General features: G+C 31.7%; 56 protein-coding genes (2 of these 56 cut by a window edge). 11 read left to right on the plus strand and 45 right to left on the minus strand.

Features of this window, described 5'->3' with window-relative positions; genetic code table 11:
- The 8 genes in view from rpmA to ACTTA6_RS05750 are tightly spaced (at most 26 nt apart) and all read left to right on the plus strand, a layout consistent with a single transcriptional unit that may run on beyond the window.
- On the plus strand, window positions 1-161 hold the 3' portion of the coding sequence (gene rpmA / locus ACTTA6_RS05715) for a 50S ribosomal protein L27 (protein WP_075506491.1). It extends 94 nt beyond the left edge of the window; the window shows 161 of its 255 coding nt (coding positions 95-255); its start codon lies off the left edge, out of view; its stop codon occupies window positions 159-161.
- 26 nt (window positions 162-187) lie between these two features.
- Window positions 188-1,171, plus strand: a complete 984-nt coding sequence (gene cgtA / locus ACTTA6_RS05720) for an Obg family GTPase CgtA (protein WP_440613705.1) — start codon at window positions 188-190, stop codon at window positions 1,169-1,171.
- Window positions 1,161-2,267, plus strand: coding sequence for a glutamate 5-kinase (gene proB, locus ACTTA6_RS05725; protein ID WP_440613704.1), 1,107 nt, complete (start codon window positions 1,161-1,163; stop codon window positions 2,265-2,267). The genes cgtA and proB overlap by 11 nt, the downstream gene beginning before the upstream one ends.
- Window positions 2,268-3,518, plus strand: a complete 1,251-nt coding sequence (locus tag ACTTA6_RS05730; RefSeq protein WP_440613703.1) for a glutamate-5-semialdehyde dehydrogenase — start codon at window positions 2,268-2,270, stop codon at window positions 3,516-3,518. It abuts the gene before it with no gap.
- Window positions 3,514-4,041, plus strand: a complete 528-nt coding sequence (nadD, locus tag ACTTA6_RS05735; RefSeq protein WP_440613913.1) for a nicotinate (nicotinamide) nucleotide adenylyltransferase — start codon at window positions 3,514-3,516, stop codon at window positions 4,039-4,041. The genes ACTTA6_RS05730 and nadD overlap by 5 nt, the downstream gene beginning before the upstream one ends.
- Before the next feature lie 17 nt (window positions 4,042-4,058).
- A complete protein-coding gene (rsfS, locus tag ACTTA6_RS05740; RefSeq protein ID WP_075506496.1) occupies window positions 4,059-4,409 on the plus strand; it encodes a ribosome silencing factor in 351 nt (116 codons plus the stop codon).
- On the plus strand, window positions 4,406-5,542 hold the full coding sequence (locus ACTTA6_RS05745; RefSeq protein ID WP_075506497.1) for a S41 family peptidase: 1,137 nt from the start codon (window positions 4,406-4,408) through the stop codon (window positions 5,540-5,542). Before rsfS ends, ACTTA6_RS05745 begins: the two co-directional genes overlap by 4 nt.
- Window position 5,543: 1 nt before the next feature.
- Entirely contained in the window at window positions 5,544-6,020 is a 477-nt protein-coding gene (locus ACTTA6_RS05750) for an RNA pyrophosphohydrolase (protein ID WP_440613702.1), read from the plus strand.
- Here the strand turns inward: ACTTA6_RS05750 and atpC are convergent.
- The 29 genes from atpC to ffh form a co-directional block, all read right to left on the minus strand.
- Window positions 6,013-6,405: an ATP synthase F1 subunit epsilon gene (atpC, locus tag ACTTA6_RS05755; RefSeq protein WP_440613701.1), complete on the minus strand. Its 393-nt coding sequence runs from the start codon at window positions 6,403-6,405 to the stop codon at window positions 6,013-6,015. The genes ACTTA6_RS05750 and atpC overlap by 8 nt on opposite strands.
- The gene (gene atpD / locus ACTTA6_RS05760) at window positions 6,405-7,823 is read right to left on the minus strand and encodes a F0F1 ATP synthase subunit beta (protein WP_262589885.1); all 1,419 of its coding nucleotides are present in this window, start codon (window positions 7,821-7,823) and stop codon (window positions 6,405-6,407) included. Before atpD ends, atpC begins: the two co-directional genes overlap by 1 nt.
- Before the next feature lie 2 nt (window positions 7,824-7,825).
- Window positions 7,826-8,698 carry a F0F1 ATP synthase subunit gamma gene (locus ACTTA6_RS05765; protein WP_075506072.1) on the minus strand — a complete coding sequence of 291 codons (873 nt, stop codon included), beginning with the start codon at window positions 8,696-8,698 and terminating at the stop codon, window positions 7,826-7,828.
- Window positions 8,699-8,704: 6 nt separating this feature from the next.
- A complete protein-coding gene (gene atpA / locus ACTTA6_RS05770) occupies window positions 8,705-10,240 on the minus strand; it encodes a F0F1 ATP synthase subunit alpha (protein ID WP_262589886.1) in 1,536 nt (511 codons plus the stop codon).
- The gene (atpH, locus tag ACTTA6_RS05775; RefSeq protein WP_440613700.1) at window positions 10,241-10,798 is read right to left on the minus strand and encodes an ATP synthase F1 subunit delta; all 558 of its coding nucleotides are present in this window, start codon (window positions 10,796-10,798) and stop codon (window positions 10,241-10,243) included. It lies immediately after the preceding gene.
- Between the two features lie 108 nt (window positions 10,799-10,906).
- A complete protein-coding gene (gene priA, locus ACTTA6_RS05780; RefSeq protein WP_440613699.1) occupies window positions 10,907-12,862 on the minus strand; it encodes a replication restart helicase PriA in 1,956 nt (651 codons plus the stop codon).
- Between the two features lie 22 nt (window positions 12,863-12,884).
- Window positions 12,885-14,285, minus strand: coding sequence for a dihydrolipoyl dehydrogenase (lpdA, locus tag ACTTA6_RS05785; protein WP_440613698.1), 1,401 nt, complete (start codon window positions 14,283-14,285; stop codon window positions 12,885-12,887).
- Window positions 14,286-15,587, minus strand: a complete 1,302-nt coding sequence (odhB, locus tag ACTTA6_RS05790) for a 2-oxoglutarate dehydrogenase complex dihydrolipoyllysine-residue succinyltransferase (RefSeq protein WP_440613697.1) — start codon at window positions 15,585-15,587, stop codon at window positions 14,286-14,288.
- Between the two features lie 6 nt (window positions 15,588-15,593).
- Window positions 15,594-18,512, minus strand: a complete 2,919-nt coding sequence (locus ACTTA6_RS05795) for a 2-oxoglutarate dehydrogenase E1 component (RefSeq protein WP_440613696.1) — start codon at window positions 18,510-18,512, stop codon at window positions 15,594-15,596.
- A 36-nt stretch (window positions 18,513-18,548) separates the two neighbouring features.
- The gene (gene sucD / locus ACTTA6_RS05800) at window positions 18,549-19,424 is read right to left on the minus strand and encodes a succinate--CoA ligase subunit alpha (RefSeq protein WP_440613695.1); all 876 of its coding nucleotides are present in this window, start codon (window positions 19,422-19,424) and stop codon (window positions 18,549-18,551) included.
- Complete coding sequence (sucC, locus tag ACTTA6_RS05805) at window positions 19,425-20,585, minus strand: ADP-forming succinate--CoA ligase subunit beta (RefSeq protein WP_440613694.1); 1,161 nt, start codon at window positions 20,583-20,585, stop codon at window positions 19,425-19,427.
- Between the two features lie 2 nt (window positions 20,586-20,587).
- The gene (gene mdh / locus ACTTA6_RS05810) at window positions 20,588-21,550 is read right to left on the minus strand and encodes a malate dehydrogenase (protein ID WP_440613693.1); all 963 of its coding nucleotides are present in this window, start codon (window positions 21,548-21,550) and stop codon (window positions 20,588-20,590) included.
- Window positions 21,551-21,560: 10 nt separating this feature from the next.
- Window positions 21,561-23,054, minus strand: a complete 1,494-nt coding sequence (locus ACTTA6_RS05815; protein ID WP_440613692.1) for a CoA-acylating methylmalonate-semialdehyde dehydrogenase — start codon at window positions 23,052-23,054, stop codon at window positions 21,561-21,563.
- A gap of 39 nt (window positions 23,055-23,093) precedes the next feature.
- A complete protein-coding gene (locus tag ACTTA6_RS05820; protein ID WP_262589896.1) occupies window positions 23,094-23,873 on the minus strand; it encodes a succinate dehydrogenase iron-sulfur subunit in 780 nt (259 codons plus the stop codon).
- Window positions 23,873-25,648, minus strand: a complete 1,776-nt coding sequence (gene sdhA, locus ACTTA6_RS05825) for a succinate dehydrogenase flavoprotein subunit (RefSeq protein ID WP_440613691.1) — start codon at window positions 25,646-25,648, stop codon at window positions 23,873-23,875. Before sdhA ends, ACTTA6_RS05820 begins: the two co-directional genes overlap by 1 nt.
- Window positions 25,648-25,974 (minus strand): succinate dehydrogenase, hydrophobic membrane anchor protein, encoded by a 327-nt coding sequence (gene sdhD, locus ACTTA6_RS05830; RefSeq protein WP_440613690.1) that lies wholly within the window; start codon window positions 25,972-25,974, stop codon window positions 25,648-25,650. Before sdhD ends, sdhA begins: the two co-directional genes overlap by 1 nt.
- A gap of 1 nt (window position 25,975) precedes the next feature.
- Window positions 25,976-26,359, minus strand: coding sequence for a succinate dehydrogenase, cytochrome b556 subunit (gene sdhC / locus ACTTA6_RS05835; protein WP_440613689.1), 384 nt, complete (start codon window positions 26,357-26,359; stop codon window positions 25,976-25,978).
- Complete coding sequence (locus tag ACTTA6_RS05840) at window positions 26,349-27,356, minus strand: aspartate-semialdehyde dehydrogenase (protein WP_440613688.1); 1,008 nt, start codon at window positions 27,354-27,356, stop codon at window positions 26,349-26,351. The genes sdhC and ACTTA6_RS05840 overlap by 11 nt, the downstream gene beginning before the upstream one ends.
- Window positions 27,357-27,371: 15 nt before the next feature.
- Entirely contained in the window at window positions 27,372-28,481 is a 1,110-nt protein-coding gene (locus tag ACTTA6_RS05845; RefSeq protein ID WP_440613687.1) for a dimethylsulfoniopropionate demethylase, read from the minus strand.
- Window positions 28,478-29,254, minus strand: coding sequence for an alpha/beta fold hydrolase (locus tag ACTTA6_RS05850; protein ID WP_440613686.1), 777 nt, complete (start codon window positions 29,252-29,254; stop codon window positions 28,478-28,480). The genes ACTTA6_RS05845 and ACTTA6_RS05850 overlap by 4 nt, the downstream gene beginning before the upstream one ends.
- A gap of 8 nt (window positions 29,255-29,262) precedes the next feature.
- Window positions 29,263-30,879 (minus strand): acyl-CoA synthetase, encoded by a 1,617-nt coding sequence (locus ACTTA6_RS05855; RefSeq protein ID WP_440613685.1) that lies wholly within the window; start codon window positions 30,877-30,879, stop codon window positions 29,263-29,265.
- 2 nt (window positions 30,880-30,881) lie between these two features.
- Window positions 30,882-32,645, minus strand: a complete 1,764-nt coding sequence (locus tag ACTTA6_RS05860; RefSeq protein WP_440613684.1) for an acyl-CoA dehydrogenase family protein — start codon at window positions 32,643-32,645, stop codon at window positions 30,882-30,884.
- Window positions 32,646-32,671: 26 nt separating this feature from the next.
- Entirely contained in the window at window positions 32,672-33,778 is a 1,107-nt protein-coding gene (gene leuB, locus ACTTA6_RS05865; protein WP_440613683.1) for a 3-isopropylmalate dehydrogenase, read from the minus strand.
- Complete coding sequence (gene leuD / locus ACTTA6_RS05870) at window positions 33,771-34,376, minus strand: 3-isopropylmalate dehydratase small subunit (protein ID WP_440613682.1); 606 nt, start codon at window positions 34,374-34,376, stop codon at window positions 33,771-33,773. Before leuD ends, leuB begins: the two co-directional genes overlap by 8 nt.
- Entirely contained in the window at window positions 34,377-35,780 is a 1,404-nt protein-coding gene (gene leuC, locus ACTTA6_RS05875; RefSeq protein WP_428078907.1) for a 3-isopropylmalate dehydratase large subunit, read from the minus strand.
- Between the two features lie 11 nt (window positions 35,781-35,791).
- Complete coding sequence (gene rplS, locus ACTTA6_RS05880; protein ID WP_440613681.1) at window positions 35,792-36,298, minus strand: 50S ribosomal protein L19; 507 nt, start codon at window positions 36,296-36,298, stop codon at window positions 35,792-35,794.
- Between the two features lie 16 nt (window positions 36,299-36,314).
- Window positions 36,315-37,001, minus strand: coding sequence for a tRNA (guanosine(37)-N1)-methyltransferase TrmD (gene trmD, locus ACTTA6_RS05885; protein ID WP_440613680.1), 687 nt, complete (start codon window positions 36,999-37,001; stop codon window positions 36,315-36,317).
- A gap of 14 nt (window positions 37,002-37,015) precedes the next feature.
- On the minus strand, window positions 37,016-37,471 hold the full coding sequence (gene rpsP / locus ACTTA6_RS05890) for a 30S ribosomal protein S16 (RefSeq protein WP_440613679.1): 456 nt from the start codon (window positions 37,469-37,471) through the stop codon (window positions 37,016-37,018).
- Between the two features lie 17 nt (window positions 37,472-37,488).
- On the minus strand, window positions 37,489-38,847 hold the full coding sequence (ffh, locus tag ACTTA6_RS05895; RefSeq protein WP_262589911.1) for a signal recognition particle protein: 1,359 nt from the start codon (window positions 38,845-38,847) through the stop codon (window positions 37,489-37,491).
- Window positions 38,848-39,013: 166 nt separating this feature from the next.
- On the opposite strand from ffh, the gene dapF reads away from it, so the two are divergent.
- Complete coding sequence (gene dapF, locus ACTTA6_RS05900) at window positions 39,014-39,838, plus strand: diaminopimelate epimerase (protein ID WP_440613678.1); 825 nt, start codon at window positions 39,014-39,016, stop codon at window positions 39,836-39,838.
- On the plus strand, window positions 39,838-40,755 hold the full coding sequence (gene ftsY, locus ACTTA6_RS05905) for a signal recognition particle-docking protein FtsY (protein ID WP_440613677.1): 918 nt from the start codon (window positions 39,838-39,840) through the stop codon (window positions 40,753-40,755). Before dapF ends, ftsY begins: the two co-directional genes overlap by 1 nt.
- On the opposite strand, the gene ACTTA6_RS05910 is transcribed toward ftsY, so the two are convergent.
- The 14 genes from ACTTA6_RS05910 to ACTTA6_RS05975 form a co-directional block, all read right to left on the minus strand.
- On the minus strand, window positions 40,748-41,311 hold the full coding sequence (locus tag ACTTA6_RS05910; protein WP_440613676.1) for a hypothetical protein: 564 nt from the start codon (window positions 41,309-41,311) through the stop codon (window positions 40,748-40,750). The two genes, ftsY and ACTTA6_RS05910, sit on opposite strands and share 8 nt — an antisense overlap.
- Before the next feature lie 49 nt (window positions 41,312-41,360).
- Window positions 41,361-42,077, minus strand: coding sequence for an alpha/beta hydrolase (locus ACTTA6_RS05915; RefSeq protein WP_440613675.1), 717 nt, complete (start codon window positions 42,075-42,077; stop codon window positions 41,361-41,363).
- A gap of 85 nt (window positions 42,078-42,162) precedes the next feature.
- The gene (locus tag ACTTA6_RS05920) at window positions 42,163-43,068 is read right to left on the minus strand and encodes a DMT family transporter (protein ID WP_440613674.1); all 906 of its coding nucleotides are present in this window, start codon (window positions 43,066-43,068) and stop codon (window positions 42,163-42,165) included.
- Between the two features lie 17 nt (window positions 43,069-43,085).
- On the minus strand, window positions 43,086-43,262 hold the full coding sequence (locus ACTTA6_RS05925; RefSeq protein WP_179850415.1) for a hypothetical protein: 177 nt from the start codon (window positions 43,260-43,262) through the stop codon (window positions 43,086-43,088).
- Window positions 43,263-44,591 carry an amidase gene (locus tag ACTTA6_RS05930; protein WP_440613673.1) on the minus strand — a complete coding sequence of 443 codons (1,329 nt, stop codon included), beginning with the start codon at window positions 44,589-44,591 and terminating at the stop codon, window positions 43,263-43,265.
- Between the two features lie 6 nt (window positions 44,592-44,597).
- Window positions 44,598-45,959 carry a TRAP transporter large permease gene (locus ACTTA6_RS05935; RefSeq protein ID WP_262589918.1) on the minus strand — a complete coding sequence of 454 codons (1,362 nt, stop codon included), beginning with the start codon at window positions 45,957-45,959 and terminating at the stop codon, window positions 44,598-44,600.
- Complete coding sequence (locus tag ACTTA6_RS05940; protein ID WP_440613672.1) at window positions 45,949-46,533, minus strand: TRAP transporter small permease subunit; 585 nt, start codon at window positions 46,531-46,533, stop codon at window positions 45,949-45,951. Before ACTTA6_RS05940 ends, ACTTA6_RS05935 begins: the two co-directional genes overlap by 11 nt.
- A gap of 76 nt (window positions 46,534-46,609) precedes the next feature.
- Window positions 46,610-47,770, minus strand: a complete 1,161-nt coding sequence (locus ACTTA6_RS05945; RefSeq protein ID WP_262589921.1) for a TRAP transporter substrate-binding protein — start codon at window positions 47,768-47,770, stop codon at window positions 46,610-46,612.
- Between the two features lie 126 nt (window positions 47,771-47,896).
- The gene (locus tag ACTTA6_RS05950) at window positions 47,897-48,970 is read right to left on the minus strand and encodes an ABC transporter ATP-binding protein (protein WP_440613671.1); all 1,074 of its coding nucleotides are present in this window, start codon (window positions 48,968-48,970) and stop codon (window positions 47,897-47,899) included.
- The gene (locus tag ACTTA6_RS05955) at window positions 48,963-50,042 is read right to left on the minus strand and encodes an ABC transporter ATP-binding protein (RefSeq protein WP_440613670.1); all 1,080 of its coding nucleotides are present in this window, start codon (window positions 50,040-50,042) and stop codon (window positions 48,963-48,965) included. The genes ACTTA6_RS05950 and ACTTA6_RS05955 overlap by 8 nt, the downstream gene beginning before the upstream one ends.
- Window positions 50,042-50,890 carry a carbohydrate ABC transporter permease gene (locus ACTTA6_RS05960; protein ID WP_440613669.1) on the minus strand — a complete coding sequence of 283 codons (849 nt, stop codon included), beginning with the start codon at window positions 50,888-50,890 and terminating at the stop codon, window positions 50,042-50,044. The genes ACTTA6_RS05955 and ACTTA6_RS05960 overlap by 1 nt, the downstream gene beginning before the upstream one ends.
- A 3-nt stretch (window positions 50,891-50,893) precedes the next feature.
- Window positions 50,894-51,757: a carbohydrate ABC transporter permease gene (locus ACTTA6_RS05965; protein WP_075505839.1), complete on the minus strand. Its 864-nt coding sequence runs from the start codon at window positions 51,755-51,757 to the stop codon at window positions 50,894-50,896.
- Between the two features lie 72 nt (window positions 51,758-51,829).
- Window positions 51,830-53,368 (minus strand): extracellular solute-binding protein, encoded by a 1,539-nt coding sequence (locus ACTTA6_RS05970; protein ID WP_440613668.1) that lies wholly within the window; start codon window positions 53,366-53,368, stop codon window positions 51,830-51,832.
- Between the two features lie 19 nt (window positions 53,369-53,387).
- Window positions 53,388-54,449, minus strand: coding sequence for an NAD(P)-dependent alcohol dehydrogenase (locus tag ACTTA6_RS05975; protein WP_440613667.1), 1,062 nt, complete (start codon window positions 54,447-54,449; stop codon window positions 53,388-53,390).
- Between the two features lie 143 nt (window positions 54,450-54,592).
- On the opposite strand from ACTTA6_RS05975, the gene ACTTA6_RS05980 reads away from it, so the two are divergent.
- Entirely contained in the window at window positions 54,593-55,681 is a 1,089-nt protein-coding gene (locus ACTTA6_RS05980; RefSeq protein ID WP_440613666.1) for a GAF domain-containing protein, read from the plus strand.
- Here the strand turns inward: ACTTA6_RS05980 and ACTTA6_RS05985 are convergent.
- Both ACTTA6_RS05985 and ACTTA6_RS05990 read right to left on the minus strand, forming a co-directional pair.
- Window positions 55,678-56,883: an MFS transporter gene (locus ACTTA6_RS05985; RefSeq protein ID WP_440613665.1), complete on the minus strand. Its 1,206-nt coding sequence runs from the start codon at window positions 56,881-56,883 to the stop codon at window positions 55,678-55,680. The genes ACTTA6_RS05980 and ACTTA6_RS05985 overlap by 4 nt on opposite strands.
- Before the next feature lie 6 nt (window positions 56,884-56,889).
- Window positions 56,890-57,671 carry the 3' portion of a 2-hydroxyacid dehydrogenase gene (locus ACTTA6_RS05990; RefSeq protein WP_440613664.1) on the minus strand. Its footprint extends 172 nt past the window's final position, so the window shows 782 of its 954 coding nt (coding positions 173-954); its start codon lies off the right edge, out of view; the stop codon is at window positions 56,890-56,892.

Genomic DNA, 57,671 nt, shown 5'->3' on the forward strand with positions numbered 1-57,671 from the left:
TACCTGGAAATATAATTGTTAGACAAAGAGGAACAAAAATTTTTCCTGGCGAAAATGTTGGAATGGGAAAAGATCATTCAATTTTTTCTGTTATCAAAGGTAAAGTTGTATTCAAAAAATCTAAATTAGATAGAACTTACGTTTCAGTAAAACCCAATTAATAGTACAACCAAGAAAATGTTGTATTATGAAATTTCTCGATCAAGTTAAAATTTATATTAAGGCTGGAAACGGCGGTGACGGTTCACCAAGTTTTAGAAGAGAAAAGTACGTTGAGTTTGGAGGACCTGATGGAGGTGATGGAGGCAGAGGTGGCTCTATCATTTTAAAATCAGAAGAAAACTTAAACACTTTAATTGATTACAGATATCAACAACATCACAAAGCTCAACGTGGAGAAAATGGTTCTGGTCAAAATCGAACAGGTAAAAGTGGTGAGGATTTGGTTTTAAAAGTTCCTCTTGGAACCCAGGTATTTGAAGAAGATAACAAAACTCTATTATTTGATTTTAACAAAAAAGGAGAGGAGTACATTGCAGCTAATGGTGGCAAAGGTGGTTTGGGAAATACTAGATTTAAAAGTTCTACAAACAGAGCTCCAAGAAAGTTTACGAAAGGAACTTTGGGAGAAGAGTTTACAATTTGGTTACAACTTAAAACAATAGCTGATATCGGAATTATCGGATTACCGAACGCAGGAAAATCAAGTTTGTTGGCAGCACTTACAAACGCAAATCCTAAAATTGCTAATTATAAATTTACAACACTTAATCCTAACTTAGGTGTTGCTAGCTATGATGATAAAGAAATCACAATAGCCGATATACCAGGATTAGTAGAAGGTGCCCATGAAGGTGTTGGACTTGGGATACAGTTTTTAAAACATATAGAAAGATGCAAATCTTTATTACATTTAATTGATATTACTAATCTTGATCTTAAGGAATCTTATGATCAGGTTAAAAATGAACTTAAAAATTACAGTTCTAAAATGCTTGAAAAGAGAGAGTTAATTGTGTTTAACAAAATAGATTTAATTGATGAAGACACAGCTAAAGATGTAATTGATGATTTCTCTAAAGATAAAAATTGTGAGATAATGACTATGACAACTTTAAATAAAGAGTCGGTTTCAAAAATTAAGGCAAAATTATTATCCTATGTATCTTAAAAACTCGAAAATTATTGTTATTAAAATTGGTTCATCTTTATTAGTTGATGAAAATAAAAAAATTAGAAAAAAATGGCTTTCAAGCTTTGCGAGGGACATCAAAAAACTAAAAGATAAAAATCAAAAAATAGTCATTGTTAGTTCAGGTGCTATCGCTCTTGGATGTAAAAAAATGAATTTTAACAAAAAAAATATTAAGTTAGATAAAAGTCAAGCAATTGCCTCTATTGGCCAAATTGAACTAATGAATTTATTCTCTCAGACCTTCTCAAAATTCAAATTAAATATTTCACAAATTTTGTTAACTCTAGAAGATACAGAGGAACGAAGAAGATCCTTAAATGCCAAAAGAACATTCGAAAATTTATTCGAACTTGGATTTATCCCAGTTGTTAATGAGAATGATACAATTGCAACAACTGAAATAAAATATGGAGATAATGATAGATTGGCATCTAGAGTAGCTCAAATTACAAACGCCGATACATTAATTTTACTTTCAGATGTAGATGGCCTTTTTACAAAAAATCCAAAAGTAAATAAAGACGCTAAACTAATAAAAATAGTAAATGATATAAACAAAGACTTAAAAGAAATTAATATCAAAGGAATTAATGAATATGGAAGTGGAGGAATGCAAACAAAAATTGAAGCTGCTAAAATTTGTCAATTAGCTGGCAGCAGTATGATTATTGCAAACGGACTGTATTCAAATCCTATTTCAAAAATTATTGAAAAAAATAATTGTACATGGTTCAGCCCAAAGGTCTCTAAACTTCATGCTAGAAAAAAATGGATAATTAGCTCAATTGCACCTAAAGGAAATATTGTAATTGATGATGGAGCCAAAAAAGCGTTAAAGCTTGGAAAAAGTTTACTAGCTGCAGGTATTAAAAATGTATCAGGAAGATTTAACAAAGGTGATCATATAAAAGTTTTAGATAAAAAAAATAATGAATGTGCTAGGGGTTTAAGTTCTTTTTCTTCTGATGAAGTAAAAAAAATTATGGGACACCATTCGAATGAAATTCAAAAATTACTTGGGTATGTTGCAAAATCTGAAGTTATTCATAAAGATGATATGGTAGAAGTATAAATGAATAATTATATGAATTTAATCGGTAAAAGAGCAAGAAAAGCAAGTCAATATAAAATAGACACAAAAGTTAAAAATAGTGTTTTAGCCTACTATGCTAAAATGCTTAACGAAAACAAAGGTTTAATAATTAAAGAAAATACTAAAGATATTAATTACGCAAAAAAAATAGGATTAAAAGAAAATTTAATTAATAGACTTCATTTAAATGAGAAAAAAATAAACGACATCAGAAATTCTATTATTAGTATTATTAAATTTAAAGATCCCATTAATCATGTTCTAGAAAAATGGAAAAGACCTAATGGATTAAATATTAGTAGAGTATCAATTCCAATAGGTGTTATTGGTGTAATTTATGAAAGTAGACCAAATGTTACATCAGATGTTGCGGGTTTATGTTTCAAATCAGGTAATGCAGTAATCTTAAGAGGAGGTTCTGAGGCAATCAATTCAAATAGAATTTTGTCAAAACTCTTTAGAAAAGCGCTCAAAAAAAATAAAGTAGATGAAAACTTTATACAATTTATAGACTCTAAAAACAGAAAGATGGTTGATGTAATGCTTTCCAAAATGAAAGAATATATTGATGTTATAATCCCACGTGGTGGAAAAAATCTTGTAAGAAAAGTTCAAGAACTTTCTAAGGTTCCTATAATTGGTCATCTTGAGGGTATTTGTCATACATATGTCGACAAAGACGCTGAATTAAAGATGGCAAATAGAGTTGTTACTAACGCAAAATTAAGAAACACTAGCATATGTGGAGCAACCGAAACCATTATTCTACATAAAAATATTGTTAAAAAATTTAGCAATACAATCCTGAGTAATTTAGAAAAAAATGGTTGTAAAATTTATGGAGAAAAGACTTTAGCTAAATTTTATAAGGGTAAAATTTTTCAAGCTACTGAAAAAGATTGGTCTACAGAATATTTAAGCTCTGTAGTTTCCGTTAAAATAGTAAACAACCTCAATGAAGCTATAAGTCATATTAATAAGTATGGAACAATGCATACAGACTCAATAATTACAAAAAACAAAAAAACAGCTAATCAATTTCTAAAAGAAGTCAAAAGCTCTATTGCTATGCATAACACTTCAACTCAATTTGCAGATGGAGGTGAATTTGGGTTTGGAGGAGAAGTTGGAATTTCTACCAATGTACTACCACCGAGAGGGCCTGTAGGACTTAATCAACTTGTTTCATACAAGTATCAAATTACAAGTAACGGTAAAATAAGAAATTAATTTGAAATCAAATAAGACAAAAATAGGAATTTTAGGAGGATCATTTGATCCTGCTCATAAAGGTCATCTAGCAATTTCAAAAGAAGCAAAAAAAAGATTTGAGCTTAAAAACATTATTTGGGCAATCACAAAAAAAAATCCATTTAAAAACCAGAGCAAAACCTCAGTTACTGAAAGAATAAAATTCTGTAAAAAAATTATTGGTAAAAATTCATTTATAAAAGTGAGATTTTACGAAAATAAAATTAATTCAAATAAAACAATCGATTTAATTAATCATTTAAAAAAAAATAAAAATATTGAAATCTATTTTTTAATGGGAGCAGATAACTTAATAAATTTTCACAGATGGTATAAATCAAAATCTATTTCACAAAAGTGTAATATTTTAGTTTTCGATAGACATGGCTACAAAAAAAACTCATTAAAATCAAAGACATTTAGGGCTCTTGGTAATACCAGCCTCAAATTCATAGAGTTTAATAAAGTCAACATTTCATCTTCTCAATTAAGAAAAATTTGATAGTCTAAATTTAATTAATGGATAAAATTTCAGATCTCAAAGAAATTGTAATCACCACATTAGATCTTAACAAAGCTGAAGACATAGTAACTATTGATCTAAAAGATAAAAGTTCGATGGCAGATTATATGATAATAGCAAGCGGTACATCATCTAGACATATACAGTCTTTATCTGAACAAGTGTTAGAAAAGCTTAAAGATAATGGAATTAAAGACTCTAAAATTGAAGGTAAAGAAAGTGGTGAATGGAAATTGGTAGATGGTATAGATCTAATCGTTCATATTTTTCATCCAGAGAAAAGAAAATTTTATGAATTAGAAAAAATCTGGTCAGAATTTATTCCTAAAGAAAAAGTAATGATATGAAAATAATTAAATATTACTCAATTATTTTTTTATCATTTTTTTATTTAAGTTCAGCAAACTCTTCTGAAGTAGATATTTACAAAAAGATAGATTTATTTGGCGAGGTTTTAGAAAAAATAAATAGAGAATATATTGATGAGATCAATCAATCTGAAAGCATGGACTCTGCTATCAATGGCTTACTTCAATCTTTAGATCCTTATTCCTCTTATATGTCTCCTGAAATTCTGGAGGAAATGCAAACTGAAACTAGCGGTGAATTTGGCGGCCTTGGAATTGAGGTAAGTATGGAAGCAGGAGTTGTTAAAGTTATTTCACCTATTGATGACACACCAGCGTCAAAAGCTGGATTAAAAGCTGGTGATTACATTGTGAAAATTAATGATACCCAAGTTCAAGGGAAATCTCTAAGTGAAGCTGTTGATTTAATGCGAGGCCCAGTAGGTTCAAGTATAGAATTAACAGTTAGACGAAGAGGAGAAAAAAAAGCACTAACATTTAATATCACTAGAGAGATAATTGAAATTCAATCAGTTAAGTCAGAGTTATTAGAAGAAAATATCGGCTATATTAGATTAACTTCATTTAATGAAAACAGTAGTGATCAAATAGAAAAACAAATAAAGAAATTAAAAAAAAATAAAAATCTTAATTCATTTATTTTGGATTTAAGAAATAATCCAGGTGGATTACTAAACCAAGCAATAAGAATATCTGATTTCTTTTTAGAAAATGGTGAAATTGTCTCCACTAAAAGTAGAAAAAAATCTGATAATAGAAAATGGTTTGCAAAAAAAGGAGACATAACTGACGGAAAAACATTATTAGTACTGATAAATTATGGATCAGCTTCAGCATCAGAAATTGTTGCAGGAGCTTTAAAAGATCACAAAAGAGCAATTGTTGTAGGTGAAAACAGTTATGGCAAAGGTTCAGTTCAATCTATTATTCCTCTTAAAAATAGAGGCGCAATACGATTAACTGTTGCAAAATATTATCTTCCATCTGGAAAATCTATATCTGAGGTTGGTGTACGTCCAGACATTGAAGTGAATGAAGAAGGTGATAATTTTAAAATAAGAACTGAAACTGATAATCAGTTAAATTACGCAATTAAATTACTCAACGGATAAAATGAAAAAAGATTTGTATAATCTTCCACTAAGAAGTGGAGTTGGAATTGTTGTGTTAAATAATGATAACAAAGTATTTGTTGCTAAAAGAATAGATAACCCCAAAAATTTTTGGCAAATGCCCCAAGGCGGTGTGGATGAAGGTGAGGATTTTTTAAAAGCTGCTTACAGGGAATTAGAAGAGGAAACTAGTATTAAGAGTGTCGAATTGATCAAAGAATTAGACGGGACTATAACTTATGAACTTCCAGATAGATTACTTGGTTTGATTTGGAAAGGAAAGTATAGAGGTCAAAAACAAAAATGGTTTTTAATGAGATTTGTTGGGTCAGATAGTGAAATAAATATCAAAACTAAACACCCTGAGTTTTTAGACTGGAAATGGGTAGAGCTAGACAAAATCACAGACCTAGTGGTTGATTTTAAACTACACGTGTACAAAGAAGTTAAAGATAAAGTAAAAAAAATTCTTAATTAAGAGTTTTTAAAACTTCAATTTTTTGATCTACTAAATATTTAGCTTGATCATTAATATCTGACTTTCCTGCCTCTTCTTCAGCTTTTTTCAGCAAATCCTGTTGAACAGATTTGTCCATTTCAGATAAATTATAAATTGAGCTAGTTAGAATAGATAAATTATTATTTTTAAACTCTACTATACCATCCTCAACATAATAATTTTCATCACCAGATTTTGAACTTACTTTGATAATACCTGGTTTTAAAAATGAGATAATTGAAATGTGATCTTTTAATATCCCCATTTCTCCCTCAAAAGCAGGTACTACTACTTCCGATACATCTTCTTTGACCAAAAAAGATTTTTCAGGATTTACTATCTCAATTTTAAATTCTTCGCTCATTAAGCTGCAGCTTCTTTTTCCATTTTTTGAGCTTTTTCAATAGCCTCTTCAATTGTACCGACCATGTAAAAAGCTGCTTCAGGTAAGTGATCATATTCACCCTTACAGATTGCATCAAATCCTTTGATTGTAGATTCAAGATCAACTAATTTTCCTGGTGAGCCTGTAAATACTTCCGCAACAAAGAATGGTTGAGATAAAAATCTTTGAATCTTTCTTGCTCTTGCGACAACTAATTTATCTTCCTCAGATAATTCATCCATACCAAGAATAGCAATAATATCCTGAAGTGATTTATAAGATTGTAAAATTCTTTGTACATCTCTCGCAACTCTATAGTGCTCATCACCTACTATTCTTGGATCTAAAATTCTTGAAGTAGAATCTAATGGGTCTACTGCAGGATAAATACCAATTTCAGCTATTTGTCTTGAAAGTACAGTAGTAGCATCCAAGTGAGCAAATGATGTTGCAGGCGCTGGATCAGTCAAGTCATCAGCTGGAACATAAATCGCTTGCACAGAAGTAATTGATCCTTTGTTTGTTGTTGTAATTCTTTCTTGAAGATTACCCATATCAGTGGCTAATGTAGGCTGATATCCTACAGCTGAAGGAATTCTACCTAATAGAGCAGATACCTCTGAACCAGCTTGAGTAAATCTAAAAATATTATCAACGAAGAATAAAACGTCTTGTCCTTCTTGATCTCTAAAATATTCTGCAACTGTTAATCCAGTTAAAGCAACTCTTGCTCTTGCTCCTGGGGGTTCATTCATTTGTCCATAAACCAATGCAGCTTTAGAACCAGGGCCATCTTGCTTGATTACTCCAGATTCCATCATCTCATGGTAAAGATCATTTCCTTCTCTAGTTCTTTCTCCAACTCCAGCAAAAACTGAAAATCCACCATGTGCTTTCGCAACGTTGTTAATCAATTCCATAATTAAAACTGTCTTACCAACACCAGCACCTCCAAATAGTCCAATTTTTCCTCCTTTGGCATATGGTGCTAATAAGTCGATAACTTTAATACCAGTAACTAATATTTCAGTTTCAGTTGATTGATCATTAAATTCAGGCGCAGCTCTGTGAATAGGCCAGCTTTCTTTAGTTTTAACCTCACCTCTTTCGTCAATTGGCTCACCAATTACATTAATAATTCTACCTAATGTTTCTGGTCCAACAGGTACCTGAATAGGAGCATTCGTATTTACAACTTCATCTCCTCTTTTTAATCCTTCAGTAGCATCCATTGCAATAGTTCTTACAGTAGTTTCTCCTAAGTGCTGAGCAACCTCTAAAACCAATCTATTGTCACCATTTTTACATTCTAATGCTGTTAAAATTTCCGGTAATTCTCCCTCAAATTTTACGTCTACTACCGCTCCAATAACTTGTGTGATTATTCCTTTGCTCATAATTATAAACTTTCTGCTCCTGATATGATTTCTATTAGTTCTTTAGTAATTGCTGCCTGACGACTTCTATTATATTCGATAGTAAGTTTGTCAACCATTTCACCTGCGTTTCGGGTTGCATTATCCATTGCACTCATTCTGGATCCTTGTTCGCTAGCTGAATTCTCTAACATTGCCTTAAATATTTGTGTTGAAATATTTTTTGGCAACAAATTGCTTAAAATTTCATCTTCATCTGGTTCAAATTCGTAACTTTCATCTGAACTATTTTCACTTCCCTCATCATTTAAAGGAATTATTTGTTGAGCCTGTGGGATTTGCGTAATTACATTTTTAAATTTATTGTAAAAAATTGTACAAACATCAAATTCACCTGCTTCAAATTTTTCAATAATAATTTTTCCTACTTTATCTGCATCAAAATAATTTGCATTTTTCGATTCTTTAAATGAAATATTTTCAATTATTTTGTCACCATAAATTCTCTTAAGCTGGTCATTGCCTTTTGAACCTACAGTGATAATTTTAAGCTCTTTATTCTCATCTAAAATTTTAGAAAAGTAACTTTTTGCTTTCTTAATTATGTTGGAATTAAACCCACCACATAGACCTCTATCTGATGTCATTACAACACAAAGATGAACTTTGTCTTGTCCTGTACCAGCTAATAACTTTGGTGCATTTTCTTTATCTGAAATTCCACTAGAAAGGTTTAAAATTACATTGTTCATTTTTTCTGAATAAGGTCGTCCTTTTTCAGCACTTTCTTGTGCTTTTCTTAATTTTGCAGCTGCAACCATTTTCATAGCCTTAGTAATCTTTTGTGTAGATTTTACACTGGCTATTCTTTTTTTTAGGTCGTCTAAACTTGCCATATCAAATTAAGATTTAAGAGTTTCCTTTAATTGAGTAATCAGTTCAACTAATAACTTTTCTTTATCCTCTTCAAGTTTTCCTGAACTTTGTATCGACTCAATAATCTCAGGTTTTTCTGATTTACATTTCTCAATGATTTTACTTTCAAAACCTGCAACATCTTTTAAATCGATATCATCAAGATATCCTTTAACACCACAGAAAACCGAAATTACTTGTTCAGCAACTGTCATTGGAGAATATTGCTTTTGTTTTAAAAGCTCAGTTAATTTTGATCCTCTATTCAATAACTGTTGAGTAGAAGCATCTAAATCTGAACCAAATTGAGCAAATGCTGCCATTTCTCTATATTGAGCAAGCTCAAGTTTCATAGATCCTGAAACTTTTTTCATCGCTTTAGTTTGTGCAGATGAGCCTACCCTTGAAACTGATAAACCAACGTTAATTGCAGGTCTTATTCCTTGGTTGAATAATTCAGTTTCTAAGAAAATCTGACCATCCGTAATTGAAATTACATTTGTTGGAATAAATGCAGATACGTCTCCACCTTGAGTTTCAATAATTGGAAGTGCTGTTAAAGATCCTCCACCATGTTCATCACTCAATTTTGCAGCTCTTTCTAATAATCTACTATGTAAATAGAATACATCTCCTGGATAAGCTTCACGTCCTGGAGGTCTTCTAAGTAAAAGTGACATTTGTCTGTAAGCAACTGCTTGTTTTGATAAATCATCGTAAATAATCAACGCGTGCATTCCATTATCTCTGAAATATTCACCCATAGCACAACCAGTATATGGAGCTAAAAACTGAAGTGGCGCTGAGTCTGATGCTGTTGCAGCAACAATTGTTGTGTATTCCATTGCACCAGCTTCCTCTAAAGTTTTTTGAATTTGTCTAACAGTTGATCTTTTCTGACCTACAGCAACATAAATACAATATAATTTTTGTTTTTCATCGCCTGATTCATTGATCTTTTTTTGGTTTATGATTGCATCAACTGCAACCGCAGTTTTTCCTGTTTGTCTATCACCAATGATTAATTCCCTTTGTCCTCTTCCGATTGGAACCAAACTATCAATTGATTTTAAACCTGTTTGCATTGGTTCATTAACTGATTGTCTAGGGATAATTCCAGGAGCCTTAACCTCTACTCTGCTCTTTTGTACACTTTTATCTAATGCACCCTTGCCATCAATTGGATTTCCTAAACCATCTACTACTCTACCTAGTAACTCTTTTCCAACTGGCGTATCAACAATTTTTCCAGTTCTTTTTACAACATCACCTTCTTTAACATTTCTGTCATCACCAAAAATTACAACACCAACGTTTTCGCTCTCTAAGTTTAGGGCCATACCTTTAGAGCCATCAGAAAATTCAACCATCTCTCCAGCCTGAACATTGTCAAGACCGTAAATTCTAGCGATACCATCACCAACCGATAAAACTTGACCTACCTCAGTAACTTCTGCTTTATCTCCAAAATTTTTTATTTGTTCTTTTAATATTTTTGTAACTTCTGAAGGATTTATTTCCATTTATGCCTCTATCATTCTATTTTCGATTTGTTGTAATTTACTTTTAATTGAGGTATCAACCATAGTACTCCCTACCTGTACTACTAAACCTCCTATTAAACTTTCATCATGTTTGTAGTTTAATTTTATTTTTGAACTAAAGTTTTTAGTTAATTCTTCCGTAATTTGTTTAATTTCTTCATTAGATAATTGTTTAGCAGATCTTAATTCGGCTTTTAGTTCTCCCCTTTTTTCTGAACAGATCTCGATGAAACTTTTAAGAATTCTTTCTACAAAAAAGAACCTTCTCTTTTGAATTAAAAAACTTAAAAAATTTTTTAACAATTTATCAAATTTATAATTTTCTGAGATTGTATTAACTGCTTTTAATAAATCATCTTGGCTTGTAGTTGGATCTTTTATTAAATTTGAAAAATCTTGGCTTTGTTCTAACAATTTTAGAACTGAGAGTGACTGCTCTTCTATTTGGGATGTAACATTGCTTTCAGTAGATAATTCATAAAGCGCAAGTGAATACCTTTCTGCTGAAGTAATTGAAAATCCTGTGTCTTTGCTCAACTTGATACCTCTAAAATGTTGAAGATTATTTAAAAATCACGCTCTAATTAGCATATGACCTTTATGTCTTCAAGTGACTGATTGACGAAAAAGTCCTCTTTTTTGGGCCTAATTGAAGTTAATTGGATCAACATCAACTGAAAGTTTTATTCCTTTAGAAAATTTGTATTTTGGAACTGATTTTGCAATAGCATTTTGTAGTTTCATAGATTTTGAACCTCTAATTAAAAATCTGACCCTAAAATTTCTTTTTAATCTAAATATAGGAGCCTCAACTGGACCCAATATATTTCCCTCAATTTTATTTTCTAAATAATTTTTAAAGTCATAAGCCTCTTTTTCTAATTTTTTTTGATTTTCACCAGTCATAATCAGAGAAATAAATCTTTGATAAGGTGGAAGTTTATTTTTTTTTCTAATTTCTAGTTCTCTTTTTAAAAATATATCAGGATTTTTATTTGTAATTTCTAAAATCATATTTTTATTATTGTTATAGGTTTGAAAATATACTGTTGCAGGTTTTCCTGTCCTTCCAGCTCTTCCTGATAACTGATGATATAACTGCAAATTTTTTTCAGCTCCTCTTAAATCATTTCCGTTAGCTGATAAATCAATATCAACAACAACAATACAATTTAAACTTGGAAAATGAAATCCTTTAGAAATTAATTGTGTACCAACTAATATTTCAGTTTGATTATTTATAATTCTTTCTAATTTACTTGATGAGTCTTTTTTATTCATTGTATCACTTGAAAAAATTTCAACTTCCTTATTAGGAAATTTTTTTTTAACTTCCTCAGATATCCTCTCTACACCAGGTCCACTAAAGACAAAATTACATTCACCCTCTTTTGAGCAATCTCTTTTTAAATCAGTTTTAAAACCACAATAGTGACATAATAAATTATTTTTATTTTTATGATAAACAAGGTTGATAGTACAATTTGGACAAGAATAGCTAGTTAAACAATTTTTGCACAACGCATGAGGTGAAAAACCTCTTCTATTTAAAAAAAATAAAACCTGATCTTTTCTCTCAAGGTGAAAATTTACTTTTTCGATTATTTTATCTGATAACCACGATTGTTTTTCAAGTTTGGTTTTATTAAGATCTATAATTTCGTAATTTGGTAATGAAGCATTTTTATATCTCTCTGTAAGTCTTGATAAGGAATATTTTCCTTTTTGAATATTTTCAAAAGTTTCAATTGATGGAACAGCTGTTACTAAATTAACTGGTATATTTTCAAATGAAGCTCTAGAAATTGCCATATCTCGTGCATTATAAGTTACACCTTCATCTTGTTTAAATGATTGATCATGCTCTTCATCTACAATTATCATACCTAGATTTTTAAAAGGTAAAAATAATGATGATCTTGCTCCTATAATTACTTTAACTTCTCCATTTGATATTCCACTCCAAATTAATTCTTTCTTTTTTTTTGAAACTCCTGAGTGCCACACAGCCGCATTAAAACCAAAATATTCATTAAATTTTTTTTCAAATTGACCTGTTAAACCTATTTCAGGTAACAAAATTAACCCCTGATATCCTTGTTTTATAAGGTTTTTTAAAGCTTCAAAATACACAAGAGTTTTACCTGATCCTGTTGTTCCTTGTAACACATGTACTCTAAAATTTTGGTTAGTGCTTACCATTTCCTCATATGCTTTGATTTGATCTTTGGTTAATTTTATAGATGTATTTTTAATCTCACTTTTAAAATTATTATAAGAACTTAGCTCCTTATTTTCTATTGCATGACTACTTAATAAAATAAGCTTTAGAGCCATTCCTTTTGGAATAATATTGTAATCTGAAAACCAGTTTAAAAATTTAATAGTATTTTTTTTTAGAGGAGTCACATCTAACTTCCTCAAAACTTTTTTTATTTTAAACGTTTTGTTGCTGTTTTTTTCAAATTCATCCCAAACTACACCTGTAATTTTTGATTTACCAAAAGGAACTTCTACATAGTCTCCCAATTCGAGATCAATACTACTTTCATAAGTAAATGGATGATCAAAAATATTAGGTAAAAGAATCGGAAATTTCATATTTTTATAATATGAAAAAAAATTAAGAGTGTATTGCTCTTTTATCTACTGATAATGCAGCTTCTTTAACTGCTTCTGAAAAAGTTGGGTGCGCATGACATGTTCTTGCTATATCTTCTGAACTTGCACCAAATTCCATAGCTACACCAATTTCTGCAATTAATTCTCCTGCATGAGGGCCTATAATATGAGCTCCTAATACTTTGTCTGTTTGCTCATCTGCTAATATTTTTACAAATCCCTCAGCATCATCAATAGCTTTAGCTCTAGAATTTGCCATAAATGAAAATTTACCAACTTTATACTTTTGATTAAGTTCTTTTAATTGTTCTTCTGTTTTTCCTATAGATGCAACTTCTGGAGTAGTATACACAACACCAGGTATTGTATCATAATTAACATGTCCAGATTGTCCTGCAATATTTTCTGCAACTGCTATTCCTTCATCTTCAGCTTTATGAGCAAGCATTGGCCCTACTATTACATCGCCAATAGCAAAAATATTTTCGACATTTGTTTTAAAAGTTTTGTCAGTTTTTATTCTTTTTCTTTCATCTAAATCAATTCCTACTGCATCTAAATTTAGTCCATCCGTATTTGGCTTTCTACCAACAGAAATTAACACCACATCACATTCAAAATTGTTTTTATTGCCATCTTTATCTACTGTTGAAACAACCGCTCCGTTGTTATTTTTCTGAATTGTTTCAACTTTGTTTTGCATATTAAATTTAATGCCTTGTTTTTTTAAAATTTTCATAAACTCAGATGAAATTTCTTTATCCATTCCAGGTGTAATATGATCTAAGAATTCTACTACCTGAACTTCCGAACCTAATCTTGACCAAACTGAACCCATCTCTAAACCAATGTAGCCACCTCCAACCACGACCATTTTATTTGGTACTTTTTCTAATTTTAAGGCCCCTGTAGAGGAAACAATTACTTTTTCATCAATATCAATTCCAGGTAATGAAACTGGCACAGATCCGGTTGCTATTACTGTTTTTTCTGACTCAATGATTGTCTCATTATTCTTGTCATCTTTAATTGAGATTTGGTTTTTTGATTTAAAACTTCCGTGACCTTTAAAATAAGTAACTTTGTTTTTTTTTAAAAGAAATTCAACTCCTTTGGTCAATATTGTTACAGCTTTATCTTTGCTTTTCATCATCTTTTCAAGATTAAGTTTCACCTCACCTATCTCGATACCCTTATTGGATAAATTTTTTACTTTATGAAATTCTTCAGAAAGATTTAATAAACTTTTTGAGGGTATACAGCCAACATTTAAGCAAGTTCCTCCTAGTGAACCTCTAGACTCTATACATGCTGTTTTTAAACCTAATTGTGCAAGCCTAATTGCACAAACATAACCACCAGGCCCTCCTCCAATAACTACAGCTTGAAATTTTTCTGACATTTAAATATCCAAAAATAATCTTCTAGGATCTTCTAGATTTTCTTTAATCATTTTTAAGAAAGAAACAGATTCTTTGCCATCAATAATTCTGTGATCATAAGAAAGAGCTAAATACATAATAGGTCTTATTTTTATTTCACCTTCTACTACCACTGGTCGCTCTACAATGTTATGCATGCCTAGGACACCAGATTGGGGTAAGTTTAGAATTGGAGTTGATAACATTGAACCATACACTCCACCATTACTGATGGTAAATGTTCCTCCTTGTAGATCTTCAATTGTTAATTTTCCATCTCTAGCTTTTTCAGAAATATCTTTAATATTTTTTTCAATATCAGCAAACGAAAGTTCGTCTGCATTTCTTAAAACTGGAACAACTAAACCTTTATCCGTACCTACAGCAAAACTAATATTATAATAGTTTTTATATATAATTTCATCGCCATCAATTTCAGCATTAACAGCAGGGAAATGTTTCAAGGCCACTACACATGCTTTAACAAAGAATGACATGAAGCCTAATTTAATTCCATATCTACTTTGAAAGTCTTGTTGATTTTCTTTTCTCATTTCCATTATATTTGTCATGTCAACTTCATTAAAAGTTGTAAGTAATGCAGCATTTTCTTGAGCTTGTTTTAATCTCTTAGCAATTGTCTGTCTTAGTCTAGTCATTTTAATTCGTTCTTCTTGACCATATTGAATATTTCTCTCTGATGGTTTTGGATTTGCTCCCATTAGACCAATTAAATCTCCTTTTAAAACCTGACCATTTTTTCCTGAACCTTGAACTGAATTAACATCAATATTATTTTCAGTAACAATTTTTCTGACAGCAGGAGACAAAGTATCATTTTTATTATCTATTACTGGCGCTGGTTTTGGTGCTACTTCCTCAGTCAAAACTAAGGGCTTAGGTTTTTGAATTTCTGTTTTTTTATCTTCAAAAATTTCTGGTTCTTTTTTATTTGTATCTAATTTTATTACATTGTTTTCAGAAGGAGCTTCTTCAACTTGTTTAGGTTCCTCTTTTTTTTCAGTTGGTATCACTTTTGCTGAACCATTTTCTGAAACAGAACCTAATAAAGCTCCAACTTCCACTGTGGAGCCATCTTGTGAATTAATTTCTGTTAAAACACCAGTTATTGGTGATGGGACTTCTAAATTAACTTTGTCAGTTTCAAGTTCTACAATTGGTTCATCAGCTTCAACTGCATCTCCAGTTTTTTTTAACCATTTTGCAACCGTTGCTTCTGTAATACTCTCACCAAGCACTGGAACTACTATTTTTTCACTCATTATAATTTAATCAAACACCTTATTAATTATTTCTTGTTGCTGAGAATTATGCCTCTTTGCATATCCAGTTGCTGGAGTTGCATCAGGGCTTCTTCCTATATAAGAAATTTCATTATATTTAGCCTTTAAAGTATCTAATGTCCATTGAATATAATCTCTCACTGAAAACCATGCTCCCATATTCTTTGGCTCTTCTTGACACCAAAAGAATTTAGCATTTTTGGCATAAGGTTTAAGTTCGTTTACTAAAGCTTTTGCTGGGAAAGGATAAAGTTGTTCTATTCTAAACATAATTACATCATCTCTTTTTAATTTTTCTCTAGCTTCAAGTAAGTCAAAGTAAACTTTGCCTGAGCACAAAATAACTTTTTTAATCTCAGAGCTTTCTTTAAGTTTAATAAAACCATTTGATTTTGGATCGATCGCATGATCCCACAAAACTCTATGGAAAGTATTTTGTTTGTTAAAATCCTCTAAGTTAGAAACACAGTATTTATTTCTGAGTAATGACTTTGGAGTCATTATAATTAGTGGTTTTCTAAAATCTCTATGCATTTGACGTCTTAATGCATGATAATAATTGGCTGGAGTTGTACAATTCATAACTTGCATATTGTCGTTTGAACATAACTGTAAAAATCTTTCTAATCTAGCAGATGAATGTTCAGGACCTTGACCTTCGTATCCATGAGGTAACAACATTACAAGGCCTGATGCTCTATTCCATTTTCTCTCACCTGATGCTATAAACTGATCAATCACAACTTGAGCTCCATTTGCAAAATCTCCAAATTGAGCTTCCCAAATTGTTAGAGTGTTTGGTTCAACTAAACTGTAACCATATTCGAAACCTAAAACTGCAAGTTCAGATAAAAAACTATCTACTACTTCAAATTGTTTTTGACCTTTGACAATATTATTTAATGGAATATATCTCGAATTATCAATTTGATTTCTTAGTACAGAATGTCTTTGACTAAAAGTTCCTCTACCAGAGTCTTGTCCAACTAAACGAACTGGATATCCTTCAACTAACAAAGATCCAAACGCAAGAGCTTCTGCTGAAGACCAATCAATTCCCACTCCTTTTTCAATCGAGTCTCTTCTCGCATTTAATATTTTACTAATAGTTTTATGAATATTTTTTTCTGATGGTACTGTATTTATTTTTTTTGAAATTATTTTTAATTTCTCCTCATCAAAACCTGATATTCCTCTTTTATCTTTTCCTTTCTCAGGTTTATATCTTGACCATGTCCCCTCAAACCATTCTATTTTAGGCTTGTAGTCTTTTGCACTTTTATATTGATCATCTAATAAATCTTTAAATGATTTAACATTTTGATTTAATAATTCTTGAGTAATTGATTTTTCATTAACCAGTTTATTCCCATAAATTTTATATACACTTGGGTGAGATTTAATTTTTTGATACATCAATGGCTGAGTAAACGATGGCTCATCTCCCTCATTATGACCAAACCTTCTGTAACAAATTAAATCTACTACAACGTCTCTATTAAATTTTAATCTGAATTCTGTAGCTATTCTGGTAGCATAAACAACTGCCTCTGGATCATCTCCATTAACATGTAAAATTGGAGCCTCAACCATTTTTGCAACATCAGAAGGATAAGGTGACGATCTTGCAAATCGAGGACTCGTTGTAAAACCAATTTGATTATTTACAATTATATGAATAGTTCCACCAGTGTTATGTCCTGGTAGACCTGACATAGCAAAACATTCTGCTACCACACCCTGACCAGCAAATGCAGCATCACCATGAATTAGTATTGGAATAACTTTGTTTCTCTCTTTGTCTTTATGAAAAAATTGTTTTGCTCTAGTTTGTCCTAAAACGACAGGATTTACTGCTTCAAGGTGAGATGGATTATCTGTCAAACTAACATGAACAGAATTTCCATCAAATTGTCTGTCAGAAGATGCACCAAGATGGTATTTTACATCTCCAGCACTATCCTCAGAGTCATCACTATATTCACCAGCAAATTCATTAAATATTCTTTTATAAGATTTTTGTAAAACGTTAGCCAAAACATTTAGTCTGCCTCTATGAGACATTCCAATTTTAACCTCTTTAATTTGTTGTTGACCACCAATTTTAATTATTTGCTCAAGTGCAGGAATTAAACTTTCTCCTCCATCTAATCCAAATCTTTTTGTACCAACATACTTAGTTGCTAAAAATTTTTCAAAACCTTCTGCTTGAACTAATTTATTTAGAATTGCTTCCTTACCATTTTTAGTAAACTGAAGAGCTTTATCATCTTGCTCAATTCTATCTCTAAACCATTTTCTTTCATCAGGATTAGAAATGTGCATAAACTCATAACCTATTTTTCCACAATAGGTTTTTTTCATAAATTTTAAAATTTCTTTAATATTGGCATACTTTTTATTTATCACGCCGTTTAAAAAAATTTTTCTTTCATAGTTTTCTTTCTTAAAACCATAAAACTCTGGATGAAGTTCATCTAAATATTCAGACTCTCTCATTCCCAAAGGATCAAGATCAGCTAACAAATGCCCCCTTAATCTGTAAGCTCTGATTAACGCAACTGCACTTATTGAATCTTTGTTAGAATCTGCAAGTAATTGAAAATTAAATTTTTCTGAAGTATCTATTTTTTCATTATTTAAATTAGTAATTTCATTTTCATCAATTTTCTTTTGAAGCTCATCAATATTTATTTTGGTCTTTTCTGGTCCCCATGACGGTCCATTTATTTCATTAGCAATTACTTTTATTTCATCACCGATTCCTTCAAAATAATTTAACCAACTTTCAGGGAGATCTTTATCTTTGTTAATAAATTTTAAGTACATTTGCTCAATGAATGCACTATTTGATTTATGTAAAAATGAATTTTTTTCGAAATCGAGATTTTTTGATGATGACATCTTATTTATTTAATATATCCCTCTAAAAAATATTTTTCAATTAGACAGTTTATCAAATAAAGTTTTACCAATTATTGATGGTGATTTTGCGACTGTAATTCCACATTCTTCCATTTTTTTTATTTTATCTTCTGCGCCACCTTTACCTCCAGAAATAATTGCACCTGCGTGCCCCATTCTTCTACCTGGTGGCGCAGTAATTCCAGCTATAAATCCAACTGTTGGTTTTTTAATTTTATGGTTTTTCAAAAAATCTGCCGCTTCTTCCTCTGCAGAACCCCCTATCTCACCAATCATTAAAATTGATTGTGTCTCCTCATCATTTAAAAATAAATCTAAACAATCTATGAAATTTGTACCATTTATTGGATCTCCTCCAATTCCAATGCATGTTGATTGCCCTAATCCATTTTCAGTTGTTTGAGCAACTGCTTCGTAGGTTAAAGTTCCAGATCTAGATACAATTCCAACTGAACCTCTTTTATGAATATTACCTGGCATAATTCCAATTTTACATTCATCAGGAGTTATAATTCCTGGACAATTTGGACCTATAAGTCTGCTATTAGACCCATCTAATTTTTTTCTAACCTTAAGCATATCTTGAATTGGGATACCTTCAGTAATGCAAACAATTAATTCAACTGAAGCATCAATAGCTTCTATAATTGCTGCTGCAGCAAATTTTGCAGGCACATAAATCATAGTGGCATCTGCTCCAACTGCATCTTTTGCTTCAGCTACAGAATTAAATACAGGTCTGTCTAAATGCTTTTGACCTCCCTTTTTAGGAGTAACACCTCCTACTAAATTTGTTCCATATTTTATTGCTTGCTCTGAATGGAAAGTTCCATGTGCACCTGTAAAACCCTGACAAATTACTTTAGTTTCTTTATTAACTAAAACTGACATTTATTTAATAGCCTCAACAATTTTCTTAGCAGCATCATCTAAGTTCTCTGCTGAAATTAATTTTAAACCTGAATTATCTAAAATTTCTTTTCCTTCTTTAAAATTTGTCCCTGCAAGTCGAACTACTAAAGGTACACTAATATTAATTTCTTTTGCAGCGTCCACTACTCCTTGTGCAAGCACATCACATCTCATTATTCCCCCAAAAATATTTATCAAAATTCCCTTCACATTTTTATCTGAAAGAATAATTTTAAATGCTGCAGAAACTTTTTCTTTTGAGGCTCCACCTCCTACATCTAAGAAATTAGCTGGCTCTTTACCATATAATTTGATTATATCCATAGTTGCCATTGCTAGACCTGCACCATTAACCATACATCCAATACTTCCATCTAACTTGATATAAGCTAAATCATGTTTGCTAGCTTCAATCTCAGTTGGATCTTCTTCATTTAGATCTCTTAATTCTAAAATTTCAGGGTGTCTAAATAATGCATTAGAGTCGAAATTAACTTTCGCATCTAAACAAACAATCTTTCCCTCTTTTGTTAAAATTAAAGGATTTACCTCAACCATATTAGCATCTGTACTAATAAACATTTTATAAATCGATTTGATTAGTAAAATTGCTTGATCTTTTGCATCACTGTTTAAATCAAAAATTTTAATTACTGACTCACAATCTGCATCTGATATTTCTTCAGCTATATCAACTTTAGTTGTAATAATTTTTTCTGGATTTGAGCTTGCTACTTCTTCAATATCCATTCCACCTTGGTCACTTGAAATAAATGCGATCTTTGAGCTCGCTCTATCAACTAAACATGATAAATAGAATTCTTTTTCTATATTAGAGGATTCTTCAACATATAATCGCTTAACTTCTCTTCCTTCTGGTCCAGTTTGATGAGTTACAAGTGTTTTTCCAAGCAACTCATTTGCTGAATTTTTTAATTCCTCAAGTGTATTAAGAATTTTAACTCCTCCAGCTTTACCTCTACCACCAGCATGAATTTGAGCCTTTAAAACATACTTTTCAGTTTTTAAATTTTTTGCTTTTTCAATCAAGTCATCAACATTTGTTGAAAAAAATCCTGCTGGAACTATTGCTCCATATTTCTTTAAAATTTCTTTTGCTTGGTGCTCGTGAATATTCATTATTATTTTGAAAGATCTGGATCTATTTTAGAGGCAGCTTCCCAAAGAGCTTTTACAGCATCAATAGAGTGCATAAACTCTTTATTTTCTTTTTCATCTAAATCCACTACTTCAATTTTCTCAACTCCGTCTTTACCAATTACAACTGGTACTCCAGCATAAACATTTTCTACTCTGTACTCACCATTTAACTGCACTGCGCAAGGTAATAATTTTTTTTCATCTTTTAAATATGATTCAGCCATTTGAACTCCCGATGCTGCTGGTGCATAAAAAGCAGAACCTTTTTCTAAATACTTGACGATTTCTGCTCCACCGTCTCTAGTTCTTTGATTAATTTCTTCAACTCTCTCTTGAGAAATCTTTCCCTCTTTCACAAGATCCAATAAAGGTTTGCCAGATACTTTTGTAAATCTTGGCATTGGAACCATAGTATCTCCATGACCACCCATAACCATTGCTTCAATCTCTCTTACAGGCACACCAAACTCTAATGATAAAAACAGTTTAAATCTTGAGCTATCTAAAATTCCTGCCATGCCGACAACTTTATTTGCAGGCAAACCTGAAAACTTTTGAAACGCCATAACCATCACATCTAAAGGGTTGGTGATACAAATTACAAAGGCGTTCGGTGCGTTTTCTTTTACTCCTTGAGCTACCTGTTTAATAATTTTTAAATTTATACCGAGAAGATCATCTCTACTCATTCCTGGCTTTCTAGGAACTCCTGCTGTAATTATGATAACATCAGAATCTTTAATATCTTTATAATCGTCTGTACCTGATAATTTTACATTAAATCCATCAACTGATGATGATTGAGCTATATCTAAAGCCTTTCCTTTAGCTATTCCACTTGCAACGTCAAATAAAACAACTTCATCAACAAGCTCCTTTATTCCAATTAAATGTGCTAGTGTTCCACCTATTTGGCCTGCGCCAATTAAAGATATTTTTTTCATTTATTTCCTCTTATTTCATTGTTGGCATTACAAATTCTGCGTTTGTGCGCACACCTGAAGGCCATCGTGATGTTACAGTTTTAAGTTTAGTATAGAATTTTATTCCTTCCATGCCATGCATGCCACTATCTCCAAATAATGATCTTTTCCAACCACCAAAACTATGAAAGGCCATAGGAACTGGAATTGGAACATTGATACCAACCATTCCTACTTGAATTTTACTAGCAAATGTTCTGCCTGCATCACCATCTCTAGTATAAATACTTACTCCGTTTCCGTATTCATGATCATTGATTAGTTTTGCAGCCTCTTCAAAAGTTTTAACTCTAACTACAGATAGAACTGGACCAAAAATTTCTTCTTTATAAATTCTCATGTCTTTATTAACATGATCAAATAAACAACCACCTATATAAAATCCGTTTTCATAACCTTGAAGTTTTAAGTTTCTTCCATCGACAACTAATTTAGCACCTTCTTCAACTCCTAAATCAACATAACTTTTTACTTTTTCTAAATGCTCTTTTGTAACCAGAGGTCCCATCTCTGAGGTTTTATCCATACCAGGTCCTACTTTTAAGGCCTCTGTTTTTTTTGAAAGTCTTGAAACTAGTTCATCACCAATATCTCCAACAGCAACAGCAACAGATTGAGCCATACATCTCTCACCTGCAGATCCGTAAGCTGCACCCATCAATCCATTTACTGCACCATCCAAATCACAATCTGGCATGACTACTAAGTGATTTTTTGCACCTCCAAGTGCTTGTACTCTTTTTTCATTTTTAGCTGAATTTTCGTAAATATATTTTGCAATTGGAGTGGATCCAACAAAGCTTACAGCTTTAATATCTTTATTTTCTAAAATTGCATCAACAGCTTCTTTATCGCCATTAACTACATTAAATACTCCTTCTGGCAATCCAGCTTCACTAAGCAACTCTGCTAATCTAAGTGGACATGAAGGATCTTTTTCTGAAGGTTTTAATATAAATGTATTTCCGCAAGCAATTGCTATTGGAAACATCCACATTGGTACCATTGCTGGAAAATTAAATGGAGTAATTCCAGCTACCACCCCCAGAGGTTGTCTCATTGACCAACTGTCAACATTTGTTCCAACATTTTCTGAATATTCACCTTTTAACAAATGAGGAATTCCACAAGCAAACTCAACTACCTCAAGCCCTCTTGTTAAAGATCCTCTAGCATCCTCAAAAACTTTTCCATGTTCTGATACTATTAGCTTTGTTAATTCATCAGAATTTTTTTCTATTAATTCCTTAAATTTAAATATTATCCTTGCTCTTTGTAAAGGAGGTTTTGCAGACCAAGTTTCAAATGCTTTTTTGGCTGCTTCTACAGCTTGATCTAAATCAGATTTACTTGCAAGTCTTACCTCAGACTCCTGTTCTCCAGTTGCAGGATTGAATACTTTTCCTTTTCTATCAGATGAACCTGGAATTATTTTTCCATTAACGAAGTGCTCTATTAATTTCATGAATACGGTCTTTTAAATCAAAAAAACTTAATAGTCTATTTAAACATTAGCCGTAGCTAACATTTTTTTAATTTCTGCAATTGCTTTTGCTGGATTTAGGCCTTTGGGACAAGCATTTGTACAATTTAAAATAGTATGACATCTGTAAAGTTTTAATTCATCAGCAACTTTTTTTAATCTTGCTTTTCTTTCTTCATCTCTACTATCAACGATCCATCTGTAAGCTTGTAGAAGGACTGCTGGACCTAAGTATTTATCTCCATTCCACCAATAACTTGGGCAAGATGTTGAACAACATGCACACATAATACATTCATAAGCGCCATCAAGTTTTGCTCTATCTTCTTGAGATTGATAAATTTCTGTTGTTTCTTTTTTTGAATTATTTTTTAACCAAGGCTCAATAGATTGATACTGTTTATACAAACCATCCAAATCTCCAATTAAATCTCTTTTAACTTTCAAGTGCGGTAGCGGATATATGTCTATATCTCCATCAATTTCCGAATGCGGAGTTGTGCACGCTAAACCATTTTTGCCACCCATGTTCATAGCACAAGAACCACAAACTCCATGAGCACAAGATCTTCTATAAGCTAATGTTGGGTCAATTTCGTTTTTAATTTTATTTAAAATATCTAAAACTTTTGAAGGACAATTATCCATATCAACTTCATAAGTATCAATTCTTGGATTTTCTTCAGTAGAAGGGTCCCATCTATAAACATTTACTCTTCTAAGATTTTTAGAGCCTGTTTTATCTTTAAAATATTTACCTTTTTTGACTTCAGAATTTTTTGGTAAATTCAATTGTACCATTAGTATACTCGCTCTTGTGGTGGAAAATATTGAACTTCATTAGTCAAAGTTGACTTGTGGACTGGTCTATAACTAATTTTTGTATTTTTTCCATCACACCAAGCAAGAGTATGTTGCATAAATTTATCATCATCTCTTTTTGGATAATCATCTCTTGCATGAGCTCCTCTGCTTTCTTTTCTGTGATATGCAGATTCTACTGTTGTTACTGCTTGTCTAATTAAATTATCAAATTCTAAAGTTTCAACTAAATCGGTATTAAATACTAAAGATCTGTCTTTAACAGAAATGGAGTCCATTCCATCATAAGTTTTTCTAATATCATCTACGCCTTCTTTTAAATTTTTTTCTGTTCTAAATACTGCACATTTAGATTGCATTGTTTTTTGCATTGAAAGTCTAAGTTCTGCAGTACTATTATTTCCATCTGCATTTCTTAACTTATCAAATCTATCTAAACATTTTTGTGTCTCAGACTCAGGTAGCTCTTCATGAGGAGTTCCGGGTTTAACTAATTCTGCTGCCCTTTTTGCTGCTGCTCTTCCGAACACTACTAAATCAATTAATGAATTAGAGCCAAGTCTATTCGCACCATGAACAGATACACATGCTGCTTCTCCTATAGCCATCAGACCTGGAACAGTTTTTTCTGAACCATTAACAGTTAAAACTTCTGCTTTGTAATTTGTTGGAATACCACCCATATTATAATGAACTGTTGGGACAACAGGTATAGGCTCTTTAGTTACATCTACATTTGCAAATAACCTTGCAGCATCAGTAATTCCTGGAAGTCTACTTTCAATAATATCTTTATCTAAATGACTTAAGTTTAAATGAACATGATCTTGATCTTTTCCAACTCCTCTTCCTTCATTTATTTCAATAGACATTGATCTACTAACAACATCTCTTGATGCTAAATCTTTTGCATTTGGAGCATATCTTTCCATAAATCTTTCGCCCTTGGAGTTAGTTAGATAACCACCCTCACCTCTAGCACCTTCTGTTATTAACGTGCCATGACCATAAATTCCTGTTGGATGAAATTGAACAAACTCCATATCTTGAAGAGGCAATCCAGCTCTTAATACCATTGCATTTCCATCTCCAGTGCAAGTATGCGCAGATGTAGCTGAATAATAGACTTTCCCATATCCACCTGTAGCTATAATTACAGTATGCGCTCTAAATCTATGGATTGTTCCATCATTTAAATTCCATGCAATCAATCCCTTGCACGCTCCATCTTTCATTAAAAGATCTAATGCAAAATATTCTATAAAAAACTCAGTGTTATGTTTTAAGGCTTGTCCATAAAGCGTATGAAGAATTGCATGACCAGTTCTATCCGCAGCAGCACATGTTCTTTGTACAATTCCATTTCCATAATTTTTTGTCATTCCACCAAAAGGTCTTTGATATATTTTTCCCTCTTCAGTTCTGCTAAATGGAACTCCATATTTTTCTAGCTCTAAGACTGCCTTTGGAGCTTCTTTACATAAATACTCAATACTATCTTGATCTCCTAACCAGTCTGCACCTTTAACCGTATCATACATATGCCATCTCCAGTCATCTTCTCCCATATTGCCAAGTGCAGCTGAGATACCTCCTTGTGCAGCAGATGTGTGGCTTCTAGTTGGAAATACTTTTGAAATACAAGCTGTTTTCAATCCAGCTTCGCTTAATCCAACAGCGGCTCTCAAGCCAGATCCACCAGCTCCTAAGACAACTACATCATATTCATGATCTATAATATTATAAGCGCTCATTATTTTAGATTAAGTAAAATTATTATTGTTAATAATGGGATGATTATAGCAGAAATATAGAGAAGTCTGTTTGCGACATATTTGGTTTTTTCATTAGAAATATAGTCCTCAAAAACCTCACTAATACTTAAGGCAGAAAAAAAATAAGCAAAAATTAAAAATATACTAAATAAAAACTTATTTGTTTTGTTTGAAAAAAAACTAACCACTTCAGAATAATCTCCATCATAAACTGATATGAAATTAATTATAAACCATAACATTAAAGGGACTAAAATTATTGATGATAATTTTAAAAACACCCATTTTTTTGTAGCTAAATTCATATTAAAAAAAGTTTTTTCCAATTAAGTAAAATAAAATAGTTAAAATTAATGAACCAAAGATCACCATCAAACCTGTTATACGAGTAGTCTTCAGTTCATAGCCATAACCCATATCCATTATTAAATGTCTGATTTCACTAAGTATTTGAAAACTAAAAGACCAAGCTAACCCAATTGCAACAAATTTTCCAATAAACGAATTAAAAAAAAAGTTTATCAAATCATATTTTGGTTCTCCTAAAATTAGCCAAGAAACCCAGACACAAACTAAAGTTATTGCTAAGATATTTATTATTCCAGTTATTCTATGAGAAATAGATACTAGTGAGGATATGTGCCATCTATAAATTTGTATATGAGGAGAAAGAGGTCTTTTACTTTCCATAAAAATTATTTTTTATTAATGTTTCAGCAATTTCAACTGCATTTAAGGCTGCACCTCTAAGTAAATTATCTGAGACAATCCACATATTTAAGCAATTCTTTTTAGTCTTATCTTCTCTAATTCTTGAAATGAATGTCTCATCTTTTCCAGCAGCTTCAAGCGGTGTTGAATATCCACCATCTTGTCTCTCATCAATAACTTTACAGCCTTCCATTTTCTCAAGACATTCTTTAATTTGATCAATTGTAAAATCTTTTTCTAATTCTAAATTTACTGCTTCAGAATGAGAAACTAAAACTGGTACTCTTACACAAGTTGCTGATAATTCAATATTTTGATCTAGAATTTTTTTAGTCTCATTGGTCATTTTTAATTCCTCTTTTGTGTATCCATCATCAGCAAATACATCAATATGTGGAATTAAATTAAATGAAATTTGTTTTGTAAAATTTTTTGATTCAATTGCTTTGTTTTCTAGTGCTAGCTTAGTCTGTTCTACTAATTCATCCATTGGTGCTTTACCACCACCAGATACTGACTGATATGTAGCTACAACTAATCTTTTTATTTTAAATAAATCATGGATTGGTTTTAATGGTAAGACTAATTGTGCAGTTGAGCAATTAGGATTAGCAATAATATTTTTTTTTATATTTTTTAAGTCATCCGCATTTACTTGAGGTACAATTAAAGGAACATCAGGGTCCATTCTATAAAAACTAGAATTATCTATTACAATGCTCTCGCTTGCTGCTTTTGAGGCATAAGCTTCTGAAATTTTTCCACCTGCTGCAAAAAAAGTAATTTTTGCTTTTGAAAAATCAAAAGTCTCTAAATTTTCAACCTCTATGTCTTTTCCTTTAAAATTAATTTTTGAACCCGCACTTCTTTCAGATGCAACTAAAAAAATTTCTGAAATAGGCAAATTTTTCCTCTCAAGTACTTCTAGTACTTTTCTTCCAACATTGCCCGTGGCTCCGACTATAGCTATATTCATGATGGGGTTGTTATACTAAATGAAAGGTAAATCGCAAACTTTTCCAGCGCAATTATGTCCATTTACAACAACTTTTACATTTTGCTCAAGATTCCAGTATCCTTTTTGCATCATAGCTATACCAATTACTTTTTTGAAGTGAGGTGAATAGCAAGCAGATCTTAATTCTCCAATTAGGTTGTTGTTTTCATCTGTCAAATCTAGAGAACCTGTTACACTGATTTCATTAATATCAATTTTTATACCCATCAATTTTTTAGTAATTCCTTCTTCTTTTATTTTGATTAATTTTTCCTTACCCAAAAACTTTACATCACTATCTAAGTTAACATACTTATCAAAACCACACTCAAACGGGTTATCATTGTTATCCATATCGTTTCCAAATGACAATAGAGCACTTTCAATTCTCTCTATTAAATTAGGGCATCCAGGCTTAACATTAAATTCTTTACCAGCTTCAAATAAATGATCATATAACTTTTGACCAGACTCAGTATTTTGAACATAAATTTCATAGCCACCTTGCTTAGACCAACCTGATTGTGCAATTAAGTGGTCAACTCCTTCAAAATTAAAATAATCAAATCCAAAAAATTTCAATTTAGTTATTTTTTCGCCAAATACTTTTTCCATTAACTTAAATGATTTTGGACCTTGAACAGCCATGATGTCTACATTTGGTTCAAAGATTTTCACATCAAATTTATTTCCAATTGCTAATCCTTTTGCAAATAAAATTACATCAGAGTCTGCAATGGATATCCACCATTTCTCCTGACTTAATCTCAGCACTACAGGATCATTAATTAATCCACCTTGGTCATCTATAATAGGACAATAATAACATCTACCATCTTTAGATTTAGATAAATCTCTACAAGTCATTAATTGAACTAATTTAGCTGAGTCTTTTCCTGAAATTTCAACTTGCCTTTCTGCTGCAACATCCCAAATTTGAACATGTTCTTTTAAGTGATGATAAGAATCTTCTACAGATCCAAACGCTGCTGGTAGCAACATATGATTATAAATTGTATAAGCTGTTACACCTTGTTTTTCTATCCTTGAAGTATATGGTGTACTTCTAAGTCTTCTAGATTTTGCTATTGAATAATTTTTCATTTATTTAAAAATTCTAAAACCTTGTCCCGCATTTCAAATGCTTTTTCAATCATAATCATATGCCCACATCCTTCTATTACATAAATAGTTGAATTTTTGATTAATTGAGAGAATTTTTTTCCAGATTCTAAATTAACCATTTTATCTAAAGAACCAAAAACAAACATTGATGGAACCTCAATGGATCCAGCTGCGTTTGAACCATTTTTGTAATTGTTACAAGCTATAAGATCTACAGCAAGTATTTCACTAATATCTTTTGGAGATTGAATAATTCTTTCAACTGGATTTCCACCTATAAATTTTTTTGAACCTTCATATCCCCACTTCATCATTAACTTTACTGCATCAGAATCTCCATTTTCTGCAAGCTCAATCAAATCAGGATGAACAGGCATTTTATTAGATCCACCTATAAAGACTATTTTTTTTAGTCTATCTTTGTATCTATGGGAATATTCAAGTATTTCTAAACATCCTTGTGAATGACCAACTAAAATTAAATTTTGAAGTTCTAAGGCATCAAATACAAGTTCCAACCATTCTGCAATTTCCTCAATAGTTTTTAAACATGGCCCCTCAGAATTTCCATGTCCTGGTAGATCAATAGATAATACATTGAAATTATTATTTGAAAAAAATTGCTCACTTAATGACCAAACAATATGAGATAAGCCACTTCCATGAAGAAAAACAATGGTATCCTTGTTTTTATCTATACCTTTGCCATTATCTGAAGCAAAAATACTTTTATTTTCGATTTCAAAATTCAATTAGATACCTAAACTTTTTTTCTCAGTTCGAACTTCTGTATTTTTCCAGTTGATGTCTTAGGTAGTTCGCAAAAAACAACCTTCTTAGGAACTTTAAATCCAGCCAAAGTTTCTTTACAAAAATCAATTAATTCTTTTTCAGTAACAGGCTTATCTTGAACCATCTCGATGAAAGCACAAGGTACTTCTCCCCATTTTTCATCTGGTTTAGCAACTACCGCTGCTATTGAAACTGAAGGATGTTTGGATAACGTATTTTCAATTTCTATTGATGAAATATTTTCTCCTCCTGAGATAATAATATCCTTAGATCTATCTTGGATTTTTACATATCCATCAGGAAACATAACTGCCAAGTCACCACTATGAAACCATCCATCTTTCATTGCTTTGTCAGTAGCTTCTTTATCTTTAAAGTAACCTTTCATTACTACATTTCCTCTAATCATGATCTCTCCGATAGTTTTTCCGTCTTTAGGAACTTCTTTCATCGTCTCTGGATCTAAAACGGTTACTCCTTCTGTGTTAGGATATCTTACTCCTTGTCTTGCTTTAATCTCATTTTGTTTATCTTCATCTAAATCATTCCATCCATCATTCCACGCACATTGTGTAACATGGCCATATGTTTCTGTAAGACCGTAAACATGCATAACTTCAAATCCAAGAGATTTCATTTTTTTAAAAATAATACTTGGGGGAGGTGCTCCAGCAGTTAAGACATAAACTTTATGCTTTAATTTTTTTCTATCACTCTCAGGAGCTCCGGTTATCATATTTAAAACTATTGGCGCTCCTCCAAAATGAGTAATGTCATATTTATCAATAAGTTCAAAAATTTTCTTAACATCAATATTTCTTAAGCAAATTGTTCTTCCATTTAACATTGGAACTGTCCATGGATAGCACCAGCCATTACAATGAAACATAGGAACAATTGTTAAAAAGTTTAAACGATTAGGCATGTTCCAGGCAACAGTACTTCCAGTAGACATTAAGTACGCGCCTCTATGATGGTAAACAACACCTTTAGGATTGCCAGTTGTACCTGAAGTATAACTTAAAGATATTGCTTGCCACTCATCATCAGGCATTTTCCAATCAAAATTTTCATCTCCAGTATTTAAAAAACTTTCGTATTCTAAATCTCCAATTTTTTCTAATTTCGATTGATCAGCATGTTTGTCGTTAATATCTATAACAGTGATTTTTTTATTTAAATTTTTTAAAGCTTTTTTTACTTCTACATGTAATTGTCTATCTACAACCAATACCTTTGCATCACTGTGATTTAAAATATAATTAATTGTATTAGCATCTAATCTTATATTAATTGTGTTTAAAACAGCTCCTGTCATTGGAACTGAGTAGTGTGCCTCAAAAATTTCAGGAGTATTAAAAGCTAAAAAAGATACTGTATCTCCTTTTTGAATACCAATTTTAGAAAGTGCACTGGCAAATTTTACTGCTCTTTTATAAACTTCATTCCAAGTATAGCTTCTATCCTCATAAACTATAGCCTCATAATCAGGATAAACATCTTTGGCTCTTTGTAAAAATGTTAGTGGTGTTAATGGAACATAATTTGCATTATTTCTATCCAGATTAATATCGTAATGATTCATTGTTAATTAAATTTAAATTTCATTATATTTGAGCTACCTGAAACTGCAGATTTATAATGATATTCTGCTCTTGGTAACACTTTTTCAAAGTAGAATGTAGCTGTATTAATTTTATCTGAATAAAACTCTTTATTTTCCTCATAATCTTTAAAGCTGATTTCTAAGATTTTTATCCATGAAAAAGCAATCGAAATATAACCAAGTGTTTTTAAATAGTCATTTGCAGCTGCAGAAACATCATCTTTTTCTATTTTACTTTTGTCTACAATCCAACCAGTGAACTTTGATAAAATATCAAGATAATGTGTAAGATCTTTTGTAAAAGATTTTATCTTTTCATGTTTGTTTTCACATTCAGATTTTATCATTTCTAAATATTTAGAAATTACATCACCATTTCTGTTTATTAATTTTCTAAATACTAAATCAGCGGCTTGAACTGAATTGGTTCCTTCATATATCGGTGTTATTCTATTATCTCTATATAACTGTTCAATACCTTGGTCTTTAGTGTAACCGTACCCTCCATGAATCTGCATAGCATCGCTCGTAATCTCCATGGCTAAATCAGTAAATAAAGATTTAACTACAGGTGTCATCAAAGAAACATAATCAGAAGCTTCCTGTTTAATTTTTTCATCTGGATGATGAAGACTAACTTCAGTTTGTTGAGACAGCCAAAAGCATAAAGCTCTTTCTCCCTCAATTATTGATTTCATGTTTAATAAAGTTCTTCTTATGTCTGCATGGTCAATAATAAAATCTGCACCATTTGTAGATTTAGAATTATTAGTTTTTCCTTGTTTTCTCTCTTTTGCATAAGCAAGTGAATTTTGGTAAGCAATTTCTGAAATACCCAATCCCTGAATACCGACTACAATTCTCTCAAGATTCATCATGGTAAACATTGCATTTAAACCTTTGTCCTTAGGACCAATCATGTATCCTGTTGCATCATCAAAGTTTAAAACACAAGTTGCAGAACCTTTAATTCCCATTTTTGTTTCAATAGATCCTGTTGAAATACCATTTCTTTGTCCAACCGATCCATCTTGATTTACTAAAAACTTGGGTACTAAAAATAAACTTATTCCTTTTGTTCCAGGAGGAGAGTCGGTAGATCTTGCTAAGACTAAATGAACAATGTTTTCTGTTAAGTCATGATCACCTGATGTGATAAAAATTTTTTGACCAGTTATTTTATAAGTTCCATCGGATTGACTAACTGCTTTTGTTTTAAGTAAACCTAAATCGGTACCACAGACAGGTTCTGTTAAGCACATCGTGCCACTCCATTTACCTTCTACAATTTTAGGTAAATATTTATCTTTTATTTCATCAGTGGCGTGATGATTAATACAATTGTATGCTCCAATACTTAATTCACTATAAAGTTTAAAAGATAAACTTGCTGAAGAAAGCATTTCGTCAAAAAAAGCACTCACTGTTTTTGGCATTCCTTGACCACCATATTTTGGATCGCATGACAATGAAGTCCATCCATCCTCAATATATTTTTGATAAGCTTCTTTGTATCCTGGTGGTGTTCTAACTACACCATTTTCTAAAACTGCCGGATTTTCATCGCCTGCTTTAGCAAGTGGTAAAATTAAATTTTGATTGATTTTAGCTGCTTCTTCTAAAATATCTTTAACCAAATCTGAGCTAACTTCATTATATCTTTCAAGATCATTATAATTTTTATTATCTCTTAATTTTTCATAGAGAAACATCATATCTTTAACAGGTGCAAAATAACTTGGCATTTGAAAAGCTTAGAATACTTAGAGGTTTATTGCAATTTTGAAATTATCGCGTCGCCCATTTGCGAAGTAGATACTTCTTTCATACCCTCAGAAAGGATATCTTTCGTTCTTAGACCATCATTTAACACAGCTTGTACTGCATTTTCTAAAGCATCAGCTTCATTATCAAGATCTAAAGAATATCTTAAAGCCATTGCAAAACTTAATACTGTTGCAATTGGATTTGCTAGCCCTTTTCCTGCAATATCAGGAGCTGAACCATGTATGGGTTCATACATTGCTCTCATTTCACCATCTTTATTTTTTGCACCTAAAGATGCAGAAGGTAATAATCCTAAAGATCCTGTTAACATTGAAGCTTGATCTGAAAGCATATCACCAAATAAATTATCAGTAACAATTACGTCAAATTGTTTTGGATTTCTAAGTAATTGCATTGCACAGTTATCTGCAAGCATATGGCTTAACTCAACATCTTTGTATTCTTTTTCATGAAGTTCCTGAACTTCTTCTTTCCATAGTTGTCCGGCTTCCATTACATTAGATTTCTCACAAGAGGTAACTTTGTTTGATCTTTTTCTAGCAAGATCAAAAGCAACTCTTGCAACTCTAGTAATTTCACTAGTAGTATAAGTATGAGTGTTTATTCCTTTTCTTTCACCATTTTCTATTGGTTTAATACCTCTTGGTTCACCAAAATAAATTCCACCTGTTAATTCTCTTACAATCATTATATCTAAACCAGAAACCACCTCTGGTTTAAGTGTTGATGCGCCAACTAATTGTTCAAAACATATTGCAGGTCTCAAATTTGCAAATAATTTTAATTCTTTTCTTAATTTTAATAAAGCTCTCTCAGGTTTTTTTGAAAACTCAATATTATCCCACTTGGGTCCTCCCACTGCACCAAGCATAACAACTTCACTCTCTAAAGCTTTATAAAAAACTTCATCTGTTATTGGTGTACCGTGTTTATCGTAAGAACATCCACCAGCAAGATCTTCATCTATTTCAAAGTCTAAGGATTTTTTATCATTGAACCAGTTAATTATTTTTTTAACCTCTCCAATTACTTCAGGTCCAATACCATCGCCTGGTAATAATAGAATTTTTCTTTTTTTAACTTTAATCATTAAAAATCCAAGGTTTTTTATCTTTTAATTGATTTTCAAAATTTTCAATTTTGTCAGATTTTTTTAAAGAAAGAGCAATGTCATCTAATCCTTCTAGCAAACATTTTTTCTTAAATGGATCTATTTCAAATTTAATTTCATTGTTTCCATAAATAATTTTTTGATCATTTAAGTCTACGGAAATTTCCTCTTTTCTATTTGCGTATTCAGAAAGTTCTTTTATTTTTTCCTCTTCAAGAATTATAGGTAAAATTCCATTTTTAAAACAATTACTATAAAAAATATCAGCGTAACTTGAACTAATCACACAAGTAATTCCAAAATCCAACAATGCCCATGGAGCATGCTCTCTTGATGAACCACATCCAAAATTGTTTCCTGCAATTAAAATTTTTGAGTTATTGAATGGTTCCTGATTTAATACAAAATCATTAATTTCTTTTCCATTATCGTCATATCTCATTTCAAAAAACAAATTTTTTCCAAGTCCAGTTCTTTTTATTGTTTTTAAAAATTGCTTAGGAATAATCATATCTGTATCGATATTTACGATTGGTAAATAAGCTGGAATACTTTTTAATGTATTAAATTTTTGCATTTAATTTTGATACTTTCTTACATCGTCTAAATTACCAGAGATTGCAGCTGCAGCTGCCATCCCAGGGCTTACTAGATGCGTTCTGCCACCTCTTCCCTGTCTTCCTTCAAAGTTTCTGTTTGAAGTAGATGCGCATCTTTCCTCTGGTTTTAATTTATCTGCATTCATTGCTAAACACATAGAACAGCCTGGCTCTCTCCATTCAAATCCTGAATTTACAAATATTTTATCTAAACCTTCTTGCTCAGCTTGTTCTTTAACCAATCCTGACCCGGGAACTACAATGGCATTTACATGGGATGATATTTTTTTGTCCTTTAAGATTTTGGCAGCTTCTCTTAAATCTTCAATTCTTCCATTTGTACAGCTTCCAATAAAAACTTTATCTATCTTGATATCAGTTGCTGCCATATCAGGTGTTAGTCCCATATATTTTAATGCTCTTTCAATTGAGTTCTTTTTATCCTCATCTTTTTCATTTTGAGGATTTGGTACTTTTCCATCGATTGTAATTACATCTTGAGGTGAAGTCCCCCAAGTAATCATTGGTAAAATATCATTTGCATTAAGATTTATTTCTTTATCAAAACTTGCATCGGCATCTGTTTTTAAACTATTCCAGTATTCCAGTGCCTTTTCCCAATTTTCTCCTTTTGGAGACATGGGTTTACCTTTTAAATATTCAAATATTTTTTCATCTGGAGCAATTAATCCAGCTCTTGCACCACCCTCAATGGTCATATTGCAAATAGTCATTCTCTGTTCAACACTCAAAGATCTTATTAAATCTCCAGCATATTCAACTACACAACCTGTTCCTCCTGCAGTACCAATCTTTCCAATAATTTGAAGTATTACATCTTTAGATGTTACTCCTAATGGAAGTGTTCCATTAACATTAATTCTAAAATTTTTTGCTTTCTTTTGAACGAGTGTTTGCGTTGCTAAAACATGTTCAACTTCAGATGTTCCTATACCAAAAGCTAATGATCCAAAAGCACCATGGGTTGCGGTATGACTATCTCCACATACAATAACTGTTCCTGGTTGAGTAAAACCTTGTTCTGGTCCAATAATATGAACAATTCCTTGTCGTTTATCATCCATACCAAAAAGCTGTACACCAAATTCCTTACAATTTGATTCTAATGTATCGACTTGTATTTTAGATTCCTGATCTGCTATCCCTTTGGTTCTATCTGTCGTTGGAACATTATGATCAGCAACAGCTAAAGTTAAATTAGGATGACGAACTTTTCTATTTGAATTTCTTAAACCTTCAAAAGCTTGTGGACTAGTAACTTCATGAATTAAGTGTCTATCGACAAACAATAAAGCTGTTCCATCTTCTTGCTGATCTACTAAATGATCATTCCAAATTTTATCGTAAAGAGTAGTGGACATTGAAAAAAAAATTATTTTTTTTCTGAAGTACTTTCTGTTGATTGTTCGGCAGTAGCTTCTTCTGTCTTAGGGGCTTCTTCTTTTGGAGCTTCTGTTGGCGGTGCTACATTTTCTTCAGTAACTGTTTCAGGTTTTGCATCAACATCAATACCAATTTTTTTTCTGATTTTTTCTGCAATCCTTGCTGATTTACCTGTTCTATCTCTTAGATAGTATAATTTTGCTCTTCTTACTTTTCCTGATCTAATAACTTTAATTGAGTCAATTAGAGTTCCATAAAGTGGAAATGTTCTTTCAACACCTTCACCAAAAGAAATTTTTCTAACTGTGAAAGACGAGTTTAAATCTCTGCTTTTTTTTGCAATACAAACGCCTTCAAAATATTGAATTCTCTCTTTTTTTCCCTCTGTAATTCTAACACCTACTTTAACTACATCTCCAGGGTAGAATTCAGGTATCTTTTTTTCTGAAAGTATTTTTTTAACGTTATGTTGATTTATCTCTTCAATTGTTTTCATAGTTATATTTATCAAATTAATTCTTCTTATATTTTTCCCATAAATCTGGTCTTCGGACGCGTGTTATAGCCTCAGATTGAGATAAACGCCAGTGTTTAATTTTACTATGATCTCCTGACAAAAGTACTTCTGGAACCGCTTTTTCCTCCCAAATTTGAGGTTTTGTGAACTGAGGATACTCTAATAATCCATTTTCAAAACTTTCGTTTACCGTAGAATTCTCATTTCCCAGAACACCGGGTAAAAGTCTCAAAATACTATCAATCACCACAAATGCTGCTGACTCTCCTCCTGATAAAATAAAGTCTCCAATACTAACTTCTTCTATATTTCTCGTGCTTAACACTCTTTCATCAACTCCTTCGAAGTGTCCACAAATTATCGAAACCGATTTTTCCTTCGATAATACTTTAGCATAATTTTGATCAAATTTTTTTCCTCTAGGAGATAAATATAATATTTTTTCTCCCTCATTTTTATTTTGATCTAATGATTTTGCTAATACATCAGCCTTCATCAACATACCAGAGCCACCTCCATAGGGAGTGTCATCCACAGTTTTATGTTTATCCTCAGCAGCATCTCTAATGTTTACTACTCTTAAATTCCAAATATTTTTAGACATTGCTTTTCCGTATAGACCTTTCGACAAAGGACCAGGAAAAATATCTGGATAAAGTGTAAACACTTGAGCTTGCCACATATACTTTCCTTAGTTTATTTTTTTTCCTCAGCTGGAGCTTCTTCCTTTGGAGCCTCTGCTGCTGGAGCTGCTTCTGCTTTAGGAGCTTCTTCCTTTGGAGCTTCTGCTGCTGGAGCTGCTTCTGCTGCTGGAGCTTTAGGAGCTTCTGAACCATCTTCCTCTTTTTTATTTCTTTCTTTTTTAGGAACAGCTTTATTTGGATTATTTCCAGCTGCTGGCATAGGGATTAAATCATTTTCACCTAAAATTCTTGCAACTCTTGTTGTTGGTTTAGCACCTTGACCTAGCCAATATTTAATTCTTTCAGCTTCAAGACCTACTCTTTCTTTTTTATCTTTAGGAAGTAGTGGGTTAAAAAAACCAACTTTTTCTATAAATCTTCCATCTCTTGGGAAACGACTGTCAGCTACAACAACTTTGTAAACTGGTCTCTTTTTAGAGCCTCCCCTTGATAATCTAAGTTTTAACATTTGTTCTCCTTATTTTATTATTTTAGTTTATTAAATAGCTCTGGTGGTATCCCTTGATCAGACATACCTTTCAGATTTCCTTTTGACATCTTTTTCATCATTTCAGACATCATTTTAAATTGCTTAAGCAATTTATTGATAGTGGCTGGATCTGTGCCAGAGCCATTAGCAATTCTTTTTTTTCTTGAACCATCAATTACTTTTGGATTCTCTCTCTCTTTTTTTGTCATTGATAAAATGATAGCTTCGTTTTTTGTTATAATACTTTCGTCAATCCCTGCTGAATCCATTTGAGATTTAATTTTAGATACTCCTGGCATAAAAGACATGATCCCCTCAATGCCTCCCATTTTTTTCATTTGTCTTAATTGAGAAAGGTAATCTTCCATAGAGAATTGACCCTTTTTTAAATTTTCTTCAGCTTTTTTAATGTTCTCTTCACCTAAATCTTGTGCAGCTTTTTCTACAAGAGAAACAATGTCTCCCATTCCTAAAATTCTATTTGCTATTCTATCTGGATGAAATACCTCAAAATTCTCTATTTTTTCACCTATACCCAAAAATTTTATTGGAACATTTGATACATATTTCATACTCACGGCAGCTCCACCTCTGGCATCACCGTCAGCTCTAGTTAATATTATTCCAGATAAGTTAACTGTGTTTTTGAACTCTTTTGCAACTGAAGCAGCAACTTGACCTGTAAGAGAGTCCGCTACAAGAAAAGTTTCTGCTGGATTAATAATGCTCTCAATTTGTTTGATCTCACTCATCATTTGTAAATCAATTTGAGTTCTCCCAGCTGTATCAAACAAAATTATATCTGCTCCATTTAGATTTGCTGCACTCATGGCTCTTTGGCAAATATCAGTTGGTTGCTGACCTTCAATAATTGGAAGTGTCAAAATATTATTCTGTTCACCTAAAGATCTAAGCTGTTCTTGTGCTGCTGGCCTATAAATGTCCAAACTGACCATCATCACTTTTTTCTTTTTGTTATCTTCTAAATATTTAGCTAATTTTGCAGTAGAAGTTGTCTTACCCGAACCCTGCAAACCAACCATCATCATAGGAACTGGTGGTACAGCATTTAAATTTATGTCTGCATTGCTAGAACCTAGTAAGTTTACTAGCTCATCGTAGACAATTTTTACAACCATATCTCCAGGAGAAGTTGATCTTATGATTTCTTGTCCTAAAGCTTTAGGTTTTACGTTTTCAACAAATTCTTTTGCAACATCTAAAGAAACATCTGCCTCAAGTAATGCTTGTCTAATACTTCTCAAACCCTCATCTACCTGAGCTTCATTCAGAGAGGGTGCTTTTTTTAAAGAAGAAAAAATTTCTTCAAATTTATTTGTTAAATTTTCAAACATATATTTTTTTATTACGCATAGCAGTAACGCACTAGTGGGCGAACTCTCGCTGACTAGTGTCGATCTCTTTGTTTCCAAAGACACCGCAAAGTTAATGTTTTTGCGGAAACGACAACAACCTATAATAGAGGTTCAAAAAGTCAATAAATAAGTTAAATATCTAATTATGAATATTAAAGCATTTAAAATGGACGGTTTAGGCAATGATTTTGTAATTATTGATAATAGAGAAAAAGTTACAAATCTTACCAAAGACCAAATAATTAAAATTTGTGACAGAAACTTTATAGGATGCGACCAACTTATATTAATTAATAAAGACCAAGATTACGATGCTTCAATAGAATTTTTTAACTCTGACGGTGGGATTTCTGGTGCATGTGGAAATGGTACAAGGTGTGTGGCTGAGCTATTAGGAAAAGAAAAAAATAAAGACACGATTATATTAACAACTTTATCTGGCCATTTAAAATCTCACATTTTAGGAGAAAAATTAGTATCTACTGAAATTGGTTTGGGCAGAACTAAATGGAATGAAATTCCATTATCTCAAGAATTAGAAACTAAAAACTTAAATATTAAAATTGTTGATTCAAATAATAATGAATTTTTTGGAGGAACGGCCGTCAATGTGGGAAATCCTCATATAATTTTTTTTGTGGAAGACAACGAACAATTCAAAATAGAAAAAGTTGGCCCAGAAATAGAAAACCACAAACTGTTTCCAGAAAAATGTAATGTCACAATAGCCACAATAGTAAACAAAGAGTTAATAAAAGTAAAAGTTTGGGAAAGAGGAGCTGGTTTGACAAAAGCATGTGGAACTGCAGCTTGTGCTACTGCCTTTGCTGCTAAGCAGGCAGGACTTGCTAGCGATAAAGTTAACATCGAATTTTCTACTGGAAGATTGACGATATCTATAGATGAAAACAATAGTATCCACATGAAAGGTCCTGTTTCTGATATAAAAGAAATCGATATAGAAATTTAATGGGAATTTTCGAAAAATTTAAATCAGGATTTAAAAAAAGTGCTTCAGCTTTTACATCGGGCCTAAGAGATATAGTTGTCAAAAAAGAAATTGATGACAAAACTTTAGACAGAATTGAAGATTATTTAATTCAATCAGATGTTGGGGTAGCTTCTGCCTCAGAAATTAGAGAAATAATCTCAAAAACAAAAATAGATCCAAACAAAGATTTAACTGCTGAGATAAATAATATTCTTAAAGAGTACATTATCTCAGTTATGAAACCTCTAGAAAATAATGAATTTTTTAAAAATAAAGAAAAACTTAATGCCATTTTAGTTTCTGGAGTTAATGGCGTTGGTAAAACAACAACTATTGGGAAAATTAGTAAAATATTAAAAGAAAATGGTAATAAAGTTATGTTGGCAGCATCAGATACATTTAGAGCTGCTGCTATAGAGCAATTAGAAAATTGGGCAAAAAAAATTAATGTTGAAATTACAAAATCTTCACAAGGATCTGATCCTGCATCTGTAGCTTATAAGGCAATAGAAACTTCTATTTCAAAAAATTTTAATCAAGTTTTAATTGATACTGCTGGAAGATTGCAAAATAAAAAAAACCTAATGGAAGAATATAAAAAAATAGCAAACGTTACAAAAAAAATAGATGAAAGTGCACCTCATAATGTGATTTTAGTTTTAGACGCAACTTCAGGTCAAAACGTTTTAAATCAAGTTGAAGAATTTAATAAAATTATCCCAATTACAGGCTTAGTGATGACAAAATTAGATGGAACAGCTAAGGGGGGAATACTTCTGGCTGTAGCCAAAAAGTATAAAATACCAATTATTGCACTTGGTTTAGGTGAAAAGGAAGATGATCTGCAAATTTTTGAAGCTGAAAAATTTGCTGATGCGTTTACACAAATTACTTAATTAAATTACTAGATATTAAAGGTTTATAGAAACTACATCTATAATTATCCTTAAATTTGTAGTGTCCGCAGTCCTTTGCAATAGAGGAAATAATGAAATCAAACTTTCCATTGGTTGGATATAAATCTAATTTCTTTTCAACAATATCGTATTTGAAATTTACTTTTAAACTTTTAACAGCACTAATCATTACCAATGTTTTGTTATCCTTTAATAGATAATAAGCAAAATCATCTGGAAAAACTGGAAAATTATATTCCTTTAAAAAATTTTTTGCTTTTCGTGGAAACCATTCATAAGAAATCAATGGTGATGATACTTCTGTTTTATAATCATATATATAGAGATCTTTAGGGTAATCATTGATGTAATTACTTACTTCGCCTTTTGCTAATATAGCCTTTTCTCTTGGTTTAAAATACAAAGCAAAATTTTCATCATGTGAGTTCATTTGATCAATAAAAAATAAATTTTCAATTGAAGACAAATTTTCTTTAGAAAAAGAAGTTCCTGAAATAAGAAAAGTCAAAAAAATATAAATGAATAATTTCTTCATGATTAGAAATTAATTAGAATTTTTGGAATAAAATTGTTTTGATTGTGGCTTAATTTAAACTTTTTATAAATGAACTTAGTTGGAAAACCATATTATTATCAAATTCCATCATATGATCATCATGTTTGGTAAAATAAGAGGACTTTGGATCATTTGCTAAATCAAACATCTTCTTTCCCATTGAAAAAGGAACAATTTGATCTTTTTCGCCATGCATAACTAAAACTGGAATATTAATATTTTTTATTTTTTCATCATTTTTATATTTATCTTTCAATATTAGAGAGACTGGAATGTATGGATAAAAATTCTTAGCTGCAGCAATCATTGAAGTGAAAGGTGTTTCTAAAATTAAACCAGCATATTTTTTATTTTGAGAAACCTCGGTTGCAATTCCTGTGCCAAGTGACTCTCCATAAATGATTAAATCACTGTCACTCAAACCTTTATTTTTAAGCCAGTTAATTGCGCTTTTTCCATCCTCATATAAAGCATTTTCAGATGGTTTTCCTAAATTTCCACTAAATCCACGCCAAGCGATAATTAAAAAATTTACATCCATATTTTTAAAATGATTTAATTTATGAATTCTATTTTCTAGGCTTCCTGCATTTCCATGAAAATAAACAACAGTCTTAAATTTTTTCAAATCTTTTTTATGAAACCATCCTAAAAGGCTAATGTTATCTGCTGTTTGAATTTCAACTTTTTCTATTTCTACTTCTATTTTATCTCCTGAATAATTATTTTCCTGGGGATGATACATTAGATTTCTTTGAAATATAAAAAGATAAGCTAGTAAAATAAAATATATAACTAAGATCCAAAATATAATTTGCAAAATTAATTTCCTAGGTTTTGGTATCATAATTTTTCTTTGCTAAGTAAACTCCAACAAAAACAAGTGCAGTACCAATATAATGAAATGTTTCTAAATTTTCATCAAACAATATAAATCCGTAAATTGCTGCATAGATAGTAAATACATACAAAGTAAAACCAGTAAGTGAAGCTCCTAAGCTTTCTTGAGCTTTAGTATATAAAGTAAATGCTATAATTCCTGGTGAAACGGCTGCAAATATAGTCCACAATAAAAAATCAGAATTAAATATAGTTTGTTCAAAATAAATTTCTTCTGCCAAATAAAATGGAAATAAACTTACTGCACCAAAAAAAGATATCATAGAAAATCTAGTAAAAATCGATAATTGAGATTTCCAGTAAAATAAATAAATCGAATATAAGGCCCAGCCAATCGCAGCTGCCAACATCCATAAATCTCCAATGGTGAAATTTAAATTTAAAAGTAAATTTAAATCTCCTTTAATAATAATTGCTAAAACTCCAACTAAACACGAAATCAAACCAATAATTTTTAATAAATTAATTTTCTCTTTAAAAAATATTGCAGAAATTATAATTATAAAAATAGGAGATGAGGTATAAATAATTCCCATATTTGTAACAGTTGTCGTTTTACCTGCTAAAAAAGGAAAAGCCCCACAAACTCCACATCCCATTGCGCCTAGAAAAAATAATTTTGAGTATTCATTTTTAATAACTTTGAAATTTTTTTTTAATGATGAATATGTGAAAGGTAAAACAAGTAAAAATACAAACGTCCACCTCCAAAAAGCCAATGAAATTGGGGGTACAAACTCAACACCACCTCTAGCAACAATTAAATTAGATGCCATGAATATCGGTTGAATAAATAAAAGAGATAAAGCTAATAAATTTTTATTTTGACTAGACAATTGTATATTAAGAAAAATTATTTTTTATCGAAAAACGCTTCGTAAACCATCATAAAGATTGCTCCACCCATCAAAATATAAACAGGAAGAACATCAAAAAATCCAATCATCGATGATCTAGTCAACGTTGTTGCAAGTCCTACTAAAAAAGCAATTGCAAGAAGAGAACCTAAAAATGTTGTAAATTTTTGCATTTAATTATTACATTCCTTTTCTAACCAATTAGCAACACCTAAAAATCTTTGATCATCATATTTTGCACCAATTAATTGTACACCTAAAGGTAAATTGTTTTCACCTTGAAGTATAGGTAATGATATACAAGGTGTACCTAAATAAGACCATACTTTATTAAATTCTGCCGTTCCTGTACTTTTTAAACCTTTCAGTGCTACTCCAGGACTAGATGGGGATAAAACTCCATGATAATCCTCAAAAACTTCCTTATAAGATTCATAACTTCTTTTCATAAAATCTATAGCTTCTGCATATTCTTTTGCAGAATGTTTGTTACCTTTGGAAATTGCATCTTGCATATACTTAGATAATTTTTTCTTATACTTTTTATAATAGAGTGAAAAATTATTAGCTAAATCCGTCTCATGAATTATTTGATGGTATTTATGAATATCTTTAAAGTACGAAGGTGTATCAAAAACTTCGATATTATTTTTGAATGATTTTATAAAGTAATCAAATGCTTCTCTTGATTTTTTTCCAAGAAGCTTCCAATGATCAGTTTTGTAAAAAATAAATTTAGGATCAAACAAAGGTCCTTTTTTTGTTTCTACTAACATTTCATCACTAGAGTAATGAACTGTTGCTGTGTCATAATTATCTTTTTTGATTAAAATTTTAGCAAGAAGAGCAACATCTTCTACCGATCTTCCAAAAACACCGATGTGATCTAATTTTTCAGATGTTTTAAGAACTCCATTTCTACTTATTAATCCATAACTGGGCTTATAACCAACAACTCCACAATAAGATGCAGGTCTTATAACCGAACCTCCTGTTTGAGAACCAATTGCAAGCGGAGCCATAAAAGAAGCTACTGCTGCTGCAGATCCACTAGATGATCCACCTGGGGTTCTAGAATAATCATGAGGATTTGTAGTTTTTGAAGGACCTAAAAATGCCAATTCTGATGTTGATGTTTTGCCCATTATAATTGCTCCAGCAGATATTAATAGATCAACTATTTCAGCATTTTGAGAATATGATTTCCCTTTTCTTATTGATGTTCCACATTCTGTAGGCATATCAACAGTTCCAACAATATCTTTTACCGCAACAGGTATTCCATGAAGTGGACCGAGTGGTTTGCCTGATTTCCTATGTTCATCAGCCTCTGATGCCTTTTCTAATAAAAGTTTTTTATCTAAATGCGCCCATGCTTTTACGTCTTTTTCAAATTTATTTACTCTGTCTATATAAATTTTACATAACTCTACTGATGTAATTTGTGCTTCTTTAATTTTTACAGCAAGTTCTTCAACTTTTAATGAAAAAACATCTGTCATTTTCTTTTATTGTGCAAATAAAGTTTCCGGTAACCAAAGCGCTATTCCTGGGAACATATACATTAAAAACATCGCAAATATTACAATTGCTAAAAATGGCATTATTCCTCTGAATATATCCATAAGTTCAACATTAGATTTTTGAACTCCTTTTAAATAATAAGCCGACATAGCCATGGGTGGGGTTAAAAACGATGTTTGTAAATTTAAAGCAATTAACATTGCAAAGAAATATGGATTAACACCAAATACTTCTAACAAGGGTAAAAATATTGGAACAAAAATAATTAAAATTTCAGTCCATTCTAAAGGCCATCCTAGAAGAAAAATAATTATTTGAGTGATAATTAAAAACTGCCAAGTCGTAATATTTATAGAAGTAAAGAAGTGTTCAAAAACCTCGTGTCCCCCTAAATAAGAAAACACCGATGAAAAAGTCCAGGAACCAATAAACAGCCACATGATCATTGCAGTTGTTTTAGCTGTTAAAAAAACAGACTCTTTAAAGTTTTGCCATTTAAGTGTTTTATAAAACCAAGATAAAAGTATTGCCCCAAAAGCTCCTGCTGCTGCAGCTTCTGCTGGAGTTGCAATACCTGCTAAAATAGTTCCTAAAACAAGCATAATTAAACCAAACAACGGAACGAAAGAAACTAAAACTTCTTTTAAAATTTCACCAGTTGGAGGAATATCTTCTTTAGGAGGTCTAGGAGCAATTGATGGATTTAACCATGCTCTAAATACTGCATATGCAATATAAAGACCTGCTAAAAGTAAACCTGGAAATATCGCTGCTGCAAAAAGTCTTAAGGGCGATAGTTGGGCTATTACCGAATAAACAATTAGCATAATGCTTGGTGGAATTAAAATTCCTAAACATCCACCTGCGCAAATAATTCCTGACGCAAATTTTTTATCATAACCTGCTTTAACCATTGCAGGCCATGCTAACAATCCCATCAAAGTTACAACAGCACCAATAATTCCTGTAGCTGTCGAAAATAATGTACAAGTAATTAGTGCAGCTACCGCCATTGAAGCTGGAAGTCTATGTGCTGCCAATCTAATTGCAAAAAATAGTTTAGCTACAATCCCTGCTCTTTCAACTAGATATCCCATGAATAAAAATAAAGGCACAGCCGTAAGAACGTTGTTGTCCATAACAGTATAAGTATTTTGAACAAACAATTGGAATATACGATTATCAAAAATGTGCTCCATCATTGTTGCATCGTAATAAGCAAAATATCCAAAGCCTATTCCCATAGCCATTAAAGTGAAAGCAATCGGGAAACCTAATAGAACTGCAAACAAAAACATACCCATCATTAAAATTGCAATTTCTGGATTTGTTAAACTAAATAACATTTTTTTTGTCCTCTTCTTGAGCTGTTCTCATTAAAACTTGTTCTGTTTCTTCAGCAACGACCATTCGTGCTGGCCATTGTCCTGTTTGAATACATATAATAGATCTAAATACTTCACTGATGCCTTGAATAATTAATAAAACACCTGCAGCTGGTATCATCGATTTAACCATATAAATTTGGATTTGAGCTGGACTACTCCAACTAGTCTCTTTTATTTTCCAAGCAAGCGCAGCATATTCATATCCATAAAAAGCTAACGCGATCACACCTGGAAAAAAGAAAATAAAGTATAAAACTAAATCAATCCAAGCCTGAGTTCTTTGACTAAACAATCTATATATAACATCTCCTCTTACGTGAGATTCCGTAGCTAAACAATAAGCACCTGACATCATTAAAATTGCACCATACATTTGCATACTAAAATCAAAATTCCATAGCGTTGGAGAATTAAAAACGTAAGCCATCACTACTTCATAAACAGTTCCTCCCATTAAAACTACGATGCACCAAGAGAAAGCTTTACCCATTGATGTGCTGAGAGTATCTGCAAATTGTATAAATGACTTCATATCAAAGAAATATATTAAAATACGTGTAAAAAAAAGGGGGTTTTTCAACCCCCTTTTAAATTTATTTTAAAGTTAATTAGATTTTAACTTTTTCGATTGGACCAAACTCATTTTCATAAGCTAATTTGTAGTTCGGTTGATTCATCAACAGATACTTCATAGTTCTCTTAGCGTATGCTTTTTGTGAGTCTACTACTTTTTTGAAGAAAGCATCTTTAGCAGAAAACTCTCCTACAACTTTATCCCAACCTTTTAATTGTTCTGCTAGGATAGCATCAGACGTTTGGTAAACATTAACCTTATGCTCATTCATCAACTTAGCAAGGTCAGTTGAATATCTAACCAATGCTTTAAAATAGTTATCTGAGTTTGCAGCATAAGCAGCATTTCTCAAGATAGCTTGATGTTCAGGTGAAAGGCTGTTTAGTCTCTTAGTGTTCATAGGAATTTCAAACATTTCCTGAGATTGGTGGAAACTTCCTAAGTGATAGTGTTTAGAGACGTCTTGCATTCCAAACTGTGAGTCTGATGTTGGGTTGTTAAACTCAGCAGCATCAATCAAACCAGTTTTCATTGCTGGTTGGATTTCACCACCTGGTAACTGTCTTACAACCATTCCCATAGCAGTTAAAACGTTAGTCGCTAGACCAACAGTTCTATACTTCATACCTTTAACATCAGATACTTTAGTTACGTTCTTTTTGAACCAACCAAAAGGCTGTGCAGGCATTGGCATATGGAAGAAACCTGTGTAATTAAATCCTACACTTTTTACAGCTTCTTCATATAATGCTCTTCCTCCACCATACTCCATCCATCCCATAACTTCTTGAGACGACATTCCGTATGAAGGACCTGTTCCAAAAAGAGATGCAGCAGGGTTTTTTCCGTACCAGTATGCTGTCACCCAGTGACCCATATCTACTACTCCAGAACTAACTGCTTGACCAATTTCAGAAGTTTTTACAACTGCTCCAACTGGTTGCACATCAATTTTTAATTTACCACCTGACATGTCACTAACCATTTTCGCATAGTCTGAAGCCATTTCGAAAAATATGTTAGCACCTGATGGCCAAGCAGCTTGCATTTTTAGAGTAACGTGACCGTCACCTAAAGCAATGTTTGGCATAGCTACTGCTGCTGCTGTTGCTGCACCAGTTGCTGCCGCTGCTTTGAAGAACTTTCTTCTTGAAGGAGTTTTAGAACTCTTCAAAGATTTTTTATTCTTAATCATTTATTCTCCTCTAGTTAATTAACTTGACGTGCACTAAAACACATTTTCATATTAGAGTCTTTCTAAAAAACGACCTAGAATGGGTTAGATAGGGTTTTTTTTGCAATTATAGGTAGAAATTAAAACCTAAATTAATTTATTATTTTCATAAATACAGCACTTTTCAGCTGGTATATGAAGTTTAATTTTTTCACCTGAAATTTCAGTTTCTCTATTAACTTTAGATTTAATTTCAAAATTATCCATTCTTGCAGTAATCAATTTATAATTACCAAAATCTTCAACTTTTTGAACATTTACATCAACAAGATTTTCACTTTGATTTTTTGCAATTTTAATAAACTCAGATCTAATTCCTAATTTTATATTTTTACTTTTTAAATTAGACAGATTTGTATTCGTCTTAATTATTATATTATTTATTTTAACTGTATTTTCTGAAGTTGCTTCACTGTCAAACAAATTCATAGCAGGTGAACCAATAAAGTAACCAACAAAAGTTGTATTAGGTCTTTCAAATAATTCTTTAGGTGAACCTGTTTGTACAACTTCTCCTTCACTCATCACAATTATATTATCTGCAAATGTCATGGCTTCGTTTTGATCATGTGTTACATAAACTAAAGTTGTTTTGTATTGTTCGTTTATTTCTTTTAGATTTCTTCTCAATCTAAATTTTAAATCAGGGTCAATAACAGTTAAAGGCTCGTCCATTAAAACCGCAGCAACATCTTCTCTAACCAAACCTCTTCCTAAAGATATCAATTGTTTTTGATCTGCTGTTAATTTTCTTGCAGGAGAGTTTAAAAAAGATTTTAAATTTAAAGTTTCTGCAACAGAGTTAACTCTTTCATCTATTTTAGCTTTTGAGAAATCTCTACACTTTAGTGGAAAAGCAAGATTTTCAAAAACTGTCATGGTGTTATAAATTACTGGAAACTGAAATACTTGAGCAATATTTCTTTCTTCAGTTTTTAAATCTGTAACTTCATTATCATCAAACAATATTTTTCCTGCTGATGGTCTTACTAATCCAGAAACAATATTTAACATTGTTGTTTTTCCACATCCAGAGGGACCTAATATTGCATATCTATTTCCATTCTCCCAAGTCATTGAAAATGGATTTAATGCATAAACTGGATTTGGATCATTTGGATTATAAGAATGAGAGATATTGCTTAAATCAATTTTAGCCATTGTGTCCTCCAAAAGGTGAGGATGCTAATTTACCATTAGCACCAAAAGCATAAGCTCTATCTATTTTAAAATCTATTTTAATCTTGTCATGAATTTTAAAATTCAAAACCTCTTCTATAGAAATAATAATTTTTATAGCTCCTCTTTTTAAATGGAGTAAAGTTTCAGAACCACTTATTTCAGCAAGCTCAACTTCAAATTCGTGACCATTTTCATTAAGTTCGATATCTGAAGATCTTAAACCAATCTTTAATCCGCTATCTGTTAATTTTGATAGATGATTAGGTGCTTTAATTTCAATACCTTCAAATCTTATTTGCTCATTAGATATTTCTGCTTCAATAATATTCATAGGTGGATCGTTAGAAATTTCAGCAACTTTTAAAGAACTTGGGTTCTCAAATATTTCTTTTGCTGGACCTACTTGTAACACTTTACCCTCATCTAAAACAATTACTTCTCCATTTAATTCCATGGTTTCTCTTGGATCTGTAGTAGAATAAATTAAAATAGTTTCATCAGCTAAACCCTTTGAAAACAAACTCTTAAATTCCTCTCTAAGCTGTTCTCTCAATTTATAATCTAAGTTAACTAAAGGCTCATCTAGCAATAATATCTTAGCATTTTTAACTAATGATCTTGCTAAAGAAACACGTTGTTGTTGACCGCCAGACAACTCTTGAATTTTTCTGTTTTCATAGCCAGTTAACCCAACTGATTTTAAAGACTCCATTACTTTATTTTTTATTTCTTCATTATCAATTTTTCTTTGTCTTAAAGGGAATGCAATATTTTCAAATACATTTAAATGAGGATAATTAATAAATTGTTGATACACCATAGCTACATTTCTTTGCCAAACTGGAACTTTCAAAAAATCTTTACCATCAAATTCTATAGCCCCACTATCTGGAGTTAAAAGGCCAGCTATAGTTTTTAACAAAGTTGTTTTACCTGACAAAGTCCTTCCAAGAATAGTGTATAAATTCCCCTCTTTAAAATTAAAGGACACTTCGTTTAAGTGATATTCTTCACTTGGTTTATAAGTTAAGTTGTTAGCAATTAAATTCATTATTTAATTGCTCCTGATAGATTTCCTTTAGATAAATATCTCTCAACTACGAAAGCTACTATAATCAATGGTGCAACTGAAACCAGAGCAGATGCTGACAAACTCCACCATGGAGTAACCGATGAGTTCAGCGCAACAATTTTAACTGGTAATAACTGTACTTCTGTGAAAGTTAAAATGAACGCAAAGAAAAAATCTATCCATCCAAAAATAATACAAAACATCCCAGCAACAATTAATCCTGGTATTGAGTTTGGTAGAACTACTTTTAAGAAAGCTTGATAAGGATTACATCCATCGATCAAAGCTGTTTCATCAATTTCTCTTGGAACTTTATTAAAGAAATCAACCATAATCCAAACTGCTATAGGCATCAGTAAAACAATATAAACTACAATCAATCCTACTAAGCTATCTAATAAATTAATTGAACTTAAAAATAAGAAAAATGGAATTGATAAAACAATTGGTGGCATAATTCTTTGAGAAATAAAGAAAAATGTAATGTCATTATTTTTTACAAAGCCTGCTTTAAAAGTATATCTGGATAAAGCATAAGCTGACAATGTCCCAAGAATTATACTAATTAAACTTGCAGTACAGGTTACAAATAAACTATTGAAGTAAGGTTCGACTATATCAACTCCACCTTTAGCTGGAGATTTTATCAAAACTTTCCAACCTTCTAGATTAGGCTCAAAATCTACCCATGGTATGTAAGTAACTCCTCCATTTACAGATTGAAAATCTTTAAACGATGTAGTTAAGGCCCAAAGAAAAGGAGCAACAACAAACACTGCCCAAAAGACAATAAAAAAATATTTTAAAAATGTATAAAGCTTGCTCATTATTTATTCTTTTAAAAGTAGTTTAGTTAAAACTTTTGCTATAATTGTTAAACTTATGATCATGATAATTAGGTATGTAAAAGACATTGAGGCTGCATATCCCATTTGAAACTCTCTTAATCCTTTAATAAAAATATAAAAACTTGACGTCTCTGTTGAGGTACCTGGCCCTCCTGATGTTAAGACATAAACGGTATCCATAATTTTTGATGCCTCAATTAATCTTATAATTATTGCCCCAATTGATATAGGTGCCATTAGTGGGAAAGTTACATAAATAAATTTTCTAACTGGACTAGCTCCATCAATTGCAGCAGCTAAAAATGGTTCTTTAGGTAATGACAATAAACCTGCTAATAAAAGTAAAAACATAAACGGTGTCCACTGCCAAACCTCAACTATAATTACGGTAAATTTAGCTAAAGCTGGGTCTGTTAACCATTTCGGAGATAAACCAAAATTAGATAAAATATCATTAACTGGTCCTAATGATTCATGAAAAAAAGTTCTCCAAATAACGGTCATGATAACAGGAGTTGTCATCATTGGGACTAAAAATAAAACTCTAAAAAATCTTTTAAATTTGATGTCTTTCCAAACCATATGTGCAAGAGCAAATCCAATCACATACTGAAGAATTACTGTTGTAACAGACAAAAAACTTAATCTGAAAAAAGATTCCCAAAATCTTGGGTCATCTGTAAAAAGACGGATATAGTTTTCTATACCTATAAAATCCAAACCTGGATTATAACTATTCCATCCAGATAAACTTAGTCTAACTACAAAAATAATTGGAAAGATTAAAATTCCAATAAGTACAAATAGACCTGGAAACAAAAAGAAATATTTATGCTTAAAGTTCATTTGTAAAATTGGATTATATTATTTTTTTTATATGTGGCCATTTTAATAAATGGCCACATAATTTAAGTATTATTATAGTTGGTTATCTTCCATTTTAACACCAACAGCGTAGGCATCTCTTACTGCTTTTTTGCCTACTCTACTTACAATTGCTTCCCACTCTTTAGCAACTTCGTCTAATGCTTCTTGAGGAGACAATTGTCCTGCTAAAGCTTTAGAAGTTCCTGTAGCGACAGCACTTGTAAACTCAAATACACCTGGAACTCTTAAAGGGAAAACTCTATTTTGACTTTTCTCCATATCTAAAAGTGTTTGAGTGTAACTGTTAGCGATCTCTGGATCCCAACCCATGCTATTAATATAAATATTAGGGTCGAAGTCAGAGTTTTTGAATGGGTTAACACCAAATCTACCAATTGCTAAATCAGCTTGGTGGTTTGCTCCGTTTGAGAAGAAGCAAAGATAATCAAACGCCATATCTTTTACTTTACTTTTCTTAGCAACACCAACTGCCCAACCCCAAACAATGTAAGGAGCTTGGTTGTATTGATTTTCCCAACTATTTGAAACTCTGTTCCAAACTTTGTTAGCACCTGGAAGCGGAGCTGTACCTACTTTGTTTTTAATAGGGCTATCATCTTGCATTGCTGCAATAAATGCATCATCCCATGAAAAACTAAATAGAGTTTGTCCACCACCAAATGAACCGATTTCGTCACCTAAACCAAAGTTAATTCCTCCTGGAGGAACATATTTAGTAGCTTCAACCCAATCAGTTAAAGCTTCAACGAAACCTGGATTATTAATGTTTGGTTTCATAGTCTCTAAATCAAAAAAGAAACCACCTGGAGTTCTTGGATTTTTAGCATATGCAACTGATCTGCTGAAAAAAGCTGCGAACATTAAGTCGTCTTTTTTCATAACTTCAGCTGAACCATATTCTAACTCACCATCTCCATCCCAGTCCCAACCATTAAAGAATTTTGCCATCTCAGCATATTCTTTCCAAGTTGTTGGAACTTTTAGATCTTTTCCTGTTTCTGCTTTATATTTTTTTTGCATTTCAGGATTGTCAATGACGTCTTTTCTATATTTTAGATAGTGTCTGTCACCATCAACTGGATACTGGTACATAGTTCCATCCCAAGATGATACTCCCATATGAGATTTGGTTACATCTTTCATCTCTGTTGAGTTCATATACTTCTTAGGAACTGGTGCTAAATATCTTTTCCAGTCATTGATAAAGTTAGAAAATCCAAACACAATATCGTAAGGTGCTTGTCCAGCTTGAAAAGGAACCATTGCTTTAGAATACAAATCACCTGCTGGTGTATGAGTAACTTCAACTTTAGCTCCAGTTAATTTTTCAAACTGTTCAGCATGAAGAGCTGTTGGCTCTCCCATTACTGGAATTGCGTGAGTATTTATTTTAAGAGTTTTTCCTTTGTAATTTTTCTTAGACATTTCCTCATAAGAACAATCACCTGGAATATCTCCTGTTGCTTTGATATGTGGGAATTGATCACTCCACTTATCAGCATATGCCATAGGGCTAAATATCATCATACTTGATATTACAGCCGTTAAGCAGGTTTTTATTATTTTCATTATCACCTCTCTTTTTTTTTTATGGAACTAAAACAGCTCGTCCCTTAACATTACCATCGTTAAGATCATGAAGCGCTTTATTAGCATCGTCTAAACTATACTCCTGCATAGAAAGCTTAACTTTACCTCTGTCAGCTAACTCCATTAATTCATATAATTCAGACCACGTTCCCACTAAATTACCTACAATTGTTTTCTCAGAAATAATTAAATCTACTGCAAGTGATTTAATTTCTTCTCCATATCCAACTATGTAGTAAAAACCACCATTAGAAGTCATTTGAATTCCCATGGCAGTAGATCCTTTTTCACCTACGAAATCAATTACAGCTTCAGAACCTTTTCCTTTTGTTAGTTCTTGAACTTTTTCAATTTCGTTTCCATCAATTAAAACTCCGTGGTCACCACCAAGTTCCATTGCATGTTTCAATGCTGCTTCAGATTTTTCAACAATAATAATATCTGCTGCACACATAGCTTTTAAACATTGAATAGCGATGTGACCTAAACCTCCTGCACCAATAATTGTACAGCTCTGACCAGGTAGCAAATGTCTTGTTGCTTTTTTTACCACTCTATAAGCTGTAAGACCTGCATCCGAAAAAGGTGCAACATCTTTAGGTGCTAATACTTTTGGAAGTTTAATTAGATTTCTAACGCTAGTTTTTAATAATTCAGCGTAGCCACCTTCTTTAATACTTAATCCAGGAAATGCGCCTGCTTCAGCATGCATATCATTACCTCTTCTACAATCTAAACAAGTTCCTCCTGTTCCGGAAATAAGTGGGTGTAATATTACAGGATCACCCTTTTTAAATTCAGTAACGTCTGAACCTACATCTTCTACCCAACCAGCATTTTCATGTCCCATTACGCATGGTAATAATTTTCCATCTGGATCTTGGATGTGTTTCCATACTCCTTCAATAATATGTAAATCAGTTCTGCAAACTCCTGCAGCACCAATTTTAACTATAACGTCTGACGCCTTTTCAATTTTAGGATCTGGCATCTCCTCACCTGTGACCCAGACCTTTTCTTTCATTTCAGGGTCATATTTATGCAAAACCTGTGCTTTCATTATTATCTCTCCTTTAATATTTCAGTAACACTATTAAAGTTCTGATATATAATGGAGTCAACGGCATCTTTATATGTACAAAAAGTTAACAATTACAACCTGTGGTTGGTTGTTGTATCTAAAAAAACAAATAAACTTTTAAAATGTCAAACTTAAGTCACTCAAACAGCGAACTTAGAAATATCCTACATAAAAGGAATATGAGCTCTTATGAGATGGGAAAAGATATTAATGAAAGTTGGTTGAGATGTATCAGTGAAGGCCTTGATCCGTTTAATGATCCTAAACAAAGTGTAATTTCATCAATCGAATTAAAAGAGATAAAAGAGCGAAATGAATCTGTCAGAAGAATAATTATTCCTGAACTAGAACTTTTATATTCCCAAATAGCAGGAACAAATTTTATGGTGGCTTACTCAGATGAGAAAGGATTAGTCTTAGATACAATTTATGACAAATCTTGTTTACAAACTGACGTTGGTAAAACAGTAATACCAGGTTCAATTTGGGCAGAAAAAATTTGTGGAACAAACGGTCTTGGATTATCTGTTGAACTAAAAAAACCAACTATCGTTTCAGGTAAAGAACACTTTTTTACCGCTCATGAAAATATTTCGTGCTTTGCAAGTCCAATCATAAATTATGACGGTAAAATTATTGGTATTATTGATGCTTCAACAGACTCAATGTCCAGAGAACAACATACGTTAGCTTTAGTAAGACTTGCAACCAGAAGTATCGAAACCAAATTGTTTATTAAAAAGTTTGAAAACGAATTAATTATTTCTTTTCACCCAAGACAAGAATATCTAACTACAACTAGTGTTGGAATGCTGGCAATAAATGGGGATGGATTAATTGTGGGTGCAAATAACAATGCAAAAATTATGCTTAACGGACTAGTTGACTTGAAAAATGAAAATTTTAATAAAATTTTTACAACTTCATTTTCATCAATTGCATCAGATATCTTAAATAATAAAACTCTAAAGATAACAGATCATTTAGGTTCATCTGTTTTTGTGGTCAAAAGTCAAAATTTTAAAGAAAGTAAATTTATAGAAACTGGCAAACAAAACAAAACTTACGCTTGTAAAAATTGCGAGGATACAAAAATTAAAAGAGAAAAGTGTATTCTAATTAGATCTACTTTTAGTGAAACTAATAATATTTCTGCAGCATCAAGAAAATTAGGTGTATCTAGAACTACAATTTATAAGCATCTAAATTAATTATTTTTTACTAAAAAATATAAATAAGAAGTTAAAGACGTAACTAGTACAAAAGACATTGCTAATTGAAATGAAGCAATTTCAGAATAATTTAAACTTAATCCTAAATCTATAATAAGGCCGATTATCCATTGCAGAAAAAAAGCACCTATAAATATTAACAAATTATAAGAAGTTAGAGCTTTGCCTGCATTAGATACAGAGAAAGCCATCCCAACTGCTGGCTGAATTAAGGACAAAAATACAGCTGAAACTATGAATAATGCCCAATGAATTGAATGTGTATTTGGACCTAGATAAATAATTACACCCAATATCAATAAACTTAATGGTGAACCATATTTCAACAATCTGATTGCATCATTAACGTTCTTTGAAAATTTCGGAACAAAATAGCCCCATATCAAAAATGATAGCAACATAAAAAAATAAATTAAAAATAACCCTTTTGCACTTTCTTCTGGTGTATACCCAGATACTTTTATCATCCAAGGACCAGCCCATAGTGTTTGGATAGCAAATAATCCTCCAGTGCTAAAAAAGCCCATTGGAATAACACTTCTGAAGAATTGATTTTGCCAAACAATACTCAATTTTGCATCATCGTTTTTCTGACTACCTTTTGAAGTCCACTGAGGAATAAAAATAATTATCAAAATTATACAAACCAAAGTTATGAAAGCTAAAAGCAAAAATATATTTCTCCAACCAATTATAGGTAAGAAAAATTGAACTGGTAAACTTGATGACAACATACCAATTGCACCGACCATTAACATCCATGAGTTTGCACGTTGTTGGGTTTCATCTTGATACCAAATCCGATAAGCTGTCAAAGGCCCCATTAAACAAGCTCCAACACCAACTCCTATAATAATTCTAGATACTAAAAGAGTTAAAAAATTCTGAGCGAGAGCAAATATTAATAAACCAACAATGGTTAATGATAAAAAGTATGAAACAATTTTTCTTGGACCTCTCATGTCTAGCATATAGCCTAAAGGGATTTGTACACTTGCAAATCCTAGAAAATATCCACCTCCCAATAATCCAAGCTCTCCCGCAGAAAGATTAAATTCATTTACTAATTCAGGTGAAATTGTTGCAGTTATTGCTCTTAAGAGAGTAGAAATAAAATATCCTAAAGCAAAAACTAAAAAAATTATAATAGCTTTTGATTTAGCTAGAACAGGTTTATTCATTAAAATTTAGTTAACTTTATTAACGCAATTACCAGTTCTAAAAAATTCTTCTATATTGTCTATTGCTAAATTTCCCATTGCAATTCTAGTATCTTTTGTAGCGCTTCCTAAATGAGGCAAAACAAAAACACTCGGGATTTTTAAATAACCAGGATTTAAGTTTGGTTCATTTTTATAAACATCTAATCCTGCAGCATAAATTTTTCTTCTATTCAATGCATCAATCAAAGCTTCATCATCAACTATATCACCTCGAGCAACATTTGTTATCACAGCACCTTTGGGGAAATACTCTACTGTCTCTTTATTTATTAAATTTTCTGTTTCCTTTGTAGCTGGGCAACAGATAGATAAAACATCTGAAACTGAAAAAAGACTTTTTATACTGTCATGATAAATTGCGCCCTGCTCTTTATCTTCACTTAATTTTGAACGATTATGATAATGAATAACCATGCCTAAAGATTTAGCAATATTTGCAATTTTTTGACCGATACGACCCATACCTAAAATTCCTAGTCTTGTTCCTGTTAACTGTTTTCCAATTAAATAATCTGCGGACCATTTCCATCCACCCTCACGCGCAGATTCAATTCCTTCTGACGCTCTTCGACAAGCTCCTAATATAAGCAATATTCCTATCTCAGCCGTAGCATCTGACAAAACTTCTGGGGTATTAGTTACGGCAATACCTCTTTTTTTAGCAGCATCTAAATCAATATTTCCAAAACCAACTGCAAAATTTGAAATTATTTTAATACTATCTGGAAGTTTATTTATTGTATCAG

Origin of the sequence: Candidatus Pelagibacter sp. HIMB1636 (genome assembly GCF_052047675.1) — a bacterium.
Lineage (GTDB): Bacteria > Pseudomonadota > Alphaproteobacteria > Pelagibacterales > Pelagibacteraceae > Pelagibacter.

What these genes read in the sequence shown, in the direction of transcription:
- ACTTA6_RS05950 (WP_440613671.1), bottom strand. Translation starts at nt 48,970, where the DNA reads ATGGCTAAAATTGATTTAAGCAATATCTCTCATTCTTATAATCCAAAT.
- trmD (WP_440613680.1), bottom strand. Translation starts at nt 37,001, where the DNA reads ATGTGGCAAGCTCAAGTGTTTACACTTTATCCAGATATTTTTCCTGGT.
- leuB (WP_440613683.1), bottom strand. Translation starts at nt 33,778, where the DNA reads ATGATTAAAGTTAAAAAAAGAAAAATTCTATTATTACCAGGCGATGGT.
- ACTTA6_RS05855 (WP_440613685.1), bottom strand. Translation starts at nt 30,879, where the DNA reads ATGAATCATTACGATATTAATCTGGATAGAAATAATGCAAATTATGTT.
- ACTTA6_RS05815 (WP_440613692.1), bottom strand. Translation starts at nt 23,054, where the DNA reads ATGAAATTAATAGAGCACTTCGTTAATGGAAAAATAATTCCAGGTTCA.
- ACTTA6_RS05970 (WP_440613668.1), bottom strand. Translation starts at nt 53,368, where the DNA reads ATGAAAATAATAAAAACCTGCTTAACGGCTGTAATATCAAGTATGATG.
- ACTTA6_RS05935 (WP_262589918.1), bottom strand. Translation starts at nt 45,959, where the DNA reads ATGTTATTTAGTTTAACAAATCCAGAAATTGCAATTTTAATGATGGGT.
- rsfS (WP_075506496.1), top strand. Translation starts at nt 4,059, where the DNA reads ATGGATAAAATTTCAGATCTCAAAGAAATTGTAATCACCACATTAGAT.
- ftsY (WP_440613677.1), top strand. Translation starts at nt 39,838, where the DNA reads ATGGGAATTTTCGAAAAATTTAAATCAGGATTTAAAAAAAGTGCTTCA.
- sdhA (WP_440613691.1), bottom strand. Translation starts at nt 25,648, where the DNA reads ATGAGCGCTTATAATATTATAGATCATGAATATGATGTAGTTGTCTTA.
- ACTTA6_RS05730 (WP_440613703.1), top strand. Translation starts at nt 2,268, where the DNA reads ATGAATAATTATATGAATTTAATCGGTAAAAGAGCAAGAAAAGCAAGT.
- ACTTA6_RS05910 (WP_440613676.1), bottom strand. Translation starts at nt 41,311, where the DNA reads ATGAAGAAATTATTCATTTATATTTTTTTGACTTTTCTTATTTCAGGA.
- ACTTA6_RS05915 (WP_440613675.1), bottom strand. Translation starts at nt 42,077, where the DNA reads ATGTATCATCCCCAGGAAAATAATTATTCAGGAGATAAAATAGAAGTA.
- ACTTA6_RS05795 (WP_440613696.1), bottom strand. Translation starts at nt 18,512, where the DNA reads ATGTCATCATCAAAAAATCTCGATTTCGAAAAAAATTCATTTTTACAT.
- ACTTA6_RS05860 (WP_440613684.1), bottom strand. Translation starts at nt 32,645, where the DNA reads ATGCCAAGTTATTTTGCACCTGTTAAAGATATGATGTTTCTCTATGAA.
- ACTTA6_RS05765 (WP_075506072.1), bottom strand. Translation starts at nt 8,698, where the DNA reads ATGGCAAGTTTAGACGACCTAAAAAAAAGAATAGCCAGTGTAAAATCT.
- ACTTA6_RS05985 (WP_440613665.1), bottom strand. Translation starts at nt 56,883, where the DNA reads ATGAATAAACCTGTTCTAGCTAAATCAAAAGCTATTATAATTTTTTTA.
- ACTTA6_RS05845 (WP_440613687.1), bottom strand. Translation starts at nt 28,481, where the DNA reads ATGAAAAATTATTCAATAGCAAAATCTAGAAGACTTAGAAGTACACCA.
- ACTTA6_RS05960 (WP_440613669.1), bottom strand. Translation starts at nt 50,890, where the DNA reads ATGAGCAAGCTTTATACATTTTTAAAATATTTTTTTATTGTCTTTTGG.
- ACTTA6_RS05965 (WP_075505839.1), bottom strand. Translation starts at nt 51,757, where the DNA reads ATGAACTTTAAGCATAAATATTTCTTTTTGTTTCCAGGTCTATTTGTA.
- ACTTA6_RS05745 (WP_075506497.1), top strand. Translation starts at nt 4,406, where the DNA reads ATGAAAATAATTAAATATTACTCAATTATTTTTTTATCATTTTTTTAT.
- cgtA (WP_440613705.1), top strand. Translation starts at nt 188, where the DNA reads ATGAAATTTCTCGATCAAGTTAAAATTTATATTAAGGCTGGAAACGGC.
- ACTTA6_RS05750 (WP_440613702.1), top strand. Translation starts at nt 5,544, where the DNA reads ATGAAAAAAGATTTGTATAATCTTCCACTAAGAAGTGGAGTTGGAATT.
- atpC (WP_440613701.1), bottom strand. Translation starts at nt 6,405, where the DNA reads ATGAGCGAAGAATTTAAAATTGAGATAGTAAATCCTGAAAAATCTTTT.
- mdh (WP_440613693.1), bottom strand. Translation starts at nt 21,550, where the DNA reads ATGAAAAAAATATCTTTAATTGGCGCAGGCCAAATAGGTGGAACACTA.
- odhB (WP_440613697.1), bottom strand. Translation starts at nt 15,587, where the DNA reads ATGAGTGAAAAAATAGTAGTTCCAGTGCTTGGTGAGAGTATTACAGAA.
- ACTTA6_RS05925 (WP_179850415.1), bottom strand. Translation starts at nt 43,262, where the DNA reads ATGCAAAAATTTACAACATTTTTAGGTTCTCTTCTTGCAATTGCTTTT.
- proB (WP_440613704.1), top strand. Translation starts at nt 1,161, where the DNA reads ATGTATCTTAAAAACTCGAAAATTATTGTTATTAAAATTGGTTCATCT.
- ACTTA6_RS05945 (WP_262589921.1), bottom strand. Translation starts at nt 47,770, where the DNA reads ATGATTAAGAATAAAAAATCTTTGAAGAGTTCTAAAACTCCTTCAAGA.
- sucC (WP_440613694.1), bottom strand. Translation starts at nt 20,585, where the DNA reads ATGAATATTCACGAGCACCAAGCAAAAGAAATTTTAAAGAAATATGGA.
- leuC (WP_428078907.1), bottom strand. Translation starts at nt 35,780, where the DNA reads ATGTCCACTACTCTTTACGATAAAATTTGGAATGATCATTTAGTAGAT.
- sucD (WP_440613695.1), bottom strand. Translation starts at nt 19,424, where the DNA reads ATGTCAGTTTTAGTTAATAAAGAAACTAAAGTAATTTGTCAGGGTTTT.
- ACTTA6_RS05840 (WP_440613688.1), bottom strand. Translation starts at nt 27,356, where the DNA reads ATGAATATAGCTATAGTCGGAGCCACGGGCAATGTTGGAAGAAAAGTA.
- rpsP (WP_440613679.1), bottom strand. Translation starts at nt 37,471, where the DNA reads ATGTTAAAACTTAGATTATCAAGGGGAGGCTCTAAAAAGAGACCAGTT.
- ACTTA6_RS05820 (WP_262589896.1), bottom strand. Translation starts at nt 23,873, where the DNA reads ATGGTACAATTGAATTTACCAAAAAATTCTGAAGTCAAAAAAGGTAAA.
- rplS (WP_440613681.1), bottom strand. Translation starts at nt 36,298, where the DNA reads ATGAAAACAATTGAAGAGATAAATCAACATAACGTTAAAAAAATACTT.
- leuD (WP_440613682.1), bottom strand. Translation starts at nt 34,376, where the DNA reads ATGCAAAAATTTAATACATTAAAAAGTATTCCAGCTTATTTACCAATC.
- ACTTA6_RS05980 (WP_440613666.1), top strand. Translation starts at nt 54,593, where the DNA reads ATGTCAAACTTAAGTCACTCAAACAGCGAACTTAGAAATATCCTACAT.
- priA (WP_440613699.1), bottom strand. Translation starts at nt 12,862, where the DNA reads ATGAAATTTCCGATTCTTTTACCTAATATTTTTGATCATCCATTTACT.
- atpD (WP_262589885.1), bottom strand. Translation starts at nt 7,823, where the DNA reads ATGAGCAAAGGAATAATCACACAAGTTATTGGAGCGGTAGTAGACGTA.
- sdhD (WP_440613690.1), bottom strand. Translation starts at nt 25,974, where the DNA reads ATGAATTTAGCTACAAAAAAATGGGTGTTTTTAAAATTATCATCAATA.
- sdhC (WP_440613689.1), bottom strand. Translation starts at nt 26,359, where the DNA reads ATGGAAAGTAAAAGACCTCTTTCTCCTCATATACAAATTTATAGATGG.
- lpdA (WP_440613698.1), bottom strand. Translation starts at nt 14,285, where the DNA reads ATGTCAGAAAAATTTCAAGCTGTAGTTATTGGAGGAGGGCCTGGTGGT.
- ACTTA6_RS05955 (WP_440613670.1), bottom strand. Translation starts at nt 50,042, where the DNA reads ATGAATTTAATTGCTAACAACTTAACTTATAAACCAAGTGAAGAATAT.
- ACTTA6_RS05940 (WP_440613672.1), bottom strand. Translation starts at nt 46,533, where the DNA reads ATGAAGTCATTTATACAATTTGCAGATACTCTCAGCACATCAATGGGT.
- dapF (WP_440613678.1), top strand. Translation starts at nt 39,014, where the DNA reads ATGAATATTAAAGCATTTAAAATGGACGGTTTAGGCAATGATTTTGTA.
- atpA (WP_262589886.1), bottom strand. Translation starts at nt 10,240, where the DNA reads ATGGAAATAAATCCTTCAGAAGTTACAAAAATATTAAAAGAACAAATA.
- ACTTA6_RS05930 (WP_440613673.1), bottom strand. Translation starts at nt 44,591, where the DNA reads ATGACAGATGTTTTTTCATTAAAAGTTGAAGAACTTGCTGTAAAAATT.
- ffh (WP_262589911.1), bottom strand. Translation starts at nt 38,847, where the DNA reads ATGTTTGAAAATTTAACAAATAAATTTGAAGAAATTTTTTCTTCTTTA.
- ACTTA6_RS05975 (WP_440613667.1), bottom strand. Translation starts at nt 54,449, where the DNA reads ATGAAAGCACAGGTTTTGCATAAATATGACCCTGAAATGAAAGAAAAG.